General features: G+C 57.8%; 45 protein-coding genes and 1 CRISPR repeat array (1 of these 46 running past the window's edge). Of the genes, 26 read left to right on the top strand and 19 right to left on the bottom strand.

What is annotated here, in order from left to right; all coding sequences use genetic code 11:
- Positions 1-1,543, bottom strand: partial view of a magnesium chelatase gene (locus BGO89_07965; protein OJX59926.1) — the 5' portion only. The gene continues 2 nt to the left of window position 1, outside the view; only the first 1,543 of its 1,545 coding nucleotides appear in the window; the start codon lies at positions 1,541-1,543; its stop codon straddles the left edge of the window (only 1 of its three bases is visible, at position 1).
- An 80-nt stretch (positions 1,544-1,623) separates the two neighbouring features.
- On the opposite strand from BGO89_07965, the gene BGO89_07960 reads away from it, so the two are divergent.
- From BGO89_07960 to BGO89_07925, 8 genes are all read left to right on the top strand, one after another.
- Positions 1,624-2,259, top strand: a complete 636-nt coding sequence (locus BGO89_07960; protein OJX60036.1) for a ribonuclease H — start codon at positions 1,624-1,626, stop codon at positions 2,257-2,259.
- 18 nt (positions 2,260-2,277) lie between these two features.
- Positions 2,278-2,730, top strand: coding sequence for a deoxyuridine 5'-triphosphate nucleotidohydrolase (locus BGO89_07955; GenBank protein OJX59925.1), 453 nt, complete (start codon positions 2,278-2,280; stop codon positions 2,728-2,730).
- A complete protein-coding gene (locus tag BGO89_07950) occupies positions 2,727-3,170 on the top strand; it encodes a ribose 5-phosphate isomerase B (protein OJX59924.1) in 444 nt (147 codons plus the stop codon). The genes BGO89_07955 and BGO89_07950 overlap by 4 nt, the downstream gene beginning before the upstream one ends.
- Positions 3,167-3,898, top strand: coding sequence for a bacillithiol biosynthesis deacetylase BshB1 (locus BGO89_07945; protein OJX59923.1), 732 nt, complete (start codon positions 3,167-3,169; stop codon positions 3,896-3,898). Before BGO89_07950 ends, BGO89_07945 begins: the two co-directional genes overlap by 4 nt.
- On the top strand, positions 3,898-4,809 hold the full coding sequence (locus tag BGO89_07940; GenBank protein ID OJX59922.1) for a 16S rRNA (cytosine(1402)-N(4))-methyltransferase: 912 nt from the start codon (positions 3,898-3,900) through the stop codon (positions 4,807-4,809). Before BGO89_07945 ends, BGO89_07940 begins: the two co-directional genes overlap by 1 nt.
- A 50-nt stretch (positions 4,810-4,859) precedes the next feature.
- Positions 4,860-6,245 (top strand): hypothetical protein, encoded by a 1,386-nt coding sequence (locus BGO89_07935; protein ID OJX59921.1) that lies wholly within the window; start codon positions 4,860-4,862, stop codon positions 6,243-6,245.
- A 24-nt stretch (positions 6,246-6,269) separates the two neighbouring features.
- A complete protein-coding gene (locus BGO89_07930; GenBank protein ID OJX59920.1) occupies positions 6,270-7,400 on the top strand; it encodes a phospho-N-acetylmuramoyl-pentapeptide-transferase in 1,131 nt (376 codons plus the stop codon).
- 86 nt (positions 7,401-7,486) lie between these two features.
- Positions 7,487-8,809, top strand: coding sequence for a hypothetical protein (locus tag BGO89_07925; GenBank protein ID OJX59919.1), 1,323 nt, complete (start codon positions 7,487-7,489; stop codon positions 8,807-8,809).
- A gap of 12 nt (positions 8,810-8,821) precedes the next feature.
- On the opposite strand, the gene BGO89_07920 is transcribed toward BGO89_07925, so the two are convergent.
- Positions 8,822-10,864, bottom strand: a complete 2,043-nt coding sequence (locus BGO89_07920; GenBank protein ID OJX59918.1) for a hypothetical protein — start codon at positions 10,862-10,864, stop codon at positions 8,822-8,824.
- Positions 10,865-11,048: 184 nt separating this feature from the next.
- Between BGO89_07920 and BGO89_07915 the strand changes: the two genes are divergently transcribed.
- Positions 11,049-12,596, top strand: a complete 1,548-nt coding sequence (locus tag BGO89_07915) for a hypothetical protein (GenBank protein ID OJX59917.1) — start codon at positions 11,049-11,051, stop codon at positions 12,594-12,596.
- Positions 12,597-12,607: 11 nt separating this feature from the next.
- Here the strand turns inward: BGO89_07915 and BGO89_07910 are convergent, their stop codons facing one another.
- Positions 12,608-14,416 (bottom strand): hypothetical protein, encoded by a 1,809-nt coding sequence (locus BGO89_07910; protein OJX59916.1) that lies wholly within the window; start codon positions 14,414-14,416, stop codon positions 12,608-12,610.
- Positions 14,417-14,487: 71 nt separating this feature from the next.
- Here BGO89_07910 and BGO89_07905 point away from each other — a divergent pair, with 71 nt between their 5' ends.
- The 5 genes from BGO89_07905 to BGO89_07885 all read left to right on the top strand — a co-directional run bounded on the left by BGO89_07905 (position 14,488) and on the right by BGO89_07885 (position 24,078).
- A complete protein-coding gene (locus tag BGO89_07905; GenBank protein OJX59915.1) occupies positions 14,488-17,661 on the top strand; it encodes a hypothetical protein in 3,174 nt (1,057 codons plus the stop codon).
- Positions 17,662-17,868: 207 nt separating this feature from the next.
- Positions 17,869-20,481 carry a hypothetical protein gene (locus BGO89_07900; protein OJX59914.1) on the top strand — a complete coding sequence of 871 codons (2,613 nt, stop codon included), beginning with the start codon at positions 17,869-17,871 and terminating at the stop codon, positions 20,479-20,481.
- A gap of 104 nt (positions 20,482-20,585) precedes the next feature.
- Complete coding sequence (locus BGO89_07895) at positions 20,586-21,281, top strand: 2-C-methyl-D-erythritol 4-phosphate cytidylyltransferase (protein ID OJX59913.1); 696 nt, start codon at positions 20,586-20,588, stop codon at positions 21,279-21,281.
- Between the two features lie 168 nt (positions 21,282-21,449).
- A complete protein-coding gene (locus BGO89_07890; protein OJX59912.1) occupies positions 21,450-21,689 on the top strand; it encodes a hypothetical protein in 240 nt (79 codons plus the stop codon).
- A 133-nt stretch (positions 21,690-21,822) separates the two neighbouring features.
- Positions 21,823-24,078, top strand: coding sequence for a hypothetical protein (locus BGO89_07885; protein ID OJX59911.1), 2,256 nt, complete (start codon positions 21,823-21,825; stop codon positions 24,076-24,078).
- A gap of 137 nt (positions 24,079-24,215) precedes the next feature.
- Here the strand turns inward: BGO89_07885 and BGO89_07880 are convergent, their stop codons facing one another.
- From BGO89_07880 to BGO89_07870, 3 genes are read right to left on the bottom strand one after another with little or no spacing between them, the layout of a single operon-like run.
- Positions 24,216-25,091, bottom strand: coding sequence for a hypothetical protein (locus tag BGO89_07880; GenBank protein OJX59910.1), 876 nt, complete (start codon positions 25,089-25,091; stop codon positions 24,216-24,218).
- 3 nt (positions 25,092-25,094) lie between these two features.
- Entirely contained in the window at positions 25,095-25,898 is an 804-nt protein-coding gene (locus BGO89_07875) for a hypothetical protein (GenBank protein OJX59909.1), read from the bottom strand.
- A 1-nt stretch (position 25,899) separates the two neighbouring features.
- The gene (locus BGO89_07870) at positions 25,900-26,652 is read right to left on the bottom strand and encodes a biotin--[acetyl-CoA-carboxylase] ligase (protein ID OJX59908.1); all 753 of its coding nucleotides are present in this window, start codon (positions 26,650-26,652) and stop codon (positions 25,900-25,902) included.
- A 101-nt stretch (positions 26,653-26,753) separates the two neighbouring features.
- Between BGO89_07870 and BGO89_07865 the strand changes: the two genes are divergently transcribed.
- From BGO89_07865 to BGO89_07855, 3 genes are all read left to right on the top strand, one after another.
- Positions 26,754-28,118: a tRNA uridine-5-carboxymethylaminomethyl(34) synthesis GTPase MnmE gene (locus BGO89_07865; protein ID OJX60035.1), complete on the top strand. Its 1,365-nt coding sequence runs from the start codon at positions 26,754-26,756 to the stop codon at positions 28,116-28,118.
- Between the two features lie 3 nt (positions 28,119-28,121).
- On the top strand, positions 28,122-28,652 hold the full coding sequence (locus BGO89_07860) for a hypothetical protein (GenBank protein ID OJX59907.1): 531 nt from the start codon (positions 28,122-28,124) through the stop codon (positions 28,650-28,652).
- A gap of 161 nt (positions 28,653-28,813) precedes the next feature.
- Positions 28,814-30,673, top strand: coding sequence for a tRNA uridine-5-carboxymethylaminomethyl(34) synthesis enzyme MnmG (locus BGO89_07855; protein ID OJX59906.1), 1,860 nt, complete (start codon positions 28,814-28,816; stop codon positions 30,671-30,673).
- 56 nt (positions 30,674-30,729) lie between these two features.
- Here the strand turns inward: BGO89_07855 and BGO89_07850 are convergent, their stop codons facing one another.
- Positions 30,730-33,447 (bottom strand): hypothetical protein, encoded by a 2,718-nt coding sequence (locus BGO89_07850; protein ID OJX59905.1) that lies wholly within the window; start codon positions 33,445-33,447, stop codon positions 30,730-30,732.
- 204 nt (positions 33,448-33,651) lie between these two features.
- On the opposite strand from BGO89_07850, the gene BGO89_07845 reads away from it, so the two are divergent.
- The 4 genes from BGO89_07845 to BGO89_07830 all read left to right on the top strand — a co-directional run bounded on the left by BGO89_07845 (position 33,652) and on the right by BGO89_07830 (position 37,493).
- Entirely contained in the window at positions 33,652-34,407 is a 756-nt protein-coding gene (locus BGO89_07845; GenBank protein OJX59904.1) for a hypothetical protein, read from the top strand.
- A 56-nt stretch (positions 34,408-34,463) separates the two neighbouring features.
- Positions 34,464-35,726, top strand: a complete 1,263-nt coding sequence (locus BGO89_07840) for a serine--tRNA ligase (GenBank protein ID OJX59903.1) — start codon at positions 34,464-34,466, stop codon at positions 35,724-35,726.
- A gap of 601 nt (positions 35,727-36,327) precedes the next feature.
- Positions 36,328-37,146 carry a hypothetical protein gene (locus tag BGO89_07835; GenBank protein ID OJX59902.1) on the top strand — a complete coding sequence of 273 codons (819 nt, stop codon included), beginning with the start codon at positions 36,328-36,330 and terminating at the stop codon, positions 37,144-37,146.
- A 17-nt stretch (positions 37,147-37,163) separates the two neighbouring features.
- On the top strand, positions 37,164-37,493 hold the full coding sequence (locus BGO89_07830) for a hypothetical protein (protein ID OJX59901.1): 330 nt from the start codon (positions 37,164-37,166) through the stop codon (positions 37,491-37,493).
- 486 nt (positions 37,494-37,979) lie between these two features.
- Here BGO89_07830 and BGO89_07825 read toward each other — a convergent pair whose 3' ends face one another.
- From BGO89_07825 to BGO89_07795, 7 genes are all read right to left on the bottom strand, one after another.
- A complete protein-coding gene (locus tag BGO89_07825; protein ID OJX59900.1) occupies positions 37,980-38,276 on the bottom strand; it encodes a hypothetical protein in 297 nt (98 codons plus the stop codon).
- Between the two features lie 207 nt (positions 38,277-38,483).
- Complete coding sequence (locus BGO89_07820) at positions 38,484-38,774, bottom strand: hypothetical protein (protein OJX59899.1); 291 nt, start codon at positions 38,772-38,774, stop codon at positions 38,484-38,486.
- A gap of 638 nt (positions 38,775-39,412) precedes the next feature.
- A complete protein-coding gene (locus BGO89_07815) occupies positions 39,413-39,853 on the bottom strand; it encodes a hypothetical protein (protein OJX59898.1) in 441 nt (146 codons plus the stop codon).
- Positions 39,854-39,870: 17 nt separating this feature from the next.
- Positions 39,871-40,914: a hypothetical protein gene (locus BGO89_07810; protein OJX59897.1), complete on the bottom strand. Its 1,044-nt coding sequence runs from the start codon at positions 40,912-40,914 to the stop codon at positions 39,871-39,873.
- 969 nt (positions 40,915-41,883) lie between these two features.
- Positions 41,884-43,173 carry a hypothetical protein gene (locus tag BGO89_07805; GenBank protein OJX59896.1) on the bottom strand — a complete coding sequence of 430 codons (1,290 nt, stop codon included), beginning with the start codon at positions 43,171-43,173 and terminating at the stop codon, positions 41,884-41,886.
- A 63-nt stretch (positions 43,174-43,236) separates the two neighbouring features.
- Entirely contained in the window at positions 43,237-43,434 is a 198-nt protein-coding gene (locus BGO89_07800; GenBank protein OJX59895.1) for a hypothetical protein, read from the bottom strand.
- A gap of 251 nt (positions 43,435-43,685) precedes the next feature.
- Complete coding sequence (locus tag BGO89_07795) at positions 43,686-44,738, bottom strand: hypothetical protein (GenBank protein ID OJX59894.1); 1,053 nt, start codon at positions 44,736-44,738, stop codon at positions 43,686-43,688.
- 635 nt (positions 44,739-45,373) lie between these two features.
- Here BGO89_07795 and BGO89_07790 point away from each other — a divergent pair.
- The 3 genes from BGO89_07790 to BGO89_07780 all read left to right on the top strand — a co-directional run bounded on the left by BGO89_07790 (position 45,374) and on the right by BGO89_07780 (position 47,776).
- The gene (locus BGO89_07790; protein ID OJX59893.1) at positions 45,374-46,018 is read left to right on the top strand and encodes a hypothetical protein; all 645 of its coding nucleotides are present in this window, start codon (positions 45,374-45,376) and stop codon (positions 46,016-46,018) included.
- 262 nt (positions 46,019-46,280) lie between these two features.
- A complete protein-coding gene (locus BGO89_07785) occupies positions 46,281-47,300 on the top strand; it encodes a glucanase (GenBank protein OJX59892.1) in 1,020 nt (339 codons plus the stop codon).
- 2 nt (positions 47,301-47,302) lie between these two features.
- Entirely contained in the window at positions 47,303-47,776 is a 474-nt protein-coding gene (locus BGO89_07780; protein OJX59891.1) for a DNA starvation/stationary phase protection protein, read from the top strand.
- Positions 47,777-47,896: 120 nt separating this feature from the next.
- A CRISPR array of direct repeats spans positions 47,897-52,012; the repeat unit is 29 nt; unit sequence CGGTTCATCCCCGCGTGTGCGGGTGACAT.
- Positions 52,013-52,194: 182 nt separating this feature from the next.
- Here BGO89_07780 and BGO89_07775 read toward each other — a convergent pair.
- Positions 52,195-52,536 carry a hypothetical protein gene (locus BGO89_07775; GenBank protein OJX60034.1) on the bottom strand — a complete coding sequence of 114 codons (342 nt, stop codon included), beginning with the start codon at positions 52,534-52,536 and terminating at the stop codon, positions 52,195-52,197.
- Positions 52,537-52,768: 232 nt separating this feature from the next.
- On the opposite strand from BGO89_07775, the gene BGO89_07770 reads away from it, so the two are divergent.
- On the top strand, positions 52,769-53,047 hold the full coding sequence (locus BGO89_07770; protein ID OJX59890.1) for a hypothetical protein: 279 nt from the start codon (positions 52,769-52,771) through the stop codon (positions 53,045-53,047).
- Positions 53,048-53,112: 65 nt separating this feature from the next.
- Here the strand turns inward: BGO89_07770 and BGO89_07765 are convergent, their stop codons facing one another.
- A complete protein-coding gene (locus BGO89_07765) occupies positions 53,113-53,697 on the bottom strand; it encodes an antirepressor (protein ID OJX60033.1) in 585 nt (194 codons plus the stop codon).
- 438 nt (positions 53,698-54,135) lie between these two features.
- On the opposite strand from BGO89_07765, the gene BGO89_07760 reads away from it, so the two are divergent.
- Complete coding sequence (locus tag BGO89_07760) at positions 54,136-54,663, top strand: hypothetical protein (protein ID OJX59889.1); 528 nt, start codon at positions 54,136-54,138, stop codon at positions 54,661-54,663.
- A 560-nt stretch (positions 54,664-55,223) separates the two neighbouring features.
- Here BGO89_07760 and BGO89_07755 read toward each other — a convergent pair.
- The 3 genes from BGO89_07755 to BGO89_07745 all read right to left on the bottom strand — a co-directional run bounded on the left by BGO89_07755 (position 55,224) and on the right by BGO89_07745 (position 57,064).
- The gene (locus BGO89_07755) at positions 55,224-55,862 is read right to left on the bottom strand and encodes a hypothetical protein (GenBank protein OJX59888.1); all 639 of its coding nucleotides are present in this window, start codon (positions 55,860-55,862) and stop codon (positions 55,224-55,226) included.
- A 67-nt stretch (positions 55,863-55,929) separates the two neighbouring features.
- Positions 55,930-56,298: a hypothetical protein gene (locus BGO89_07750; GenBank protein OJX59887.1), complete on the bottom strand. Its 369-nt coding sequence runs from the start codon at positions 56,296-56,298 to the stop codon at positions 55,930-55,932.
- A 91-nt stretch (positions 56,299-56,389) separates the two neighbouring features.
- Complete coding sequence (locus BGO89_07745) at positions 56,390-57,064, bottom strand: hypothetical protein (protein OJX59886.1); 675 nt, start codon at positions 57,062-57,064, stop codon at positions 56,390-56,392.
- Positions 57,065-57,671 lie beyond the last annotated feature (607 nt).

The following is a 57,671-nucleotide window of genomic DNA, read 5'->3' as shown; positions in this document are numbered from 1 at the left end:
ATCCGTTCCAGTACGGACGGTCCAGACTGCGATACTGGATGGCTTCCCGGACATGTCCGACATCGATGGCATCGGTACCTGCCAGATCGGCGATGGTTCTCGAGACCTTCAGGATGCGGTCATAGGCTCTGGCGGACAGTCCGAGCCTGGTCATCGCCGTTCTGAGCTGGTTCAGGCTTTCCTCATCCAGACGGCAATACCGTTCCACGTCCTTGCCCGACATATCGGCATTCTTGTGCAGGTGTGGACTCCGTTCGAAGCGCGCCGCCTGCCTGCGCCTGGCATGGACGACCCTGCCGCGAATCACGGCACTGGTTTCACCCTGTCCCGTTCCGGCCAGTTCATGAATACGTACGGCAGGTACGTCCACATGGATGTCGATACGGTCCAGCAGGGGTCCCGAGATCCTGGACATGTAACGCTGGATGTCGTGCTGGGAACAGGTGCATTCCTGATGGGCATTGCCGAACTGGCCGCACGGACATGGATTCATGGAACAGACGAGCATGAAGTTGGCCGGATATTCGACGCTCATCTTCGAACGTGCGATGCTGATGTACTTGTCCTCGAGTGGCTGACGAAGGACTTCGAGCACGTTCCGCTGGAACTCGGGCACTTCGTCGAGAAAGAGCACTCCATGATGTGCCAGCGATATCTCCCCTGCCCGAACCACACCTACACCTCCTCCGACCAGTGCGGCATCGCTGATGGTATGGTGCGGCGCGCGGAATGGCCGCTGCGTCACCATGGCCGTACCGGACGGAAGCAGCCCCGCCACGGAATGGATCTTCGTCGTCTCCAGCGCTTCGGCAAGGGACAATGGCGGCAATATCGTGGCGATGCGCTTCGCGAGCATCGTCTTGCCCGCACCGGGTGGACCGACCATGATCATGTTATGGCCACCTGCAGCCGCGACCTCCATCGCCCGCTTCACCGCTTCCTGTCCTTTCACGTCGTGGATATCCGGCATCTGCACCGATGGTGACGTCTCGAACATTCGGTCGACGTCCACGTGGTACGGTTCGATGGCCCGGCTGCCCTCCAGATATTCCAGCGCCTCCACGAGTGTCGAGACCGGTATGACGTCCACACCGTCGACGATGGCGGCTTCACCGGCATTCCGGACGGGGACGATCATCCTGCGGATGCGACGTCCGCGCATCGCCAGGGCGATGGGCAATACGCCATGTATCGTGCGCAGCGATCCATCGAATGCCAGTTCACCGAGCATGACCGTTCCGTCCAGGTCCTTCGGCACGACCTTCATGTAGGCGGCGAGAATGCCGACGGCAACGGGCAGATCGAAGGCACTGCCTTCCTTGCGGACGTCCGCAGGGGCGAGATTGACCATGATCTTGCGTGCCGGTATGTCGTAGCCACTGTTCTTGATGGCGGCCATGACCCGCTCGCGCGATTCACGAACCGCCGAATCCGGAAGACCGACGATCTGGAATCCGGGTAGCCCCGTATCGATGTGCGTTTCCACTTCGATGCGGAAGGCATCGATACCGAAGACCGAAGCGGAGATGGTCCGTGCATACATGGCACCGTTCCAGGGAGAAAGTTGACGGTATGATCGTACACGGCGCTGCCGATAGTGTGACAATTCGCAACTTGAAGGTCATGGCAGCAGCAAAGAACAAATGGTACGTCGTGTGGCATGGCCACAATTCCGGCGTCTACGATTCATGGGAGGCCTGCAAGGCACAGATTCACGGTGTGCCGGGTGCCAAGTACAAGGCCTTTCCCAGCCGTGCGGAAGCCGAAGCGGCACTGGAGGAATCGGCCCATCTGCACGTAGGCGCAGGAACGAGGAAACCCGCGAAACCACGCACCTTCAAGGAAGGCGATGGCCCCCGTCTGCCGAGTCTTTCCGTCGATGCGGCATGCGACATGACGACGGGTGTCATGGAGTATCGCGGTGTGGATACCGCCACCGGCGTGGAACTTTTCAGGATGGGCCCGTTCCAGGACAGCACGAACAACATCGGTGAATTCCTCGCCGTCGTCCACGCACTGGGCCTCCTCAAGCAGAAGGGGTCGTCCGTTCCGATCTACAGCGACAGCCGGACGGCACTCTCGTGGCTGCGGCACAAGCATGCCAAGACCACCGTAGCCCGTACGGCAGGCAATGCCGACGTGTTCGAACTCCTCGACCGTGCGGAGCGCTGGCTGAACACGAATACGTGGCCCAACGTCGTGCTCAAATGGGAGACGGAGCGCTGGGGCGAGAATCCGGCCGACTTCGGACGGAAGTAGTTCGGTAGTTTTGCATCCATGAATCTCCAGATCAACATCACACGGCTGCCCCACGCGGCAGACCTTCCACTGCCCTCCTACGCTACGTCGGGTGCGGCCGGTATGGACGTCCATGCGGCCGTCGACCAGGCCCTCGTCGTCCAGCCGGGCTCCATTGCCCTCGTTCCGACCGGACTCGTCATGGCCATCCCGAAAGGATTCGAATGCCAGGTACGTTCCAGAAGTGGCCTCGCGGCCAGGAACGGCGTCTTCGCACTCAACGCACCGGGTACGATCGACAGCGACTATCGCGGTGAAGTGAAGGTCATTCTCGCCAACATTTCAGGTGATCCGTTCACCATCGAACGTGGATCACGTATCGCCCAACTCGTCGTGGCACGCCACGAGCAGGTGGAGTGGCGCGCCGTGGAGGCCGTCGACGCCACCGAACGCGGCAGCGGCGGATTCGGCAGCACAGGAGTACATCCATGACGCTCAGCATCGGTTCGGATCATGCAGGATTCGCCTACAAGGAAGCCCTCAAGGCCATGCTCATCGCGGACGGTCATGACGTGATCGACGTCGGAACGCATTCCACGGAATCCACCGACTATCCCGACTACGGTGTGGCGGCAGCTCGCCTCGTCCAGAACGGTACGGCGGAGTTCGGAGTCCTCGTCTGCGGTAGCGGCATCGGCATCGCCATGGCCGCCGACAAGGTCAAGGGTATCCGCGCGGCGAATTGCACGAGCGTGGAAATGGCACGCCTGGCACGCATGCACAACAATGCCAACATGGTCGCCGTAGGCGAACGCCTGGTCAGTGAAGAGCTGGCCAAGGAGATCGTCCGCACCTTCCTCTCGACTCCCTTCGAAGGCGGCCGTCACGAGCGCCGCGTGGCCAAGATCCATACACTGGGAGACATCGGATGAGTGTCGACGTCCTCGTTCTGTCGGCCCACCCCGACGATGCTGAACTGGCCTGCTCGGGTACGATCAGGAAGCTCACGAAGGAAGGCCGCACGGTCGCCTTCGTCGACGCAACGCGTGGCGAACTGGGTACGCGCGGCACGCCCGAACTCCGCGAGAAAGAAGCCGCGGCAGCATCCGAGATCCTCGGCGTCCATATCCGCGAATGTCTCGACATGACTGACGGCGCCATCATGCATACGGACGAGAACATCCGTCGCGTGGCAGGTGCCATCCGCGCACATCGTCCGACCCTGATGCTCATTCCCCCGCCATTCGAACGTCATCCCGACCACGAAGCCGTACATCGTCTCGCACGGGCCGCGGCCTTCGTCGCCGGACTGGCCAAGGTGGAGATAGCGAGAGACGGAGTCGTGCTGGAACCACACCGTCCGAAACGTCTGCTCTGCTTCCAGCAGCAGTACGACTTCCCGCGTCTGCCGGATCTGTATGTCGATATCTCGGAAACGTTCGAGGACAAGATGCGCTCCATCCGCGCCTTTTCGTCGCAGTTCCATCTGCCCGAACTGTATGCGTCGGACGAACCGTCCACCTTCATCTCCCGCCCGGAATTCCTGGAAGAGATCGAGGCACGTTCGCGCTACTACGGAAGCCGTATCGGCGTGGCCCATGCGGAAGCGTTCCTGGCCGTCGAACCTCTCGGCGTTTCATCCCTTTCCGTCCTGCTCTGATGGCACGGCTGGAAGAATCGACGTATCACGTCCCCGTCATGGCCACGGAATGTCTGGACATGCTCCGCATCCGGCCGGATGGAACGTACTGTGATGGTACACTGGGCGGCGGTGGCCACACATCGCTGATCCTGGAGCGATTGAACGACGAAGGACGGCTGTATTCGTTCGATGCCGACGACGTCGCCATCCGTCATTGCACGGAGCGCTTCGCCGACGAGCTCGCACGCGGTGACGACAGCCGCCTCATCCTCGTCCATACCAACTTCGAAGAGATGCCGGACGTGATGCGGGACAAGCGTCGGGTCGACGGCATCCTTCTCGATCTTGGGGTGAGCTCCTACCAGTTCGACCATCATGGCCGTGGTTTCTCGTTCCGGCAGCAGGCTCCCCTCGACATGCGCTTCACCGCAGAAGGCGAGACGGCAGCCGACATCCTGAACACACGCGACGAAGCGGAAATAGCGCGGATCCTCTTCGATTACGGCGAGGATCCATCCGCACGCCGCATCGCGGCCGCCATCGTGCAGCGACGCCGCATCGCGGCCATCCGCACGACCATCGACGTTCGCGACATCGTCGTAGGCATCATTCCACCCCAGCATCAGCCCAGGACCATGGCGCGCGTCTTCCAAGCGCTGCGCATCGCCGTCAACCGGGAGCTCGAGCGGCTGGAGCATGTCCTGGTGAGCATGATTCCCCTGCTCGCACCGGGTGGACGCCTCGTCGTGATGAGCTATCACTCGCTCGAGGACCGCATCGTCAAGAACGTCTTCCGTGATCACGGACGTGATGTCCTGACCATCCTCACCAAGCGTCCCATCGAACCGTCGTCCGAAGAAATCGCCCGCAATCCCCGCTCCAGGAGCGCCCGACTGCGCGTCGCGGAAAAAACAGCCGGCGAAAGGTAACGGTCATCGTTATTTTCGCGGCTGCTGCACGAAGTCCTTCCTTCCTCCTCATGACCAACGTCGCCCCCTTTTCATATCGGGACCTTCAGGCCGTTATCGGCTATGCCGCCGCACACCTGCCAGCCGACATTTCCATCGTCGGCGTCAGTACCGATTCCAGAACGCTCACCGACGGCAACGTCTTCATCGCGCTGCGAGGCGAACGCTTCGACGGCCATGACCACGTCGATCGCGTCCTGAGGGAAGGGAACGCTTCCTGCGCCGTCGTTTCCGAAGACTATCTCCACCACGCTGCCGCGGATCTGCGGCCACGCCTCATCGGCGTTCCCGATACGCTGCGTGCGCTGGGTTCGTTCGCATGGTGGCACCGGCGGCGTTTCGGGATCCCCGTCATCGCCATCGCCGGTGCGGCAGGAAAGACATCGACGAAGGAACTCACGGCGGCGGTGGTTTCGCAGGCTTTCCGCGTCCTCAAGACCGAAGCCAACTACAACAATCAGGTCGGCACACCGCTGACGCTGCTGCAGCTCGCCGCCGAGCATCAGGCTGCCGTGATCGAGATCGGCACCAACGAACCCGGCGAGATCGAACTGCTCAGTGCCATGGTGCAGCCCACCCACGGCCTGATCACCAATATCGGCAAGGAACATCTCGAAAAGCTGATCGACCTCGATGGCGTCGAGCGCGAGGAAACGGCCCTGTTCGACTATCTGAACGACCATGACGGGCTGGCCTTCGTGAATGCCGACGACGAACGGCTTCGTACCTACGAACGGAAGGTCGGTCGTACGATCACCTTCGGACTCGACCACGACGCCGACATCAGGATCGGCGTGACCTTCGACGCTTCACTTCTGCCGGTCGTCCATATCATCAAGGATACCTTCACGTTCCGCGCTCGTCTGGCCACGCCGGGTATCGCCGCGGCACGCAATGCAGCCTGTGCCATCGCCATCGGATGGTCCCTGCAGATGTCGGCCGACGAAGTACGTGTGGGGCTGGAGTCGTACGATCCGCCCGCATCGCATGGATATGCACGCATGTCCGTGGAACGCATGGGCGGCCTGACGATCCTGAACGATACGTACAACGCCAATCCCGAGTCGATGCGCGTGGCACTGGACACGCTCGGGCGGTATCCCGGAACGAGACGGCTCGCCGTTCTCGGCGACATGCGCGAGCTCGGTGACGCTTCCGAAGACGAACACATGGCCATCCTCGGCGAAGCCGCCAGCCATGCCGACGCCGTCATCGTCACCGGCGACGAGTTCCGTCGTGCGGTTGAACGCCTCGACGCGCCGCACGTCCTGTGGTGCGCCACCCATAGCGGGTGCGTCGAACAGATCCGGTCCCTCGCAGGAACGGAAGCCATCATCCTTGTCAAAGGTTCACGCGGCATGACCATGGAAAAGGTCATCGCCCTATTGCACGAATGACGATTCGCTCCGGGGGGAACGACCATGCTCTACTATCTCGCCTACTGGTTGAAGGGAATCACCGACATTCCCGGCATCAACCTGTTCCAGTACGTCACCTTCCGCGCAGCCGCGGCGGCCATCCTGGCATTGCTGATCTCGCTCTTCCTCGGACCGAAGATCATCCGTGCACTCAAGCGCCGCCAGATCGGTGAGCAGGCGAAGTCCGAACTCCAGCAGGTCGGACGCCATTCCCTCAAGGCCGGCACGCCGACGATGGGCGGTCTGATCGTCCTCGCCTCCGTGCTGATTCCCACGATACTGTGGGCGAACATCCTCAACATGTTCGTCATCCTCGCCGTCTTCACGATGGCATCGCTCGGTGCCGTAGGATTTCTCGACGACTATCTGAAAGTCATCAAGAAACTGCCGAAGGGGCTGATCGGACGCTACAAGATCGTCGGCCAGGTCCTCACCGGCCTCGTCGTCGGCGGAACGATCTACTTCTTCCCCGAGTGGTTCTCGTCGTCCTTCGAAAGCGTACGCACGCTCACCACCATTCCGTTCGCCAAGCATCTCAACTTCGACTTCGGCATCCTCTATATCCCCGTCGTCATCTTCCTCATCACGGCCACGTCGAATGCCGTCAATCTCACCGACGGTCTCGACGGCCTGTGCATCGGCACCGTAGGCGTCAGCGCCCTGGCACTCGCAGTGATCGCCTACATGAGCGGCAACGCGTTCTTCGCCGACTATCTGACGATCATGCACCTGCGCGGCACGGACGAGCTGACGATCTTCTGCGCAGCCATCGTCGGTGCTGCCATGGGCTTCCTGTGGTACAACGCCTATCCTGCCCAGGTCTTCATGGGCGACACCGGCTCCCTCGCTCTCGGCGGAGCCATCGGTGTGCTCTGCATCCTCATCAAGAAGGAATTCCTCCTTCCCATCGTCGGTGGCGTCTTCTTCGCGGAAACGCTGTCCGTCATCGTCCAGGTCCTGTACTTCAAGTACACCAAGAAGCGGTTCGGTGAGGGGCGACGTATCTTCCTGATGGCACCACTCCATCATCACTTCGAGAAAAGCGGCTGGCACGAAGCCAAGATCGTCACACGCTTCTACATCGTCGCCATCATGCTCGCCATCGTCACGATGGCATCGTTCAAGGTGAGGTGACCGGGCGTCCCCCATGACACACATGGGAGCCGACGCATTCTTCCGATTCATGAAACGGTGAAGTTCCGATCGGCGTATCTTGCCCGATGCCCGATTCCGAAGAACGATACTGGGTCGTCAGCGCCGACATGGGATATGGACATCAGCGCGCTGCCTTCCCCTTTCGACATCTCGCCAACGAAGGCATCGTCGCCGCAGGCGACAACGAGCATGCATCCCCTGCGGAGCGCAAGCTCTGGCGCCGCTACCTCCGTCTGTACGAGCGCTTCTCGCGCGCGAAGGACGTACCACTGATAGGAAAACGGTTGTTCGCATTGCTGGACAGGATGCTTCATATTCCGTCGCTCTATCCGATACGGAATCTGTCCCACGCCACCTTCCAGACGGATATGCTGGACTCGCAGATCCGAAAGGGACTCGGCCGCGGTGTGACCTCCATCCTCGAACGTCAGCGCCTCCCCCTTCTCACGTCGTTCTACGTGCCGGCCATCGCTGCCGACCTGTCCGGATACGAGCCCATCTACTGCATCATCTGCGATGCCGACCTGAACCGCGTCTGGGTGGCCCGCGAGCCATGGGATTCGCGCATCAACTACTTCGCTCCATGCGGCAAGGCCGCCCTCAGACTCCAGTCCTACGGCGTCCCCCAGGAACGGATCTACCTTACGGGCTTCCCGCTCGACGAGGATCTGCTCGGAGGCAGGGATCTGCCGACGCTGAAGCACGACCTGGCCATACGACTGAAGGTACTCGACCCAACACGACGCTTCATGATGTCGCACGGGCGCAGCGTGGAACACTTCCTCGGCGATGCCATCCATCAGGATGTACCTCACGGCCGAGTCCTGACCGTCACCTATGCCGTCGGCGGTGCAGGTGCGCAGAAGGAAATGGGTGCGACGTTGCTGCGAACGTTCGCCCATCGTCTGAAGGATGGAACGATGCGCCTGAATCTCGTCGCCGGTACGCGCCCCGAAGTCCGCGATTACTTCATGGAACGGAAACGTTCACTCGTCGGCGACGTTCCGGGCGTCTCCGTCCTGTTCGACGAACGCCTCGACGATTACTTCGCCACGTTCAACCGTGCGATCAGAACGACGGATATCCTGTGGACCAAGCCGAGTGAACTGTCCTTCTACGCGGGCCTCGGCCTGCCCATCGTGATGACGCCGACGATAGGATCACAGGAGAAGTTCAACCGCAAGTGGCTGCTGGAAACAGGCGCCGGCATGCGTCAGGAGAAGCCGGACTTCGCGAACGAATGGCTGTTCGACATGCTCGCCAACGGACGGTTCGCCGACATGGCATGGCTCGGCTTCCTGCGGGCGCGCAAGCTCGGGACGTATCACATCGGGGACGTGATGCGGAACGGACGTTTCACACGATCGGATCATCCGCTGGAACGCTGACCGCACGGCGTCCTATAACCGGACCTTCAGTGCGACGTTCGCGGCGACGTTACGCGGCAGACCCGGTTCGATGTACGGCACACCTCCGCCGGTACGATCGGGATTGATCCATGCCGACGCCGTATACCTCTTGTCGAGGATGTTGTTGACGCGCACACCCGCCGTCACGAGCAACAGGGACGATATTTCGATATCCGCACCGATGGCCGCATCGGCCATACCATAGCATTCCACCTCCAGCGTATTCGCGTCATCGGCATAGTAGGAACCGATGCTGCGGGCTTCCGCCTCGGCATACAGGCCCGTCAGCCACGGAATGTCGTAGCGCAGGCGAAGACTGCCGAACGTCATGGGAATACCTGCCATCTCGTTCCCGTCGAACGACTGGAATCGTCCGGCCGCACCCGGATCGATGAGGGCACTGTCGACGCGATAGTTCCTGTACTCACTCTTCATCACGGTGATGGAGGCGTAGAGGGAAAGACCGACGTCGGACGTCATGCTCAGGCCGAGTTCGCCACCCATACGGCGTGACTGACCGGCCGTCGTATAGAACCGTCCGTTGCGATACGGTACGATGTCGTTCGTGATGTCGATGAGATACAGCGCGGCATCGTAGTTCAACGACGTGATGAAGCTGCCGTTCGACCGACGGCTTCCCTTGATACCGACTTCGTACGTCACGGAGCGGATGGCATCGAGGCGTGGATTGATGGCCGTCACCGTGTCCTCTCCCGTCACCGCAGGCGGATCGAGCTCGTTGCCGGCCGGTACTTCGATACCGCCACCGATGTTGGCATAAACATGCGCGAGCTGGTCGAGGTTGTAGGACAGGCCGATCTTCGGCGTCAGACGCGAGAATGTCTTCTCGACGTTCAGGACCGGATCGATGAAATCGCGATAGTCGTAGACGATGTCGTCGTAGCGCAGGCCACCGACGACGCTCAGCCGGCCGATCATGAATTCGTCCTGCAGGAAGATGCCGAGGTTCGTTCCACCTTCACCCTTGTTGCTGCGGAGGTCCGTTCCTCGTGATCGTGTGACGGGGTCCAGGTTGTAGAAGAGAATCGCTCCGTCCTGTCGCTGTACATCCATACCGACCAGTACCTTGTTCGACATCACGGTATCGAAGACGGTGGAATAGCGATAGACGAGATTGCCACCGAGGTGATAACGCGTGAAGTCACGGAACGTATTGCGTTCGGAGCGTTGCAGGTACTTGCTCTGCAGGAAGGCCGTGGCACTCAGACCATGCTCGGTGCTGAAGGCATGGTCGAGGACGACGCCGATGCGGCCGAGGCGATTGAACCGGTGTTCGTCACGCTGGACGTAGGTGGGATTGTAGACGGTCCGGTCGTCCTGGGCCTGTTGCGGATCGGCATCGGCCTGGGCTGGCGTGAGTGCGCCGGGAATCCGGTACATGTTGCTCGCACCGGTTACGAAGACCTTCAGCCTCGAACGCGTGTCGATGTCGGAAATCATACCGACCGTCGCCTGCGTCAGCCCCAGGTTCGAATGTGCCCGCCATCCGTCCATCGTCGTGTTGGTAATATTGGCATAGAGCTGTCCGCCCGACAATGGTGTGTTGGCCTGGATCGTTTCCTTCATCAGACCGAAGCTCCCCGCCATGTAGCCGGCCCGGACGTAGGGCGTATTGTCGGTCGGCACCGTCGATATCGATACCACGCCGCCGGAGGCATTGCCCCAGAGAGCGGATGCGTTGGATCGGACCACTTCGATACTCGATGCGTTGGAAAGATCGATGAGGTCGAAGGATGTACGTCCGTCCGGTTCCGTTTCGGGAATGCCATCGGTGTAGAACCGTATGCCACGTGACGTTCCGGCATTGGAACGCTCACCTGCGCCGCGTGCACCGAAGCCGCGTATCTGCACGCGAACGTCCGTACCGCCACTCCTGCTCTGCACGAGGGCGCCGGGAACGAGCGACAGGGCTTCATCGAGCCCTACTCCACGCGTCGATTGCCACAACTGCCACGGTACGACCGTCACGGCCATCGGAACTTCCAGCGCGTCCTCGGATGTGCGTGCCGCCATGACCGTGATCGTCGGTTTGGTATAGACGGCGGTGTCCTTCGCATTTTTTCCACCCCCCTGCGCACGAAGCGGGAGGCCGGTAGAGACGCACAGGGCGACGAGGAGAGACAGAAAAACTTTCGGGCGAGGGAAACTTTCCGACGGTTGTTGTGTCGTTGGCACGACACATCGCAATGGGGAGCACATGGGCATGCTGGGAATGGGCAGGTTGTACGACAATTACACAAGATATGTCATCTCGTTCGCTTTGATCGTGATGTCCGTTTCGAATTCGTCCGGTCAGTGGCCGTTACGCACCGTGGGCATGACGGTGAACGGACATCCATCGCCGGGCTACATTCTTCTGGCACCGAATTCACCGGATTCCATCGCCTTCGTCGACAACACGGGCATCAACGTCTTCGCACGTCCTGCACAAGGCACGAACAACTTCCAGTACCAGCCCGACGGATCCGTCACGCACTATTCCACGAACGGCTATTTCCTTCGCAGGAATGCGAACATGGACGTCATCGATACCCTGCGCGTCACGAAGGGCTTCGAAGTGAACTTCCATGCGGTACGCGTGCTGAAGAACGGCAACTGTGCCATTCTCGGGACCGAGCAGCGGATGACGAATCTTTCGAAGACCGTTCCCGGCGGCCTCGACGAAGTCGCCATCCTCGGCGCCGTCATCCAGGAGCGAACACGGTCAGGTCAGGTGGTCTTCGAATGGAAGTCCCTTGATCACATTCCCGTCACCGATGCGACGGAAGACATCGATCTGAAGCAGCGGACGATCGACTACATCCACGTGAACAGCATCGATGAAGACATCGACGGAAACTTCCTGGTCTCCTGTCGCAACACTGACGAGGTCGTGAAGATCGACCGTACGAAGGGTACGATCATCTGGCGCATGGGTGGATCGAAGTCGAAGGGCAACCAGTTCACGTTCCTCAACGACGACATCGATGGCTTCACGGGCTTCTCGCATCAGCATTCCGTCTCCCGTCTGCCCAACGGAAACATCATCATGTTCGACAACGGCAACCTGCGGGCCTTTCCGTTTTCCCGTGCCGTGGAATACAAGATCGACGAAGCCAGTCATACCGCCGAACGCGTCTGGCAGTATCGCAGAAAACCGGACGTCTTCGCGCGCTCGATGGGGAGCGTCCAGGTACTGCCCAACGAGAACGTCCTCATCGGATGGGGAACCATCCAGGGATCCGTCATCGGCACCGAAGTGCAACGCGACGGTACCGTGGAGATGGAGCTCACGAACATCTCTCCGAAACCATTCCTGACCTATGGTGTCTTCAAGGCCATCGTCGGCATGACGGGTGTGGAGCGCATGGTGTCGGCAGATGGGCCGCAGGATTTCTCGGTGAAGGACAGTACGACCTACGTGTCGATGTTGCTGACGAACGTCCTCACCCCGACGTCCATCATCGTCGAACGGCATTCCTATGCACCGCATGCCATGACGTTCGCATCCGAGGCACCGGCACGGATGACCGACGCCCGGTGGGTGATCCGTATCCGTGATTCGGATGCCGTGCAGGGAACGACGACGTTCGCCATCGATCACGTCCAGCACATCGCTTCCGATACGGGTGTTCGCCTCTACTATCGTCCGAAGGAAGGCGACGGGACATTCTCGTTGTTACCCGCCGTCTACGATGCCACGAAGCATACGCTGCTGCTTCCCTTCGTCAGATCCGGCGAATACTTCGTGGGCAGTGCACTCTAGCGCTGGGCGACTCAATGGACGGGCGCGCGCATGACGGCACCGCGGTCCGTGGTGATGAAGAGGAAGCCATCGGCGACGAAGGAATGACGGATCGGCCCTACATCCACCAGTTCCATTTCGGTCCAGGTGCGGCCGTCATTGGTCGAGCGATAGATCGTCGTGTTGGCCATGCCGTAGACCGTCTTGCCGACGAAGGACATCGTCGAGAACCGGTCCGGTCCGAGCCTGATGAGATGCGTACGGCATTCCTTCCACGGCTTGTTTCCGATGCGCAACCATGTCGTCGTCCGCGTACCGGCATAGGTCGACCTGCCGTTCGTCACCGTCCATTCCACGTCCTCGCCTGCAAGCTCGGCACCTTCGTTGATCCACGTCGCGCCGAGATCGTTCGTCGACCATAGTCCGTTGACCGAACAGGCGTAGATGCTCTTCCCTCTCGTTTCGAGCCTGTTGATGATAGCCTTCTCGTAGGGCTCGGAGCGGCGCGTCCACGTCCTTCCCGAGTCGGCCGACATCCAGACGCCGGCATTCATGATGGAGACGAGAAGCTTGTCATCCATGGCGGCGACGCTGTATTCGGAGCCGTGGGGAAGGTTTCTCGCGAAGAACCTCAACGATCCGTCGCATGAATCGATAGCGAGCAGACCCTTGATACGCGATGCGATGACGAAGCCCCTGCCGAAAGGCACGACCTGGTGTGCAAGAACCTGACCGAGCGTTTCGTTGAGCGCCTTCATGATCGACGTGGCAGTATCCAGTTCGTAGAGTCCATCTTCCCTGCTGCCGACGTAGAGCCGTCCTCCCGATACCGCCAGCATCGTGATTTCCTGTCCCGTGGACGACGGCATGACGGATGGATGGATACGCCTCCATGTGTCCGTCGCGGAATCCCATCGATGCAGTCCACCGGCGCCTTCGCGCAAGCCGACGTACAACCCGCCCTTGTACCACTCGAGGGCGGTTACCCGCTCCTTGTCCAGTGCACCCAGCGATACGTCGTTCACCGAACCGTCGGCGACAGCGACACGGACGATGGAACCACGCTGTTTCGAGAGATAGACGTCCGTCCCCGACACGCAGATCGTCGACCACCCCTTCGAGGGCAGCACGACCGTGCGTCGAATGGTACCGGACGTATCGATGAGGAACAATGCGGAATCGGCCACGACGGCGCACCACGACGACGATGCTCCGAGCAGCGGACTCCGCACCGTGCCCGGAATGGTGTCGAAGCCCAGCATCGACCACTCCGGGGACCAGCATGCGACCTTCAGACTGTCGTCGAGCGTCCACCCCCTGTCGTCGTTCACCCTGAGATCGCGATACCGTTCCCTGCAGACCTTGTGGGGGGTCCAGGTCGCCCCTCTGTCCACCGAAACGTACATTCCGCTATCACCCGAAAGGGCATAGAGAATTCCCTTCGCGGAGTGGAGCCGATGCGGTTGCCCTGCCCCGGACTGAGGCAGCTTTTTCCACGTAAGTCCTTCATCCTCCGTGAGAAAGACGCCTCCCGTACCCCCAGTAGCGATAATGGCGGAACCGCTACGGACGGCGCCGACGATGTATTTCTGTGGCAGGGAGCTCGCCATGTTGACCCAGGTCTGGCACCCGTCGTCCGACCGCAGGATATCCATATTACCGCCTGCGATCCAGGAGGGTCCGCATTTGACCATCGAAAGGACGGCCTGCTGGCCGACGGGCTTCAGCATTTCGACGTCCAAGAAACCTTTCTCCCCATCGCGGGTTATTTGGGCGTCGAGGTGGATCTTGTTCGGACCGAGCAAGACGACAAGCACGAGAAACCAGAAGACGAAGCGCACGCTGGGTTGATCCTTCTATAATGCTCAGGGGATTCATGTTACGGACAACTCTTCATCTGGCAATATTCCTGTTGCTCGCGGGATCGCTCCATGCGCAGCAAGTACTTCGCACCGTGACGATGACGGGTATTCGCTACCCCCAACCGGGTTATTATCTCATCGCTCCCCTGTCCAACGACTCCTCCGGCATGGTCGATCAATCGGGCACCGCCGTGTATCCGTTCGCGGAACGAGGCGTCTTCAACATCCAGCTTCAACCCGACGGATCGATCACCCACTTCTCCGCGGCGAGGGCCTATATCCGCCGTAACGCCAGGCTGGAAGTCACCGATACGTTGTCCGCTCTCGGATACGATACGGACTTCCACGTCGTACGCATGTTGCGTAACGGCAACTATGCCGTACTCGGCATCGGCCGGCGCACGGTGGACATGTCCGCCGTCGTCAGCGGTGGACATGCCGAGGCGGAGATCGCGAGTGCCGTCATCCAGGAGCGCACGCTCGACGGCCAGATCGTCTTCGAATGGTATTCCCTCGACCACATTCCCGTCACCGATGCCACGGAGGATATCGACCTCCGGCAGAAGAATATCGACTACATCCACGTCAACGACATCGCGGAGGATAACGACGGCAACCTGCTGCTGTCATGCCGCCACCTCGATGAGGTCGTGAAGATCGATCGCCTTACCGGTGACGTCATCTGGCGCATGGGCGGATCGAAGTCGAAGGGCAATCAGTTCACCTTCATCAACGACGACATCGACGGTTTCACGGGCTTTTCCCATCAACACAGCGCGCACTGGCTGCCCGGTGGCAATCTCATTCTTTTCGACAACGGCGAACTGCGGGACCAGAAGTTTTCCCGAGCCGTGGAATACCGTGTGGATCAGCAGGCCATGACCGCCGAACGCGTCTGGCAGTACCGTCACGTTCCCGATATCTTCGCCTCGTCGCAGGGCAGCGTCCAGGTCCTTCCGAACAACAACGTCCTCATCGGCTGGGGATCGTCGAAGGATACCATCATCGCGACGGAAGTACGGAGAGACGGCACGATCGACGCCGAGATCGCCACCTCGCCCCTGGATTTCTTCGCCTCCTATGGCGTATGGAAGACCACCATCGGCATGACGGGCGTCGAGAAGACCATCTCGGCCCCCGGAACGATCACCTTCTCCAGCAACGACAGCTCGACGTACGTACGCATGGCGGTATCTGCCGTTTCGGCACCGACGAATGCCATCGTGGAGCGTCATTCCTATCTGCCGCACGACATCAGCTTCAAGCAAATTCCCCCGTGCGAGCGGATTCCAGCCCGGTGGGTCGTGCGTATCAGGGAGCCGCAGAACATCACGGCGAACATGACCTTCGATTTCTCCGGATTGCCGTCCGTCGTCAGCCCGGAACTGGCCAGGATCTACTATCGTCCGACGGAAGGGAAAGGACAGTTCGAGAGTATCGCAGGCACGTACGATGACGCGGCCAAGACGTATCGGATCGCAACCGCGAAGAACGGCGAGTACCTCATCGGATACCGGTCCTGCTTCGTTCCCACGCTTCTCGGACCGGAAGAGGGAGCCCATGATATTCCGTTCGCCGCTGTGCTGACGTGGGGCGAATGCGTCCAGGACGAGGGCTACGAAGTACAGGTGTCGACGAGTCCCACCTTCGCCAGTGTAGCCTTCATGACGAGGACGACGGACTTGACGACAACGACGCCGGCGACTCTGATCTCCTTCAACAAGTATTACTGGCGGGTCCGTGGCCTGCGGAATGCAGGGCCCGGAACGTGGTCGGCCATCGGCACGTTCACGACGAAGCTAGCGACGCCCCTGCCTCTCTATCCCAAGATCGTTGCCGATACGGTAGCGATGGTTTCGGACAGTTCCTTCCGCTGGTCGTCGTCCACCAATGCCAGGGAATACCGCCTGCGTATCGCACGACGCGATGCTCCGACGGTCTTCATCCTGGATACGATCGTCCAGGACGTGCGCATGCGGAAGTATCCGCCGCTCGCCTCCAACACGTTCTTCGTATGGAACGTCATGGCCATCCACGACGATTTCGTGAGCGAGGTTTCCGCCAACGAAACGTTCGTCACGGCACCCGATACTCCGGAGCTCACGGCGCCCGCCAACAACGAGATGGGAGTCACGAGGGACAGCGTCCTGCTGTCATGGTCTCCTGTCGGTGGCGCGCGTCTCTACCGCGTCCGCGCATGGAAGTCGGGAGAGACGAAGCCGGTCGTCGACGAAACGACGTCGAAGGAATCTCTCGTTCTTCGTTCGCTCGCCCTGGCCACGCGCTATGAATGGTCCGTCACGGCCGTCGGCAAGTATGGTCCCGGACTATCGTCCTCCATCTACTCCTTCCGTACCGCCGCCGTCACCGTTCTGTCGGCACCCGCTCTCGTCAGCCCTGCCGACGGCAGTGAGATGGCCGATACGACGGATCTGACCTTCGCATGGACGACCGTGCAGCGTGCAGCCTACTATCAGCTCCAGGTCTGGTCGGAGAACATGAGCAATCCCGAAGTCAACGTCTACGGACATCCCGGGACGAGCTATCGGCTGGCTTCCCTCGAGCCCGGTACGACCTACAGATGGCGTGTAATCGGTCTCAGCGACGAGGCTTCGGGTACGTGGTCGGACGTAGGTTCATTCACGACGCTGCCACGTGCGAAGCAGGGGCTCATCCCGTCGTATCCGGCCAATGGAGCGGCAGGTCTGCCGCTCAGCGGAACGGTCCGCTTCACGTCCGACGAACGATGCGACAACTACAACGTCGAATTCGACAGGACAGGAGAATTCAGATCTCCTGTGCTCTTCCTGGCATCGACCGATACGACTGTCAGCTATACGGGACTCAGTCCGAATACCCTGTATTACTGGCGGGTCACCGGTCTCAGGAACGGCCAGCCCGTCGGCAACGGTCCTGTCTTCTCGTTTACGACCGGAACCGACGAAGTCACGCATACCCCCGAAGAAACTGCGAACCTTTCAGCATGGCATATCCGCGTCGAGCCTGACGGCAGCGTGGTGAGCGGGCGCTACGATGGAACGGCTCCGGATCGAGCATCCATCGTACTTCACGACGTTTCCGGCAGGCTCATGATGGGCACGGAAATGGGGACGGGCGAGGGCTTCTGGATGCTTCGAACGGGGGGAATTGCCCCGGGAATCTACATTCTCACGATTTCCGGAACATATGCCGTAGAAAGCATGGTGGTTTCTATTGTGCGATAAAGTATATTTTACACGAGAAAACATAGAACCTTAACCAACTATTTGGGAGGATAGCTGGTTGTAGGGTTTTCCACACGTAGAAAGAGAGGCTTTTTCAGCCACATTTTCTATTACATCATTATCGGAGGGACAGTGATGAGGGAGATCTACACTGCCACCGCCCGCGGACACAGTTCCGTTTCGGGCTTTTTGGCTCTATTCCTGGGGGTGGTCCTGCTGCTATTCGCAAGCAGTACCGACACGACCGCACAGACGGTCCCCTGTTCGTACGGATACAGCTACGTCTACGTGACGGCGCCCACGGCGGGCAGCACGTATACGCGTGGCGACGTCATGACGATCAGGTGGTATCCCGGTTACGTAGGCTACTGGTATTCGAGCTATCCGCCTACGTTCGCTATCCACTACAGCACCGATGGTGGTGCGACGTGGAAGATCGTCAAGGAAGGCATCAACTATAACGACCGCTCCTACAACTGGGGTATTCCGATCACGTCGCAGTTCAGCAATCAGTGGATGATCCGCGTCGTCGAAATGCCGAACCAGTCGTGGAGCTACTGTGCCTACAACTATGCAGGCACGGTCGGTACCTTCACGGTACTGAAGGGTTGCTTCCCGCCGACGTTCTCGCAACAGCCGCTGAGCCAGACGATCTGCGCCGGCGGTTCCGCATCCTTCAGCGTCGCTACCGACGGTGAGAACCCGACGTACAAATGGCGCAAGGACGGCAACGTGATCGCCACGACGCCGACGCTCAGCCTCTCCAATGTCCAGGTTTCCCAGGACGGCTTCTATGACGTCGTCGTGACCGACGGCTGCGGTGCCGAGCGTGCTTCCGGTCTTGCCAAGCTTACGGTCAACGTTCCGCCGACGATCACTCGTCAGCCCCCGGCAACGGTCTACATCTGCGAAAACGATCGTGGATCGTTCAGCGTAGGTGCGGTAGGCGCCGGCAAGACGTATCAGTGGCGCAAGAACGGAACGCCGATTCCGGGCGCTACGGATTCCACGTTCGTCGTCGACAATGCGGTGACGGCCAACGAAGGCAACTACGACTGCGTCATCACGGGTAGCTGCCCGCCGTCGGTAACGAGCGGTATCGCCGTTCTCAAGGTTCCGACGCGCCCGCGCATCACGGCTCAACCGAGCGAACTCGTGATCTGCATGGGTCAGAATGGTCAGCTCAGCGCAACGGCAACGGGCAACAACCTCAACTATCAATGGCTGAAGGATGGCAAGCCCGTTCCGAACGGCATCAATCCGACGCTGACGTTCACGAACTACGACTATACGATGGATGGTCAATACCAGCTCATCATCACGTCGAACATTCCGAACCCCACGGGTTGCAATCTCCAGGCACAAACCCGCACGATCAACGTCGTCGGCTTCAAGCCGCCGAAGGTCGTCGCCGATCCTGTCGGTGGTGATGCCTGCGTCGGTGGTTCCACGACGCTCGTCGTTCAGGCCGAAGGCACGGATGTCACCTATCAATGGTACAAGGGCGGCACGCCGATCCCGAATTCCAATACGTTCGCCCTGGCTATCAACAACGCCAAGCGCACGGATGCCGGTGACTACAGCGTCCGCGTCTCGTCGACCTGCGGTCTCTCCGCCACCAGCGCAGTGGCCAGCATCGCCGTGATCGAACAGCCCAAGCTGACGAAGAACCCGACGGATCAGAGCCTGCGCGTAGGCGACATGCTCACCCTTACGGTAGAAGCTTCGGACTGGCGTTCGGTACAATGGATGAAGAACGGTACGGCAATCCCCGGTGCCACGTCGCCGACGTATACCGTGGAAAAGGCAGCCGTCAGCGATAACGGTATCTACTCCGCCATCATCCGCAACGGTTGCGGTGGCGTGACGTCCGGTTATGCACGCGTCTCCGTCAAGGATCCTTCGCTGGATCGCCCGGAACTCACGCTCATGCAGAACACGGCCGACTTCGGCGAGATTCCCTTCGGATACTCCTCCGACGCCACGCTCACGGGCGTGATCAAGAACACGGGTCTGGCTCCGATGAACGTCACCGATGTCGCGGTAACGTCGGGCTTCACGATCGTTAGCGGTGGCGCACCGTTCACGCTCGCTCCGAACGAAACGTCGACGGTCGTTCTCAAGGCGACGCCGACCGCCGTCGGCCCGCTCACCGGCACGATGACGGTCACCACGAACGCTCCCGTTCCGACGGGCACGGTCGCCCTCGGTGCACTCTCCGTCGTTCGCTACTCGCATGCAGCCGGACTCAACTTCGAGTCGGTCTTCATCAACAAGGACAAGGAACTGTGCGTTACGCTGACGAACACGTCGGCGGTCGCGATCAAGATCGATGCAGCGACCATCACCGGTGGTAACGCCGGCGACTACACGGTCGTTTCGACGATCCCCATGGATATCGCCGCTTCGGCATCGCAGGATGTCTGCATCAAGTTCGCCCCGTCGGCCACGGGCGCACGTTCCGCCAGCATCGACTTCGCATCGAGCACGGGCGGCAACTCGTCCCTCGTCCTGTCCGGTGACGGTCAGGTCGACGTATCGGTCAACGAGTCGGCAGAAATCGCGGGCATCTCCGTCTATCCGAATCCGACGCACGACGGTATCGTCATCCGCTTCGCCAACTCCAGCGCCGCCGGCACGATCTCCATCGTGAACACGGCCGGTATGCTGGTGGCCACGGTGCCGATGACCGACGGTGCACAGGAAGTACGCTGGAACGGTCGCGACGCGGCCGGATCCCTCGTTCCTTCCGGCATGTATGCCGTCGTGATCCGCAACGGCGCTTCGACGATCAACGTTCCGCTGTCCGTGGTGCGCTAAGCACTGCACGATCGCAGACGACGTCCTCGACGGGCGCATTTCCGCAAGGAGATGCGCCCGTCGCTATTTTGTACCGTCCCTGTCCATTCATTCCGGTACCGAACGTGTCCGACACCTGGTCACTGATCCTTCCCGCTGCAGGCAGCGGCCGCCGTTTCGGGGGCCCACTGCCGAAACAGTATCTGACGCTGGGCCACCATCCCGTCATCACCCATGCGCTGCGTACGGCTCTTACCGTGGAAGGCCTCCTGTCCATCCTCATCGCCGTTCAGCCCGATCAACGCACCGCCCTCACGGACATCCTCGAACGGGCCGGGATCTCCGATCCACGTATCCATATCGTGGATGGTGCCCACGAGCGCCAGTACACCATCGCCAATGCCATGCGGCACCCGACGGTGAACGACGCCCGCATCGTCCTCGTTCACGATGCCGTGCGCCCCCTGGCGTCGGCCGACCTCTTCAGGAACATCGTGCAGGCTGCGGCACTCCACGGTGCGGCCATTCCGTGCCTGCCCGTGAAGGATACGGTGAAGCGTGTCGACACGTATGGACGCGTCGTCGCGACACTGGAACGCAGTGAGCTCCGGAGCGTTCAGACGCCGCAGGGCGCCCTGCGTACGGTGATGCTCGAGGCCTACGACAAGGCCGAACGTGACGGTTTCCTGGGTACGGACGATGCCTCCCTCATCGAAGCGGCGGGGCATACCGTCGTCTGCATCGACGGCGAGGAAGCCAACATCAAGATTACGTCATCGTTCGACATGATTCTGGCCGAGACATTACTATTGGAACGTTGATCGCCCTCTGGCGTCGTATGGACATCCGAAGCAACTTTATCGCTCTTCGTGCGTCAAGCGGTTTCGAATGAAAAAACTGCCTGGCCGACCTGTTGCGGTTACACTACCCGACATGTATCTTTGCGCCCGCCTTGCCAACGATGGTCACGAATTTCCGGAGTAGAGCATATGTTTTGGACCCCTGAACTTGCCTCATATCTTGAGGACGCTCCTTGGCCCGCAACCAAGGAAGAGCTGATTGACTATGCCAACCGGACGGGTGCACCTCTGCAGGTTATCGAGAACCTTCAGGAACTCGATGACTCCGATGAGGTGACGTTCGAAGGCATCGAAGACATCTGGCCGGAGTACGAAAGCGCTTCGGACGATCTGTTCTTCAACGACGACGACGACATGAACGACTATTGACGTGGTCGCTCCACGCCATACGCCCGGCTGACCCTGTGTCCGTCGGGCGTTTATTATTTTATCGCTCGTGAATCCCGTAGCCCCTTTCGTCGTTTACCGATACGCCCTTCGACTCGTCTGGGTTCTCTGTTCCATGATGATCCTCATGGCTACGGACCTGACCGGACAGGAAGCTCGTGGCGTTCGCCTCGAGCGGGCCGGCGATCCCGTACGGTTCGAGCGCCTGCAGGAACTTCACGAGGTGACGTTCGAAGGCTATGTACAGACCTCGCCCAGCCAGCTCATCGGCGTCATCCAGTCCCGCCCCAGCGAACTTTCCGTAACGCGGCGTCTCTCACGATACTATCTGACGAACCTCCGGCGCAATCCGGCGACACCCCGCGTCGTGCTCCGGTTGCTCGACTCCATCCAGCGCGACCTGCAGAACGAACTGCGATACTACGATCCCCGCGTCGCCGAAGGCGACAGCACCGCCCTTCTGGAATACCTCGGACAGAACGGTTTCCATACGGCGACGGTAGGCTACCGATTCCAGCAGGACGCCGCGGCCCGTGTGAACCGCCTGACGTTCGTCGTCAACGAAGGGCCACGTGCCGTGATCGATACGATCATCTATCTCGGCATGGAAGACGTCCCTCCCGATGTGCTCGACCGCATACGCTCCAACATGACGTTGAAGACCGGCGATCCCTTCAGCGAGGCGGCCTTCGATCAGGAAATCAAGAACATCCTCGTCATACTCCGCAACAACGGATACTACCGAGCGCGAAGCGGGCGGCCGGCCATCGGCATCTCGCGCGACAAGCTGCGCGATACGCTCGCAGTGCTGATAGAGCCGGGCACACGATGCAGGATCGCACGCATCGTCTTCGAGGAGAACACCAACGGCCAGCCGTCGATCAACGTCAGTGCCCGACGCCGGCAACTGGAGTTCGAAGAAGGTGAGTGGTACAGCGAGGAAAAGGTCGCGCGTACACGCACCAATCTGATGAATCTCGGTGCGTTCGAGATCGCCACCATCGATACGCTGGCCCGCGATACGGCCGTGCCGGATGGACAGTTGAATACGGACAGTACGCTCACGCTGCGCGTCTTCACGAGGAATCAGAAGGTCTACGACGTCGGCGCGAACCTCCTGATGTTCCAGACGTCCATCGACAACTACCTCAACGGTGGCGGTGGCGCCACGGCATTGTACAGGAACGTCTTCGGTGGTGCGCAGACGGCAAGCATCACGCTGCAGTACGTCTTCCAGGACCTGAGTCGACTCTTCCAGTCACAGCAACTGGAGTCGGAAGCCCTCGCTTCGCTCAACTTCGGATGGCCGAGCTTCGCCCGGATCTTCGACCAGCGTGCGGCCCTCAATCTCAACGTCTTCTATTCGCAACGGAACCTCATCCATCCGTTCCGTCTCGAGTCGGCCGGTCTGAATGCACGGCTCCCCCTCTCGCTCTACGCTCATACGTTCTTCAACGGTATCGATCTCACGCTCGGCCTCGAACGTCAGGTTCCGCGCAATTTCCAGGACGCTCTCCAGACGGCTTTGAAGGAAGCGACGTCGGTGACCGATACCATCGCCGTGTTGCAGACGTTCGTCCAGTTCTCCGCTCTCGACAGGTACCTGTCCGACGAACGTGGCTTCTTCACCGGTACGTTCTTCGGTATCAGCTTCCGGGGCGAACACAGGGACAATCCGGTGAATCCCACGAGCGGTACGTTCACGACGCTGGCAACGGAATTCGGCTACGGCGCAGGGAAGTTCATCCGTCTCCAGTTCTTCAACACCACGGCATCACCGTTACGCGAACGTCTGGTGGCAGCGACGAAGGTACGTCTCGGACACATCATCCTGCTCGACCAGTCCCAGCTCTACGTCCCTCTGGAACGACAGTTCTTCGCAGGGGGGGCGGCAAGCATCCGTTCGTATCCGTCACGGCAACTGCACGATACGGCATCGGGCAAGCTCGGCATCGAAGACATCACGTCGGCCGACCAGTACGTCTTCGCCAACATCCTCGGCAGCGCGTCGCTGCTCGAACTCAGTTTCGAACTGCGTTACACGTTTCCGCGGCCACAGGGCATCGACGATCTCTGGGCGTCGCTCATCGAGCGGAGCGGTATCACGTTCTTCACGGACTTCGGCAATGCCTTCAACCGCCTCGTGCCATCGGCATACGGTTCTGCGCGTCTGGAAGACTTCGTCATAGGTTCGGTCATGGCCGCTGGCTTCGGCTATCGCTTCGATACGCCCGTCGGCCCGTTCCGTATCGATGTCGGGACGAGTATCTACGATCCCGTCCGCAGGAACGAAGCATTCATCTGGAACAGACAGGGCGCTCTCAAGCTGAGCAACTTCCAGCTCAGCATCGGTCTCGGTCATGCCTTCTGATCGTGGAACACCGGAGGATCATCCGTACATCGGTTCGACGGCGATCTCCATGCGACGACTTCATCGGCCGATCTACGCCGATATGCACGACTCCGTATCGCGTGCCATTCCGCACGACATGCGGTCGACGTGAAACACTATAACGTCCCGACGGTGATCGTTCCCGATGCGTCGGCCGACGCACGGTACATGCCTTCCGTGCTGTACGGCATCGATACGTTACCCCTGGTATCGATGGCGATGATGCCACCCGATCCTCCGATATCGACGATACGTGAAAGGACTTCGCCCGTGGCAGCGCCGACATGCTCTCCGAGCAGTTCCATGCGGGCGATGAGGCGGCCTGCGGCATTCGCCCTGATGAAGTACTCCCCTGTTCCCGTACATGAAACGGCACCGATCGTATTGCGTGCATACGTACCTGCACCGATGATCGGCGTATCGCCCACTCGGCCCGCGCGTTTGCGTAGCGTCCCACCCGTCGACGTCGCAGCGGCCATGTTGCCATGCACGTCCATCGCCACCGCACCTACGGTGCCATGACCTGGGTCGCTGACGGCAGCGGTATCGCAGGGAACGAAGTATGTCTCGTCGATGATGTCCAGTCCGTTGTCGCCTGCGAACCGGTCGGCTTCATGACCGACGAGCAGAACATGTCCTGTCCGCTCCATCACGGCTCTGGCGGCGAGGATCGGATTCCGTACGGTACGGACGGCCGCTACGGCACCGGCCTTCAGCGAATTGCCGTCCATGATCGACGCATCGAGTTCGGTATATCCTTCGGACGTCGGTGAGGAACCGCGGCCTGCATGAAACAGGGCCGAATCTTCCATCACCTTGATGGCATGCGTCACGACGTCGAGTGCGGCATCACCTCTGTGCAGACGTTCCTTGAGCTCACGAATCAACGAGTCCAGCATGTCCCGTGCTTCTTCGAGACGTCCTGTTCCTGTATAGCGCGCGAGATTGCCTGCACCACCATGAATGGCGACGGCATGAACGGGATGAGCCATGGATCAGGTGAGGATCTTGCCGATGACGGAATCCTGGACGTCGATCATCGGAGCGCTGGCGAGAATCGAGAGAATGCCGTCCGTCACCATATGCTGGTGATACGTAGCTTCGATCGACTCCGCACCGAGGCGTTCGATGACGTGCGACGCCTCTCCGCCGGTAAGGACGACGGGCACCGGCTTGCCCTTGAATTGCGTCGCGAAGATGTTGCGGATGGCATGGGCGATACCACCGACGACGGATGACGTAACGCCGGCCATGAGGCATTGTTGCGTATTGATGCCGATCGCGTCGGCGGGGGCGACGAACTTCATTTCCGGAATGGCGGCCGTCTGCTTGGCCAGACCGAACAGTTGCGTCGTGAATCCGGCGAAGATCATTCCGCCGAGGAAGACCCGTTCCTTCGAGATGACGTTGATCGTGACGGCCGTGCCGCAGTCGACGGTGATGAGCGGCGGCTTGACGTCATTCATGGCGCCGATCGTGCCGAGAAGTCTGTCGATACCCGCATGTTCCACGGCACCGAATGACAGGAGTTTCTCGTTCCGCATCAGGAGCGAGTGTGCGTTGACGACGAGGTGACCCGGACAACGCTGGATCACCTTGACGATGGCCGTCGTCTGCTTTGGATTGACACTCGACAGACCGATCAGATAACGACGCGTCGTATGATCACGGAAGTGATGCTGGACGTTCTTCTTCCATTCCTTGTCGTACGGGAAGGAAAGAAAGACGTCGTCGTGGTGGATCTTGACGCGACTGTTTCCGACGTCGATACCGCAGATGCCGTACTCGACGCCGTTCATTTCAATCGTCGTATCGTATAGTGTCGCCATCGGTGACGGTCCGTTCTTGCTGTGTAACATCCTGACGTACTATCAAACGACCATCCTGCAGGACACGATGCATCGTCCATGATTCGTGCATACCTGCGATCCTGGCTGGCTTCCCCAGAACATCCAGTTCCCGCACCCATACCTCGTGTATCTCGAACCATGGGCGCGAACGGGCCTGCGTAAACCGATCACGAAGATCGGAGAGAAATACCGGCAAATCAACCGAGACTCCAAGAAGGACTAACGACGAACAAGGCTGGCCGATAGTATCCGGAAACGTTCGCTGACCGACATTTACCCCTATACCGACCGTCGTCGTGACGCAGCGCGTTCCGTGATACTCATGTTCCACGAGGACTCCGGCAATCTTGGCCCACCCCTGTTCGGTGCGAACCTGGATGTCGTTAGGATACTTCAAACGGAAGACTGTTCCCGGGGCCAGAGTCCGCAGGACGTCGAGCGCGGCCAGGGCACCACGCGCCATGTACGATGCCGCATCTTCCGTCGACGGTGAGTCGGCATGCCGGATACCGAAGGAACAGTAGACGTTGGTTCCGAAATCGCCATGCCACGTCCGACCGTTACGTCCCCTGCCTGCCGTCTGGTGCTGGGCACTCACGTAGACGAACGGATAGGAACCGAGAAGCTCCCGAGCGTAGTCGTTCGTGGAACTCACACTCGGCAGATGAAACTCAATCGGTCCGACCATCGACGATACCGTCATCGTGGATAATAAATTTCATTACGATTTCCGTTGCGGACAATACTACGGCCTTCCGGCATCATAGCAAATATCGAACCAGAAGCATTGTATTTTGCATGTCCATGATGCAGGATTCCATCCACGACACCATATGCGCTCTGGCGACGCCACCCGGGATCGCCGGTCTTGCCGTGGTGCGCGTCTCCGGTCCTGCGACCTTCGACGTCTGCGACCGTCTTTTTTCCGGAGCTACGTTGCGGGACGTTCCGGCCCATACCATCCACTACGGGTGGTGGCAGGCCCATGGCCAACGCATCGACAGCGTCACCTGCTCGGTCTTCCGTGCACCTCATTCCTATACGGGTGAAGATGTCGTCGAGATAGGTTGTCATGGCGGGCATCAGGTCACGCGCCAGATCGTCTCGTCGCTCGTGGACGCAGGAGTACGCATGGCCGAGCCGGGCGAGTTCACACGCAGGGCCTTTCTGAACGGAAAGCTCGATCTCACGCAGGTAGAGGCCGTGGCGGATATCATCCACTCCGAATCGAAGGCCGGGGCCCAGACAGCCGCCCGACAACTTGCGGGTGGCTTCACCAGGCGTCTCGCCGGACTGCGTCAGCAGCTTCTCGACGTAGCGGGCCTGATGGAACTCGAGCTCGATTTTTCGGAGGAAGACGTCGAGTTCGTCGACAAACGGAAACTGGCAGGAACCCTGGAAGAGATCCGGCGCTTCACTGCCGAGCTGGCCGATACGGCTGCTTCGGCGGAAATCCTGAGATCGGGATTCTACTGCGCCGTCGTGGGCTATCCCAATGCCGGCAAAAGCTCGCTGTTCAATGCCCTGCTGGATCGCGACCGGGCCATCGTCAGCGATATTCCCGGAACGACCCGCGACTATCTCGAGGAAAGTATCGTCGTCGAAGGCTGTACGATCCACCTCTACGACACTGCCGGACTGCGTGATACGGCCGACAGCATCGAACTGCAGGGTATCGTGCTCACATCCTCCCTCATCGAACGCAGCAACCTCGTCCTGATCGTCAATGACGGATCGGCCGGACTGGACCATTCCGATGACCTTCTTGCCGATATCCGGCAGCGCTTCGGTCATATTCCATGTCTCGTCGTCCAGAACAAGGCCGATCTCTTCGACCGGACTCTTTCCGACAGCCGCCCGACGGACATCCTGTGTTCTGCCCGCACCGGTGCAGGTATTTCCGAACTGAAGGCAGTTCTGGCCGGATACGTCCGGAAGAGCTCGGAACACATCACCGACATTCTCGTCAATGCCCGTCAGGCAGGTCTGCTCCGCCAGATCGTCCAACATCTCTCCAGCGCTCTCGAAAGCCTCACGGCCGGACGCTCCAATGAACTCATCTCCGTCGACGTCCGTGCCGCCATCAGACTCCTTGGCGATATTTCCGGAGAGACCTGGAATCCGGACCTTCTCGACACAGTATTCTCACGTTTTTGCATCGGAAAGTAGAGCATGAATCCCTCGATCGTTGTTCGGCCACTCGAAATCGACGACCTCAATGCCTTCCTGGATATTCAGCGCGAGGCCCTGGAGCGTTCTCCCGAGCTGTTCGGTTCGGACTACGATTGGTTCGATTCCCTCTCCATTCTCTACAAGGAGCAGAGATTCGAGCGCTACATGAACTTTCCCTATGCCTATCTGCTCGGCGCCATTCTTCCGGACGGCACGATTGCCGGAATGGCAGGCTTTTCCTGCGACTATACACTGAGCAAGGTCAAGCACAAAAGCCGTGTCTGGGGGATGTACGTCCGTGAGCAATACCGTCGGCAGGGTCTGGCATCCATGCTCCTGAAGTCGGTTATGGAGAATGCCCGGGACGTTGTAGGCTGTGAACAGATCCAGTTGTCCGTCTCGACCCGCAACGACGCCTCCTATGCCTTATACCTGAGGATGGGCTTTATCGTCTATGGAACGGAGCTCCGAGCCATGAAGATCGGCGACGCCTACGTTGACGAGTACCTCATGGTCAAGTTCCTCCGTTAGGCCTGCTCGTCAGGGATATCCGCAAGAAGGTTCGAGGGATGCACCCTACCGGATGGAGCCAATCGCCTGGTACGCGAATGTTCCACGTGGAACATTCCGGTATACCTGCTTTCGGTATTCTACGAACATCCATTATTGTTCCACGTGGAACATCGGATTCTATGGATCATCGATTCGATATTATCGTCATTGGTGGCGGCCATGCCGGCATCGAGGCCTCCTGTGCTGCAGCCCGAATGGGCTTGCGGGTAGGTCTGGTAAGCATGGACTTTCACACCATAGGCCGCCTTTCCTGCAACCCTTCGATCGGAGGGAGTGCCAAGGGGCACCTCGCAAAGGAAATAGACGCCCTCGGAGGCGTCATGCCCCGGATCGCGGATGCGAGCGGACTCCAGTTCAAGATGCTGAATACGTCGAAGGGCCCCGCTGTCTGGTCTCCCCGATCACAGAACGACAAGGACCTCTATCCCCTCTTCGCGCAGAATCTGGTCCGCTCCACGCCGAATCTCGACATTATCTCCGAGACGGTATCGGAAATCATCGTGAAGAACGATGTGGTGCAAGGCATCAGAACGACGAAGGACGAGGTCATTACGGCCAAAGCCGTCATACTCTGCTCCGGTACCTTCCTGAATGCCGTGATGTATACGGGAATGCAGACCACGAAGGGAGGGCGTGTCGGAGAACGTCCCGCAGAGCGTATTTCCGACCTTCTGGCTTCGTACGGTCTGGAGAAAGGACGTCTGAAGACCGGAACACCCCCCAGAATCCATAAGGATTCCATCGACTATAGCCTCCTGGTTCCCCATAACGGAGACGAACGTCCCCAACCCTTCTCCATCCGTACACGAACGGTAACGAATCGCCTGGCCTGCTTCGCCAGCACGACATCCGTCCACACACACGATATCCTGCGTACGGGCTTCGACAGATCGCCGATGTTCAGCGGGCTGATTCACGGGGCCGGGCCCCGGTACTGCCCTTCCATCGAGGACAAGATCGCCCGCTTCGCCGATAAGGACTCCCATATCATCGTCCTCGAACCCGAAGGACTGACGGCCGACTCCGTCTACGTCAACGGCTTCTCGACGAGCCTCCCTGCTGACGTACAGGACACGGGACTCAGGACGATCCCCGGACTGGAACATGCCTCCATCCTGAAGTACGGCTATGCCGTGGAATATGACTTCTTCTTCCCCTATCAGTTGAAGTTCACGCTGGAAACCAAGGCCATCGACGGACTCTTCTTCGCAGGACAGATCAACGGAACGTCGGGTTATGAGGAAGCTGCAAGCCAGGGCCTGATCGCAGGTATCAATGCGGCCCTGAAGATCAAGGGCGAAGCCCCCTTCACCCCTGGAAGGTCGGAAGCATACATAGGTGTGCTGATCGACGACCTCGTGAACAAGAATACGGAAGAGCCCTACCGGATCTTCACGTCGTTGGCTGAATACAGGCTATTGCTGAGAATCGACAGCGTCTACGATCGTCTGCTCCCCCATGGCCATCGTCTGGGCCTCATCACGGACGACGTCCGTGAACGGTGGCAACGGACCCATGAAATCCAGTCGGGAATAATGGACTGGCTCGGTGCGTCGAAGATCGGCCCGGCCGACGCCAACCCGCTCCTGGAACGCTTCGGCGAAGATCCCGTCATGGAAACGACGACGGTGGGAACCCTCGCGCGACGTCCGACGGTTCCCCTCGCGGATCTCCTCGAAGCCGGTCATCATCCCATGCCCTCGCTGATGGCCGAACATCCTGGTGCCATCCATGGTGCGGAAACGTCCATCCGCTACGATGGCTACATCCAGAAGCAGCTCCGTGAAGTGGAACGCTTCGCAGACAACGAACGGAAGCGCATTCCCGACGACTTCGTCTACGATGCCGTTTCATCGCTTTCGAAGGAAGCACGGGAAAAGCTCTCCCGTATACGCCCGGGATCGCTCGGCCAGGCATCGAGAATTCCCGGCGTGAGCGCCGCCGACGTTTCCGTCCTTTCCCTCTACCTCAGGACATAAAAAAAGCGCTATCGGATTGATAGCGCTTTTTATAAAATCGAGTATTTTTCAACAGGTCATCTGCTGATGACGAGAGGCTTCGTATAGGCATTGCTTCCCGTGCGGATGACGAGCTGATACATGCCCGATGCGAGATCGCTCACGTTGAATTGCGCTCCCGTACCCATCACCTCGTCGGTACGGACATGCGAGCCATCGTTCGTGAAAAAGGAGACCTCGGTGATGTTCTCGATGCCACCGATGAAGAACGAGTTCGTCGACGGATTGGGAATGATCATGATTCCGGCGCCGCGATCCTTCTCCTGGACGCTGCTCGTGATCTGGCGGATCTCGACCGTACCGAGAGATACGTCCATCGTTCCGAAGGTCTCGTCGAGAAGCGTGATGCGGACCCTGTAATCCTTACCTGCAGGAACACTTACCGGAACCTTCCACAACAGACCCTTGTTGACCGATGCCACGGAATCGCGGATCAGGGCCACCACCGTCTCGCCGCTCATCAGCTCGAGCCGGATACGCGTCGACACGTTCGTTTCCCATTTGATGACGTAGGCGCTGTCCTGATACCAGACGACGTTGTTGTCGGGAGCCACCAGCTTCGTATAGGCATCGGTCACGAGGAAGCTGTCCACCGCGGTCCAGTCACCGGGTTGATCCGTATCGGAGACGGAGCGCGCGCGCCAGTAATAGCGTCCTGCGGAAAGCGGAGTCGTACGTGCCTTGTCGTTGTTCGACGTGCTTCTGAAGATGACGTTCGACATGTCCTGACGTGTCGATACTTCGATCGTATGCGTCAGGAAGTTCCCCTTCGGCGAGATGCGGAGCTGGACTTCGGCGTTGGCGAGAACCTTCCCATCGCTCGGCGGCGAGAGCAGTGCCGGTACGGAAGGACGCCCGCTCGTGTTGACGAGGCCGAACGTGAACTCACCGACCTGTGCGGTATCGACGACGATCTCCTGCGATGCAGGGTTGTAGCGGGTCTTCAGGGGTGTGAACAGACCTTTTCCGATCGTATCGCGATGGAAGACCGTGATACGGTCGGCGACACGTTCGAGACCGAGAACGGAAGCCTTGAAGCGGAATTCCGCTTCATGACTCGTGATACCTTCCTGTTCCACGGTAACACGCACGGGGAAGATCGTCGGCGCCGTTCCCTCGAACACCGGATCTTCCGGTGCGTACGGATACCGATAGGCCACCGTGGCATTGTAGAAGAACGATTCGAGAACGTTCCACGTGATGGTCAGACCGATCGTGTCGGTACCGCGCGTGTAGGTGTACGTGTTGCCGCGGAGCACTTCGTCGATGAAGACCTTCGATGCCGGGCGTCCCATCGGATACGGCAGCTTCTCCACCTTGTAGGGATGCATCGTCGTGGGCAACGTGGCTTCGAACACCACCGTACCCGCGGCATCCACTTCCGTGATGGCCGGCGATCCGTTCTGGACCGCATTGCCCCATGCGATGATGCGATGCCCGTTCGGCAGCGTCTGGACGGCACCCTGTGCCTGGGCATAGATATCGGGAACATGACGATACGACCATGCGAGCGTACAGGTCTTCGCCTGCTCGTCGATGGTATACTCCACGGCCCGCGTATGCGGAGGATTCTTCTGGTTTCCGTTGTCGAACATCGAAATGTTGCCGTTCGGAAGCCTGCGGATGTCGTGCTGGTAGGAGAAGTAGTTCGGTGCGTTCGCTTCGTCCTCGCCGACGAATCTGAACTGGTTCAGCTTTCCGCCGAGGATCCACATGATCTCGCCCGTACTCCGGTTCACCTTGATGATCGTGGACATGTGGCGAAGGCTCAGGAGGAAGTTCCCATCCGTATCGATTTCGAGGGCGTTGTTATGGGAATAGCGGATGGTGGCGGCATTGAGCGGTTCGTACGATGCTGTGACCGGGAAGTAGTCCAGGCTGCGCCATTGGAAGAGAACGACGCCATTCGGATCCACTTCCTGAACGATAGGCTGCGTTACCGTCGCCGCAGGGTCTCCTCCCGGAACGACGTCGCTGAGATCCATTACCACGTCTTCCTGGCTCAGGAGAATCCTGTTGCCGTTCGGAAGTACAGTGAAGGCATGCTGTGCGAGCTGATAGCCGTTGGACGGCTTCAGTTCACGGATGATGTCGAGATTCGAGTCAAGTTGGAATGCCTGCGAGAATGCGCGGGCGCCGGAGGCCGCCATCTGGAAGACCGTATACCCAAGACGTCCATCCGGAAGTGGGCGGAAGTCGAAGGCATACTCCGGTATCGACTTCCAGTGCTTGAGGTTCCCGGCATTGTCGAGAACCATGAGATACGGTGCATAGACGGGCTTCGGCGTACGGCAGAACGGCGATATGTAGAGATAGCCGGGTGCCGGCGTCGTATTCACCGTCACCGTCAACGGAACGACGTCCGTCGGGACTTCCTCGCCTTCCTGCACGACCGGCGAAACGTCGGGACGCTCAGGAACTGCAGGTCGTGCCGTCCGGAAGCTGTACGATGTGTCGGGAAGACCGATATCCCTGTTCCCCTTGATGGCCACGACGTAGCGTGTCGAAGACTTCAACGGCTCCAGAGGAACGACGTTGATCGTACGACCATCCCTGCCCAGGACGATCGTGCATTCGACGGCTGCCGTACCATCTCCCTTCAACGTGATATGACGGGACATCCGTTCCGGTGCGGCCGTTACGCGTGCCGATGACCGTACGATGATCCGTGTTTCGGTGGATGCTGCCGTCGATCCGGGCGCAGGCGAGAGATACTCGGCCGTTTGCGCGGACATACCCGCAGATCCTATCAACATCCCCATGCCGATTGCGGCGAAAATTCGTTTCATTTCCACTCCAGATAACCGATTACTAGCTCATGGATGGTAGTTCCTCTGACGAATAACCCGGAAACGTTTCGATCGTTACCCATCGCTGTGCGATGAAAATACACGGCTCCGCTATCTTGGCGGCCACACGTCCATCACCTCCCCACCTTCATGGCCCAGATCAGCGCCGTCATCATCACCCTGAACGAGGAAGAATCCATCCTCGAATGCCTCGAAGCGCTTCGGTGGTGCTCCGAAATCATCGTCGTGGACTCCGGAAGCACCGATCGAACCGTCGACCTGGCCCGCTCATCCGGATGCAGGGTGGAACACCACAATTTCACCGGCTACGGTGCCCAGAAACGGTATGCCTGTTCCCTGGCACGGTATCCCTGGATTCTCTCCCTCGATGCCGACGAAGTGCTGTCCGCCGACCTGGCCAATGAGATATGTACCACCCTGGACGACGAACCACGCCACCTGGTCTATTCTCTTCCCCGCAGATTCGTCTTTCTGGGCAAGGTCTTCGCTCATGGACGGGGCTCGTGCGATTACCCGCTACGCCTTTTCCGGAAGGATTCGGCCGAATTCAGTCTCGATACCGTCCACGAACACCTCATCACCACAGGGTCGACGGGCCGGATGAAACATGAGATGCTTCATTACAGCTATCGTTCCATCGACCACTATCTCGAGAAATTCAACAGGTATACGAGTTTGGCCGCCACTGCCCTCGTGGAACGGGGCAAACGGCGGTCCGTAGCCGCCACGGCACTGATGCTGCCGCTGTACTTCGTGAAACACTACCTGATCGGTGGACACTGCCTGAACGGATGGCAGGGCCTGGTCTGGTCCGTGCTCTCGACGTGGTATCCCTTCGTGAAAGTGGCCAAGGCCACGGACCTGGCCCGGAAGAAGCGGAACTGACGCGCTTTCTGCAGGTGTTATCTTGCGGACTCATCCATTCCAATACGAATCCACTCATGCTCGACCTGAAGTTCATACGCGAACATGCAGACGACGTCCGTCGGAACTGCGTCAACAAGAACGATAACAGCGATATCGACGGCCTTCTCGAACTCGATATCCGCCGCCGGACGATCATCCAGGAAGTGGAAGAACTGAAGTCCCGGCGCAACAAGGTCTCGGAAGAAGTGGCCGTCCTGAAGAAGAGCGGTGGCGACGCCACGCAGCAGATCGAGGAGATGCGGGTCGTCAATGTCCGTATCAAGGACCTCGACGAGGATCTGCGGTCCACGGAAGAGCGCATCGACGGCATCATGCTCCGCATTCCGAACATGGCCGATCCTTCCGTACCCATCGGAAAGACGGCAGACGACAACGTCGAAGTACGCCGCGAAGGTCAGCCGCTGGAACGCGCTTGGCGGAAGGATCACATCGAATTGTCGCGCCAGCTCGGAATCCTCGACTTCGAACGCGGAGCCAAGGTCACCGGCACGGGATTCGGCTTCTACGTCGGAAAGGGTGCGCGTCTGGAACGTGCCCTGATCAACTTCTTCCTCGATACGAATACGGCCGTCCACGGCTACAGGGAAATCATGCCTCCCTTCGTCGCCAATACGGCGTCGTTGAGAGGAACCGGTCAGCTTCCGAAGAGTGAAGAGGACATGTATCACATCTCGAAGGACGAGCTCTACCTCATTCCGACGGCCGAGGTACCGATCACGAACTTCCATCGTGACGACGTCCTGGCCGGGGAAGACCTTCCCGTACGCTTCGCGGGCTACAGTGCCTGTTTCCGCAGGGAAGCCGGCAGCTATGGCAAGGACACGCGCGGATTCCTGCGCGTGCATCAGTTCAACAAGGTCGAACTGGTGAAGTTCGTGACGCCCGACTCGTCCTACGACGAACTCGAAGCCCTCGTCGGCAACGTCGAATACATCCTCCGCGCTCTCGGCTTCACCTACAGGGTGCTTCTTCTCTGCACGGGAGACATGACGTTCGGCGGTGCCAAGACCTACGATCTGGAAGTATGGTCGCCGTACGAGCAGAAGTGGCTCGAAGTATCGAGCTGCACGAACTTCGAATCCTTCCAGGCACGTCGTGCCAACATCCGGTACAAGGCCACGTCGGCATCGAAGCCCGACTACGTCCATACGCTCAACGGCAGCGGTCTGGCGACGTCGCGCATCATGGTGGCATTGCTCGAACAGTATCAGACGGAAGATGGCCGGATCGTCATTCCCGAAGTCCTGCGTCCGTATACCGGATTCTCGGAAATCTGACCGACCCGATTGCCGCTCCTGTCGAAACGTGAAACGGGCCGTTCCTTCGATGAGGAGCGGCCCGTTTTTCGTTGACGTCGTTTACATCAACGATGCAATTTCGAAACAATCGTCCAACTGCACAACCGGCAGCGTCTTCCACACTCGACCACTCTGTGTATTGTTCTTTTGGAGAGGGTAAAGAACAGTAAGAGTAATAAGCCTGTGGATAGTGTGGATGACTCGTCGATTTCGACCTCGGAGCTGACCTAACCGGCATGAACCAAAGGCAATTAGAGCAATCCACACGGAGGGTGTGAACAAGTGGATAATCTCGGGTTTCCCCGTGAGGACTTCCGACAACCTCCCATAACTTTTCCTTGGCCGGATGTTCACCTGTGCATTACCGTCCTGTTTCCAGAACTTTTCCCGATCAATTGACAACCGTCGTGAACAAGATCGTGGAGAGAAGCCCCTTGCATCGTGTCGGCCTCCTATCCCGTTCGTGGAACGCAGGTTGGCTATCCTCAGGATCGTGGAAAGACGGTGGATGACGAGAACGATCCATGTCGTATGAAACGGACATCCGTTATTTTGGCCGCCTACTACCGCAGTAATCCCCATGATCATCTACAATCCCAAGCAGTGGCTACGGCTGATCTTCCAGTTCCACCCGGCCGACACGGCAAGGAAGCTGCTTCCCGCCATGCTGGCCGTCAGCTTCTACACTGCGATCTTCTCCGTCGTCGAACTCGAATACCTGCATTTCCATACGCTCAACACGACGGCGATCCACAGTCTGCTCGGTATCGTGATCTCCCTGCTTCTCGTCTTCCGTACGAACAGCGCCTATGACCGGTGGTGGGAAGGCCGCAAACTCTGGGGGAGCCTCGTCAATACGAGCAGGAACATCGCCATGAAGTGGTCGGTGATGATCGATCCCCAGTATGTCCACCTTCGCGGTGACATGCGGAGACTGCTGACGCAGTTTCCGATCGAACTGAAGGAACACCTGCGTGGCAACAGCGTCGGCGAACACAGGCCGAATACCATCGCCTCGGGCATCATACGTCTGCTGCACGAAGCCTACAGCAGGAAGCTCATCACGGGCGATCAGCTCATCATCCTCAATCCGGAAGTGACGGCGCTGACCGACATCACCGGCGGGTGCGAGCGGATTCGTTCCACACCGATCCCCTACTCCTACAACATCTTCATCAAGAAGTTCATCTTCTTCTATACTGCCACGTTGCCGTATGCCTTCGTCGAGTCGTACGGATACTCGACCATTCTTCTCACCGTGTTCATCTTCTATGCTCTGGCCAGTCTCGAACTCGTGGCCGAGGAAATAGAAGATCCGTTCGGTCTTGATGCGAACGACCTGTCGACCGACGAACTGGCCGAGAAGATCGGTGTATCGGTCAGAGCCCTGATTCAATAACGTCTGTACGCAACATCATGCTCACTATCGGCCTGCTGATCATCTCGAACATCTTCATGACGTTCGCCTGGTACGGACATCTCAAGTACAAGCAGGAAGCCTTGTGGAAGGTCATCATGGCGAGCTGGTTGATCGCCTTGCCGGAATACATCTTCCAGGTTCCGGCCAACAGGTATGGTCATGGAACATTCAGCGCCTTCCAGTTGAAGACCATTCAGGAAGTCATTACGCTCACCGTCTTCGTCATCTTCAGCACGTTCTATCTGCGCGAACCCGTGAAGTGGAATCACATCGCCGGCTTCGTCCTCATCATCGCGGCCGTATGGGTCACGTTCAAGGAGTGGTGAGGAAGGTGTGGAAGATGGAGGTACGCGCGGTCGACGAGTGAACAGTGGGTCACAAGTATGAGATGATATTCGCGCACGCGGGGATGTTCCGCTGCTCGAAGCGGGCGGTGGCACGTGGACGACATGTCACGCGCATACGCGGGGATGTTCCTGCCTGTTCATCGATGGGGAGATAGTGAAACCCATGTCACCGGCGCATGCGGGAATGGGCCGAGTTTTCACACAACTGAGCGAGTCGAGGTCATATGTCACCCGCACACGCGGGGATGTATCGGCCCCGCTGCATCATCCCGGTGGGCCTTGGATCACTTGATACGCGCCTGGGCCTGACGATAGCGCACGTAGAATGTGGCGAGAATCCCGAATGCGACGAGACAGGCGATCGCTATCCCGTGCTGACGATAGAGCGTCGCGAACGCTCCGCATCCGAGGATGAACATGCTACCTATGAAGAACGCGATATACACAGCAGAGCCCTTTTTCATACTAGCCCCCTCGTTTCTTACCCTTGTTTCCACCACCACCCGGCGTATGTGTTTCCGGCGCTGGTCCGTCGATCGACGGCTTGATGACGCCATCCCATAGCGAGGCCCCGATCGCGCCCAGCAGGCCGCCCGAAATTGCGCCTCTCATCGCCCCTTGTGCGAGGCCGGCGGCAGCACCAACGGGTGCGCCAGGCCCGCCCGTGATTACCGCACCGGCCGCCGTACCACCGATTGCGCCGACCACGCCCTCAACGAGTCCGACCGTGAGTGCGCCCCAGAACAGGCCAACCATATCCATTTCGATGATAGACGGTCTGTTCGCAGTATCGATGTAGTTGATGTGGCCACCCCTATCCTCCCACGATATAACCGCCGTTCGTGCAATAGTTGTCCCACAACTGGGCACTGTGGTAGCCGACGGCGATACCAACCAGCAGCAGCGCCTTCTGCGCGCTGTCCAGGTTCGCATCGGCCTTTACGGCAGCAACCTCAGTATCGAATGACGTCAGCAATTGGGTAGTTGACAGGTATGGATGTCGTTGACCATCGTCAGGATGTGCGCCTTGACGTACCTCGTCGTGTTCAGGCTGGCGATGCACTGTTGCACCGTCCGTCCATTCCGCCAGTTGTAGAACTCTGCGAAGATGGTGTCGCACGATGCACCGATCGACGGAATATCGGTAACAGTATAACTATCGGTCGTGTTGTAATCGACAAGGAAGTCGGCTGCCATGAAGCCGACCGTCGTCAGGTCGATACCCTCATAGTCGGCCAGGTACCGGATACCATACAGCATCGCCCGGTTATGGAATACGCCAAACCAGTCGTATTCATTGCTGGGCTGTGGTTGCTCGGTAAAGCTCAGTTGGCCCGATTGTCCAAGCGGTGGTGTCGCTGTAACCGGCGTGCGATCATTGCCACATGAACTGACGATGACGGAAGCAGATTGTACCAGAATAGTCGGGATGGTCCGACAGAATCTTTGTCTCATGCGCATAGTAGTCATACCCGTTGTGTGTGAACTAGCATCGACGATGACTCGTACGCACGAACGTAGGGAGGTGACTATGCCATCTATTGTCACAGCGCTACCATTCATGACATTAGTTTGTTGAGCAGTACTATAGAATAGACGGAGACCGATGACTATCGGATATTTGCTCACGAACACACAGATCACCCCGCATGCGGGGATGAGCCGGATCGTACGCCCAGCGTGTCGATGAAGAATCCATGTCACCCGCACATGCGGGGCCGATAGAAACCGACTGGCACCACACCGTTATCGGTTTGGTAGGAGCATATCGTACATCATCGCTTGATATGGGGCGATCCCGTTGCTCGATGAATGGAGCTCCCAAAAAACCACACGGCCCGCAGCTCCTTTCGATAAGGAACATGCGGGCCGTGGAATCACCGGATCGATACGTCATCCTAGGGCCAGCTTCCCGGACCTCCCTCGATCATGTAGATGGGAAAGTCCGAGTTGAAGAAGTAGAACCACCCGGGTTGCGTCTGCTCGTAGTCCGACATACAGTCGTTGCGATAGGTACAGTTGTACGGCGTGTTCGTCGCTTCCGTCTCGGGATCGCAGGACACCACGACCTGGGAATGGAAGAGCGTCCCGACCAGCCCAGGCGGATAGAACGGCGTGAACGTATAGTATCCGGCCCTTGCCTCGTAGCAATAGCATTGCCGTGGACCGGCCACGACGTCGACCTTTTCGCCGGCGTCCGGATCGCACATGGGATTGCTGCCACCTTGCGAGCCAGGCTTGCGCTTCGCCGTCAACGCCGTACCCAGTGTGGTGATGCAAAGGAACGCGACCAGCAGGCCGACAAGGCTCCTTGTCGGGAATTTCTTGGAGAGGATCATCGTTGAAGTGTCTGGTGTTATGGAACAAGCATGGTGCTGGTGCAGACGACGGAGCCCGAACCGTCGATGCCGCAGATGATGAAGAGCCCGGATCCCGTCGTCAGGACCTTGGTGCTGGGCCAGCTCGTGACGTTCGCACTGGTGACCATGAAGCCGCTCTGTGAAAAGGCCTTGACCTGGACGATGGAACCGGACGATACGGCTGCATCCACGGTACCCGAGGTACCGTTCGTCACCGCCATGCCACAACCACCACTCGACGCAGCGCATGCGTTCTCCGCATTCACCGTCGACATGAAGTTGTTGAAGTACGAATTGTTGATGAAGTAGCGGGAGTTGGTCGGTCCGAAATTGTCGGATCGTGAGAACGTGTCGTTCGTGCCTCCGTCGGTGTAGACATTGATGCGGATGGATGCATACGTCGTATCCGTCACGCTTGCGGGAACGACGTATCTGACCTTCGAGGCGAGTGGATACCACGTATAGACGCATGGCGCCGACGCTCCGCTCTGGCTGATCCTGAACGTGTCGAGCAGAGCCATCCGTTGTCCCGTCGTCTGCTTCACGAGTTCGACGGAATAGGAGACGACATCGAGCGACTGATACCTGGCGATGGATCCGTTCTGCGGTCCACGCCATAGCCAGTAGGCATGACGGTAGAACCCTATCGTATCTCCACCGATGAGCGGCATGTAGGTCGTATGCGAAATGGAACTGAGCTGGGCATTCGTGACTTCCGGAATGTAGTCCTGCAGCGAGTCGCTCCAGTTCCACGTCTTGCCCTTGCACCAGTTGTTGAGCCAGACCCGCTGTCCGTTGCCGACGAAGTCGTCGAAGACGAAGCGGGTGATGGTGGAATCGGACTGCGTCTCGAAATGCCATTGTGTGACGTAGATCCGTGGATCGATGGAGACGCTGGTATCGCTACCGGTCGGCGTCCGTGGATGGACCCTCGTCCCAGGTGGATAGAACTGTCGCAGCGAGTCGCATTGTGCGAATGCGGACAGCGACAGGAAGCACATAGCCAGCACCGGCATGGCTATTCGAAGCGTCGTGCGCATATAACCCTTGATTGTAGTATGTAGTTCGTCATCGACGATACTATCGTCGGCACGAACGTACGGGGCGCACTATGCCATCTACGGGCATAGTCTCCATCATGCATCGTGCAGGATGACCTATACTTCATGAAGGGGTTATCGCGAACGATGAGAGCAGGAATCGAATCCATCAAGGGAGAATATCTGACGCGAGCGTTCCAGGGAGAGGATACGGGATCGATCCATCGGCGGCGAGATATGCGGGTGGTATGGAACGATCCCTGGGTCCCGCCTGACGGTATACGTGGAAGTAATGCATGTCCGTATGATATACGGCGTGGAGAGTGACTCCATCGTACCGCGCAACCATGGTGCTTTCGTCAACCACACTGTTGGACCACTTGCATCGGTCGTTATGTACGACTGCCCTCGAAGCCGAAACGCGTAGTAGTGGAATCGGATCATGTATGCGAACACTTCTGTGTGGCATAGATCTGTACGAATCATGGTCCGAACAGTTCGAAGGATGTGTACACTCCGTACTTGGGCATCACTCCGCCAGCCCAGTCCGGAATGTCACGTTGCGGATCCTGCTCATACTTGAACTTCTGACATGGTCCCCCGCCAGAGTTCGTGCAGCTCGTATCGAACGTACAGTCGTTCACTGCAGGAATGTTGGGCGCCTGTGGCGGACAGTACACCGGCGTACATCGGCAGAATGTCGTGCCGAGCGTGATGCTGCCGGACTGCGTGATGAAGTCACCACATTGACAACGTCCTATTTCCGCTGGGGGATTGGCGCGTGCCTGCGGAATCGCGCACTTCCGCTGACTACGTGGTTGCTTGGGTAACGCTGGAGAGATAGACGGACGATGATGGAGAGAAGAATCACGAAGGATATACGATACTTCACGACCGAGCCCCTTGGGGTAGTACATCTGAATATTCTGGATGCGCGACGACCCACCAATAATGCCGGATGGCCCTTCATCAGTACACCAGGATGTTCCTGGTACACTGCATGCCCGAGTCTGTACGTGCGATGACATAGTAGAGACCGGGATTCACAGGAATGTCGTAGGTGGTAGTGCCGGACACTACGTTCGTCGTGGCGATGAACTGGCCGCCGGACGTGTAGAGATCGAAGTTCGTTATTCCCGACCTGGGGGTGAGCACCGTGCGTACTCGCCTCGGCCCCGACAACGTCGCCACGGTGAAGGTGCAGGACGTCGACGTTGGAGAACACTGATTCGCTTCATCGATGACCGTGCAGTAGTTGCGCGTTCCTTCATAGTTCAGGATGATGTTCGAACCTGCATGTACGATGTTGTCCCATCGCGTCCATCGCTTGTTTACCGCACCGTCTGACGACACGTTCACCTGAAGGTATGCATCCGTCGCCGGGAATCCGGCCGGAGCGATATACACACAGCGAGCTGTCAACGGAAGCATGGCGTAAAGACAAGGCTTCGTACTTGACGTTGTCGAAGAGAAGTGCGCCGAATCAAGCAGTGAAATCCGGGCCCCGGTCGATGCGTTCACGAGTTCGATCCACATGGACACGGCATCGGGATTGATCAGCTTCTCGAATGCGAAAGTGTCTCCGCTGCGATCCTCCCAGTAGATACGTTTGAATACGGAGAACGTATCACCTGCCGCAATACTGATCATTCTCGATCTGGACAACACGCTAAGCATGGTATTGGTGACTTCAGTCGTGTCGGTATCGAGATAGTCGGACCAGTTCCAGACCTTGTCCATGCACCAGTTGTCGGCGAAGACCCACAGCGAGTTCTTGCGGAATTCACTGATCTTGAAGAAGAACCGCGTCGAGTCCGTCTGATGTTCGAAATCGAATGACGGCACGAATTCTCCTGCCTGACGTATTCCGTTACTGGCCACGATACGCAGGGCGGTGTCTGCGAGGAAGAGTTGTTCGAGAGAATCGCACTGGGCGAATACGGGAAAGGGCATCGAACACAGAATCATCATATTGATGACTCCTCGAACCATAGCAGGCATGTTTCCCTCGTTCCTATCTGCATACGGAATACCGCGATCGCGCGGTACGAACCTATGGGGCGCACTATGCCATCTACGGGCATAGTCTCCATCATGCACCGTGCAGGATGACCTATACTTCATGAAGCAGGAATCGAATCCATCAAGGGAGAATATCTGACGCGAGCGTTCCAGGGAGAGGATACGGGATCGATCCATCGGCGGCAATACTGCGAAGGGCAGAGCGACTTCCCGGGTTTCGTATCTGATGATATACATGGATACGATGCATATCCGGACGACATGATGTACGCAGCGAAGATCACCTGATATCACTGCCGGCTACGGCGTACTGCCCGGACCCGCCTCGATCGTGAAGACGGGATAACCACCGGTGATGACGTAGAAGTTCCATCCGGGTACCTGGTAGCTGGCATCGGATGCACATTCACTGCGCCGTGTGCAGATCGACGTCGTACTGTTGTACTGTTCCGGATTGCATTGATACTGAACGGCGAAATAGAAGATGATGTCGTACAATCTCGGTGGCTATATCGTCGTGGCACTGCCGATTCCTCCGGTGGATGTCTCCGAGCAGTAGCATTCGCGCGGCCCTGCGACGGCGATGATGATATCGTCGACCCCGGGATTGCATACGGGATCGCTTCCGTCGGAAGCCGGCGACCGTTTCGACGTCAGGGCCTTCGTCGATATGGTGGACACGCACAGTAGCACTATCAGATGTATGAAGAGTCGGATCACGATCGTCCATTATCCAGTGATGTAGTATATCACGGTACCATTACCATACTCGTGCAGATGATGGTACCGGTATCGTCCAGACCGCATACCATGAACAGACCCGAATTCGTCGTCAACGTCTTCGTACTGGGCCAGCTCGTGATGGCAGCTTCCGCTACCGGTAGCCCTTGCTGGGAGTATGCCTTGACGAGAGCGACGGTATTCGAAGAGATCATCGCATTGATCGTCCCTGCCGTACCGTTCGCGATGGTCACACCGCAGTTTACCGGAGATGCACCGCAGGCATTCTCCGTATTCACCGTCGACATGAAGTTCTCGAAGTAGGCATTGTCGAGAAAGAGGCGCACACGGGCCGTGCTGAATACGTCGGATCGGGAGAACGTATCGTTGGATGCACCGTTCGTATGGACGTTGATCCGGATGCATGCATGGATGGTGTCCGTGATATGCGACGGTATCACGTATCTGACCTTCGAGGCGAGAGGGTACCGGGCATGGAAGCATGGCGTCGACGCTCCGTTCTGGCTGATGCGGAACGTATCGAGAAGGGCGAGACGCTGACCTGTCGTCTGTCGCACGAGCTCGGCGCTGTAGGACACGACGTCGTCGGAAACATATCTGAACCGTGGTTCCGTCGCACTCCGGCTTCCCCAGTAGATGCAGCGGAAGAAGCCGATGGTATCACCGGCGACGATGGGCATGTACGATGTGCGGGACATCTCGCTCATCCCGGCATTGCTGATCTCGACGAAGTACTGCTTCGTGACCTTGTTCCAGTTCCACACCTTGTCGCGGCACCAGTTGTGCATCCAGATACGACGCCCGTTGCCGATGAAGTCATCGACGATGATATGCGTCGTCGTCGAATCGGACTGCGTCTCGAAATGCCATTGTGCGGTGTAGATGCGGGGATCGATCGGATGGGACGTATCGGGACCGTCCGCTGTGGTAGGATAGATCCTCGCATCCGGCGGATAGAACTGGAAGGAGGAATCGCACTGCGCCCATGCGGGAAGGGTGCCGTACAAGGACATCAGGCATACGGCGAGAGCACCGATAGCCCAATGGAACATCGTGAACATATAACCCTCTATCAAATGTATTTCCATGTAGCCGCGATCCGTACGTACTATCCTATCCCGACAACTTCTATAGCGACATATGCAGACAGATAACGAATCGAACATATGGATCGATTCGAAACGATGCAAGCCCGGTATCATGATTCGCATGTGTGTGACTTCCGTTCTTGAAGCGATGCATGGTCGACGTCGTCTACCGTCGACACGGTCATACCATGCACGGTCCGCGATCCCGGCACGTAGCGTATATCGTGTGTGTCGCTTCGGATTCGTGACAAGTCCGCCTGGATACCGCCGGGCACGCCATGGACCATGGCGATCGAACCGTGATCGTACGCAATTGTAGAGAGACGACTATGCCACTTACGGTCATAGTCTTGGCAATGATTCCGGTACGACGAACATCGCTTTGCGAATGGGTCACCGTGACCTTCGGAATTCTATACCCTGTCGAGCAGAGGTCGTCGGTATCGTACACCGCATATCCATCGGGAAGGGTGATTCGTCCAACCGATGATGTTCCGGTGAGTTTCACACTCACCGGAATATTCCCATATATTCATCCTGTATTTCCGGGATGGGGCCCGGAATGAATATCGATTGCCGTTCTTCCACATATTCGGATGAGGTGTCTGATGTCACGACGCTCCTCGTTTCTCCGTCCGCTCCTCGGAGCGCTGCTATTCGTCGCCTGCCTGTCGATGCCGGATCAACGCGCCTTCGGTCAGGCCTACTGTACGAGCTGCGCCCAGCCCGATCAGGTGTGGCGGATAGATATCTGCATGCCGGGCGGACAGACCCGCACGGTGGATGTGACCGTATGCAACGAGACGTACTGCCCTGCACGGCCGCTCGGCGAACCCTGCGTGCCGAATCCCATCAACGCCCGTACGGTCATCAAGAAGATCTGTCCTGTGGGATGGACCGGTACGACGGGCGATATCCAGATCATCCTGAACAAGGTGATACCGAAGATCGGCGTGTGCTGCGGTGGCAATACGTACCTGTCGGCCTGCCCGTCCAACCCGGACTTCGTATGGCTGGTGAACTACCCCACGTGCTGGGAATACACTGCCGCGAACTGCTGGGAACCATGCCTGAACGCACCGTGCTGCACGTATCTACTGCACTATCAGTTCAACATTCCAAATCCGGGCGACTGCAGCTTCAACTGGGGGCCTGTCTGCGGTACGGGTCCAGAAGAATGTCATCCGCCGACCGTACCGCTGACCTGCCTGTCCATCGGATGCAATCTGAATCCCGAGCCATGCTGTCCATGACGATGGCCGTACGATGATCGACCGTACACGCCGGCGGATCCCCATCGCCCGCCGGCGTGTCCTTCATATCCATAACGTCATATTCGTACGCGATATTCTTCTCCCTGCGCGATATTCCTCGTTCAGGCCGGCAGCCATCGGACGAGCTTCGCTTCCTGACTCCGCCGGCAGATCCCCGATGTCGTAGCGGTGATCGTCATCACACCACGTTCATTGTTCATTGCTACTTTTGGAGACTTGTTCATCATATGATGCCTCCTCAATGGAAACGCTCCATCTGCTCGAAGAACTGATCGCCATCGATTCACCGTCCGGGTATACGGACAACGCGGCGGCCTTCATCATGCGCACCCTCGAGGGAATGGGCTACGTCCCCGAACGTACGGCCAAAGGTGCCGTCCGCTGCTCCCTCGGATCATCGGCTTCCCGCCTGGCCATCGCCGCCCATACGGATACGCTGGGCATGATCGTGGCGGCCATCAATCCGAACGGTACGCTGCGCTTCTCCCTCCTCGGTGGCCCATTGCTGCCGAGCTTCGAAGGCTCCTACGTGCGCGTCCACACCACGGACGGAAGGACGTACGATGGAACCGTTCTGCTCAACAACCCGTCAGCCCATTCGAACAACAAGGCCGGTTCCACCGAGCGGTCCGTCGATACGATGCACGTAAGGATCGACGAGCAGGTAGCGAGTAAGGACGACGTCCTGAAGCTGGGAATACGCGTCGGTGACATCGTTGCCGTGGACCCGCGCTATCGGGCGCTGGAGAACGGCTACGTGAAGAGTCATTTTCTCGACAACAAGGCCGGATGCTTCGTCCTCTTCGAGATCGCCCGTCGATGCAAGCAGGAGGGTCTGAACGTTCCCGTCGAACTGTTCTTCTCCACGTACGAGGAAGTCGGCCACGGCGGTGCCGCAGGATGGGCCCCGTCCGTCGAAGAGATCCTCGTCGTCGACATGGGCGTGGTGGGCGATCCACTCGACGGATCGGAGACGCTCTGTTCCATCTGTGCCAAGGATTCGGGAGGACCGTACGACTACACCTTCCGTACGACGTTGACGAAGCTGGCCGAAGAGCGGTCGATTCCCCATGCAGTGGATATCTATCCGTTCTACAGCTCGGATGGAACGGCGGCCTGGCGCGCAGGAATCGACGCACGTGTGGCATTGATCGGTCCCGGCGTCCATGCGTCGCACGGAATGGAGCGCACGCACGTCAATGGCATCGTTGCGACGGTAGACCTCGGTATGGCATATATCCATCATTCGTTCAAGGAGTAGAAATGGCAAAGCGTAGTGCTATCGGCCTCGACGTCAAGAAGACGTCGTCCCTGTCCCAGGAACTGAATACCCTTCTGGCCAACTACCAGATCTTCTACCAGAACGTCCGCGGTTTCCACTGGAACATCCGTGGAGAGAAGTTCTTCGAGCTGCATGTGAAGTTCGAGGAACTGTATACCGACCTGCAACTCAAGATCGACGAGATCGCCGAGCGCATCCTGACGCTGGGCGACAGGCCTCTGCACTCGTTCACGGCCTATCTGAAGCGCTCGGAACTCAAGCCCGTCGAAGACGTGACGGAGGGCCGCGATGCCGTCGGTCATATCCTCGATGCCTTCAGGACGAACCTGGTGCTTCAGCGCCAGATACTGCAGATTTCGGCCGAAGCCCACGACGAGGGAACCAATGCCCTGATGAGCGACTACATCCGCGCCCAGGAAAAACTCGTGTGGATGTACTCCGCCTATATGGGATGACGTCGGGATGATGTGCAGTGGCATGTGATACGACGGTATCGTCGTATCGGCACTCGGTCAGCATCGAAACAGGAACGCCTGTCGGACGGAGTCCGACAGGCGTTTTGTCATTCCATGTGCCTCTTCATCCCCGCGTGTGCGGGTGACATATCTGTTCTGTATCGTCCCACTGAGACTTGCCCGGTTCATCCCCGCGTGTGCGGGTGACATCACGCACCAGGCGCTCCGTTGATGATGATTCTCGGTTCATCCCCGCGTGTGCGGGTGACATTTTCCCATCGGCCCCTTGACCTTGACGTGTTGCCGGTTCATCCCCGCGTGTGCGGGTGACATTTTTTCTCCTCGGTGATTTTGATATCGAGTTCCGGTTCATCCCCGCGTGCGGGTGACATCGGAATCACGAATATCCCGGTGGGCCTATGACCGGTTCATCCCCGCGTGTGCGGGTGACATCTAGATATGGCAACGAAAAAACCACTATGCCACGGTTCATCCCCGCGTGTGCGGGTGACATTGCGCGTCGTACTGCTGCAACGCGGCAGCATGCGGTTCATCCCCGCGTGTGCGGGTGATATACGGTAGCGATCGTAATATCCATTCTCTCCCTCGGTTCATCCCCGCGTGTGCGGGTGACATACCCTCGATGACCGTGCCGCGCACGTACTGCCCGGTTCATCCCCGCGTGTGCGGGTGACATATAGTGTTGTTTTTTGAACCTGACGCCCTGGTCGGTTCATCCCCGCGTGTGCGGGTGACATCCAGCCGATAATCACCAGATCGTATGCGACGTCGGTTCATCCCCGCGTGTGCGGGTGACATATCCATGATACACGCGTCGATGACGGAGGATACGGTTCATCCCCGCGTGTGCGGGTGACATCCGTTTGGTGTCCTCATCATATTGATAGAGACCGGTTCATCCCCGCGTGTGCGGGTGACATCTCCGAGGCCGTGAGCGGCGGCGTTGGGTCCGCGGTTCATCCCCGCGTGTGCGGGTGATATTGGAGTGCAGCTGCATCGCCTTCGTCCATATACGGTTCATCCCCGCGTGTGCGGGTGATATACTGGTTCTGATCCATTGAAGGGTGATTTAAACGGTTCATCCCCGCGTGTGCGGGTGATATTCTTCAGACACTGGAACAGTGGCCGAACACCGCGGTTCATCCCCGCGTGTGCGGGTGATATAGTGATTGATAGGTTGGTTCCGCGTACGGAGTCGGTTCATCCCCGCGTGTGCGGGTGATATGTCGTCGTATCGATATAGGCCACGCCCGGCGCCGGTTCATCCCCGCGTGTGCGGGTGATATGCGTCATGCGCCGCCACCGTCCATGCACGTTGCGGTTCATCCCCGCGTGTGCGGGTGACATGAGGGGGTCGCCGCCCGCAACAACCGTGCACGCGGTTCATCCCCGCGTGTGCGGGTGACATGCCCTGAATAGTACATCGTGCCAATAGAACTCCGGTTCATCCCCGCGTGTGCGGGTGACATCCCGTAGTATTTGATATGGAATAGTCACCGGTCGGTTCATCCCCGCGTGTGCGGGTGACATGTGCGGGAGGTTTTATATAATACCTATCGTCACGGTTCATCCCCGCGTGTGCGGGTGACATAGCCGCGTATTACAGACAACAATTATCCATTGCGGTTCATCCCCGCGTGTGCGGGTGACATGTTTGTTTAGAATCCGGTGCAGGCGCGGGGGCCGGTTCATCCCCGCGTGTGCGGGTGACATCCACGGACGGCGTCGGCGTCGCCGTATAGGACCGGTTCATCCCCGCGTGTGCGGGTGATATTCATGGGACAACCGGCGGCAGCGCCGATGCCCCGGTTCATCCCCGCGTGTGCGGGTGATATGGTATCATGTCGCTCGGCATCCTCTCGTTTCTCGGTTCATCCCCGCGTGTGCGGGTGATATCTCCGCATCAGGCATGAAAACGTTGTAATCGACGGTTCATCCCCGCGTGTGCGGGTGATATATCGGCATCGCGAATATCAGGCCAGCGCAAAACGGTTCATCCCCGCGTGTGCGGGTGATATTGCCGTTCGTTGCACCACGATGCGTTTGCGATCGGTTCATCCCCGCGTGTGCGGGTGATATTCAAGCGTGTCGAGCATGATGGCGAGGAATCGCGGTTCATCCCCGCGTGTGCGGGTGATATGGGCGCAGCGTATAGGGAAATGGGATCGAAGACGGTTCATCCCCGCGTGTGCGGGTGATATGCAGAGAATGCATCGAGGACGAAGCCGTGGGCCGGTTCATCCCCGCGTGTGCGGGTGATATGGGTTTAACTGCATTCATCGCCATGCACCTGTCGGTTCATCCCCGCGTGTGCGGGTGATATTGCTGAATGTCAGCCGCTGCGAAGGGTAGGTCCGGTTCATCCCCGCGTGTGCGGGTGATATGCCACGACGAAACGCGAACGCCCGCTCCTCGACGGTTCATCCCCGCGTGTGCGGGTGATATCAAGTAATGTAGAACTAGTAGAATCTGAAAAACGGTTCATCCCCGCGTGTGCGGGTGATATAGCAGTAGCAAAGAACGCTACACCATTTGCGACGGTTCATCCCCGCGTGTGCGGGTGACATGCAGCAGGTATCGCCACAGATATCGGTAACGTCGGTTCATCCCCGCGTGTGCGGGTGACATGTACGTCGTGCCTCTGGCAACGGTACCGGACGTCGGTTCATCCCCGCGTGTGCGGGTGACATGCAGAGAATGCATCGAGGACGAAGCCGTGGGCCGGTTCATCCCCGCGTGTGCGGGTGACATCGACTGTTGTTGTGTTTCCTGCGATTGCTCGGCGGTTCATCCCCGCGTGTGCGGGTGACATCGAAACAGGTGCAGGCATTGGAGGCTCTGCATCGGTTCATCCCCGCGTGTGCGGGTGACATTTGCCCATGTCAGAGAGCGACTTGCCAGTGGCCGGTTCATCCCCGCGTGTGCGGGTGACATTCCTGACCTACTCCTCCGATGTCGGTTGTTGCCGGTTCATCCCCGCGTGTGCGGGTGACATTCGCCTGTGGACGCGGAGGCAATGGCGGCAAACGGTTCATCCCCGCGTGTGCGGGTGACATACTGGTGTTCTCTGGAACTGCAATGGCGTGAACGGTTCATCCCCGCGTGTGCGGGTGACATATACCTGCTGCCAGAGCATCGTCCGCCGACAGCGGTTCATCCCCGCGTGTGCGGGTGACATAGAATCAAAACACGCGCACAGATTGTCTGCGCCGGTTCATCCCCGCGTGTGCGGGTGACATCGCGCGTCGGGCGTGACTGGATCGCAGTATATCGGTTCATCCCCGCGTGTGCGGGTGACATTAGGTTAACAGCAGGTTGCCAATGGTCCATGCCGGTTCATCCCCGCGTGTGCGGGTGACATGGGTGCCGGTATCCCATGTAGACGCCGAGGTCCGGTTCATCCCCGCGTGTGCGGGTGACATTCAGTCATACTCCCTCTCCCCGCGCGCTCTGGCGGTTCATCCCCGCGTGTGCGGGTGACATTCGTAAGCGGATTTACTTTGTTTCTCCGACTTCGGTTCATCCCCGCGTGTGCGGGTGACATTAGAATTCCCGCGCGGATGCAATCCATTCGGACGGTTCATCCCCGCGTGTGCGGGTGACATTATCAATGCGTTGAATGGGACGGCCTCCAATACGGTTCATCCCCGCGTGTGCGGGTGACATGCCAACAAAACGGTGGAGGCGTGGTGCGGTATCGGTTCATCCCCGCGTGTGCGGGTGACATTCTCCGCCTAATCAACCCACAGCCGATGGATACGGTTCATCCCCGCGTGTGCGGGTGACATCTGCTGGATGTCAGCCGCCGCGAATGGGAGGTCGGTTCATCCCCGCGTGTGCGGGTGACATCGCGTTGACCTCTTTCCAACATGGATATGTGGCGGTTCATCCCCGCGTGTGCGGGTGACATGTCCACTGCAATGATCTTGTCTTTCACCATTGAGGTTCATCCCCGCGTGTGCGGGTGACATATGTTCGCAGTTGTAGCACCTCGTACGCTTGGCGGTTCATCCCCGCGTGTGCGGGTGACATGGATACGACATTCTGATCTCGTCCGTACCCATCGGTTCATCCCCGCGTGTGCGGGTGACATCTATCTCAGGCAGTTGAAGGCGAGAGAAACGGCGGTTCATCCCCGCGTGTGCGGGTGACATGTATTTCCTTTGTCCGCCCCCATGTTTTTGTACGGTTCATCCCCGCGTGTGCGGGTGACATATGTCTATGACATACGCTGCGTCGTAATAGGTCTTGAATTCAAAAGAATCCAAAAACTCATGTTCTTCCTCGGTTAGCGTAGGTTCGGCAAAAAGCCGGATACAGGTTGTGGGTAGGACGTAGCTCATTGGAAGAAAAACGCCCCCTGATGGAGGCGTTCGGTAATGATTCTATAGCCAATACTATTTCTTGATCCGACAGTCCGTAACACGTGGGAATCCAGCCTTCCCATCGCCGACGCCAAGCAGTACGATCTTCTGACCTTTGGTCATGGACGCTGCTTCCGTTTCGTTTTCCAGCTTGCAGGTAACTTGTCCGAACATATCGTCACCTTCAAGATTTACGTAGATCATTCCGAAGGTTTTCTCTACGTCCTTTACCTTACCTGAGACTTCCAGCTTCTTACCCTTGTATTGGGCATCTGCGCTGACCTCATTGGCATCGTAAGCCTCGTACAAGGCTGTGGCCGTAACAGCCAGTACTGGTTCTTCCTTCGGCGTCTCCGTCGTTGCTGCGGAAGGTATGGCCGCTGGTGACTCTGCGCTGGCCGTTTCCTTCTTTCCACCAGCCATACTTCCGATTATTCCGATTACGACGACCGCCCCTACCCAAAACCACCATTTTTTGTAGATGGGTTTCTTCTCTGCCTCTTGGCTCATTACATCCTCCATTGAACAACACGTTAGTAGGGAACGAATATAGCCAATTAGTTGAATTCAACTAATCATGAGTAAAACACCCCTGTAGCTTGCTTTCATGCCACGAAAGCTCTCAGAATTGAAGGTTCCGGAAGGAGGTAAACTCAGTTTCGAACTTGCCCTAGCCCTGATTATAAGGGAGAGGAGAGAAGAACTGGGACTCAGTCAGGAGAGCTTGGAATCCGATGACGTGAACCAGTCCCAGATTTCGAAGTTGGAGCGTGGAAAACAGAAGGTTTACATGCCGATGTTCGTGGCGTTGGCCAAAAAGCTGGAGATGGAGCCGTGGGATTTGCTACGTGAAGTGGCCGCAATGGTGGAGGGTAATAGCCAGTGAAAGTCAAATTAGGGGGGGGGTGACGAATCGTCACCCCCCCCCCCCTATAAGAGATATAACCTGTTTTAGTTCAGCAGCTTAGGCAAGTAGTCAAGGGCCAGTGGATCGCGTTGCTTGAAATATTCATGCGCGTTTTCCGGAATCCATTTTTCATGTATGTACCGGATAAAGATTGGCAAGGCGTCAATGTGGTACATGTTAGCTTCTACGTCGGGTCTGCCATCTGGAAATGAGTGCCAATACGTTCGATGCTGGTTATAAAACTCAGAATTCTGCTTCTTTAAGAAAGATGCGAAGCCTCTTCCAACGCTTATGTCCGGCATCATCTGTTTACCGCCCACCCCTTTATCAGGTATACTATACCCAACCTTTTCAAGTGCGATGTAGAGTCGAGCATACATTTCACTTATTACTGAAAAGTAGTTGTGGTCGAGCTTGTGGTAATTGTCTTTGTACCTAGAGATGAAATTCGGTAAAGCGGTACGGTCAATCTTTCCGTAGAAGCCTTGTTTTCTGATCTGCGGTATGACCTCTTCAAAAACCCAAGCCTCGAACTTTTCAGCGGAAGGCAGCTTTGAACGAGAGATCAGGCGGTATACATTTGGCTCATTGATTAGAGTAAACCCCTGAACTCCACTACTGGTCTCCATCATGTAGTTCTTTTTGATACCTTTCTCTCGGCAGTGATCTGCAACAGCTTTGGCAGGCGTGGTATAACCAAGCAATGTCGCAACATCTCTAGCTACAAACCATATTTCACCATCAATTTCAACGGTTCTCACGTCCGAGAAATGATTCTCGTCTTGATACTTGAAAATTTGCTGCTGCACAACAGGGCCCTGAACATTTGAACGTAGCCATTTCTATATAATGTGGCCCCCAAACTTCTCTAGCAAATCATTGAGATTCAATTCGTAGAGACACTTACCTGTTTTCAGGTATTTCGTATCCTATTCTTGGTTTCTCAAGGGAATAATTCCGTTCCGTAACGGAATTATTCCCTTAAGAAACCACGGATACGGTAACGATACCTCAGGAATCAATCTGGCCGCTGGGAGAGCATCTCAGCGGCCAGACGTCTTATTGGTATGAAGAACCTTCAATCCCTCGTCGAGAGCAACCTGCCTGTGGAGAAGGTTGTAGAGGTCACGTTACCCCTCACTCGCAGGGCGAAGCCGGAGTACAAGGGTAACGCTCACGTACAGCTTCGTGTGGATTTCGCACGAGGCAATGGATGGAGTGGGATAGCGACCGTCAACGGTCGCGAGATCACAGGACCATATGGGACCCAGAGCAAGGTTCCGGGGTTGATTGTCCCTGCTGGGACTGGACGGGGCGAGTGGGAGTGGAACTTGAAAAGCACGAACGAGAGTCTTCAAACACTTGTTGAGGGTGAAGAGACCACCGAAGAAATACTGAGCCGTATTAACGGCGAAATACGTGACCTATACTTAGCGATGTCCAATAATTGGGGAAATGAACAGCACTGGAGAGAACTGTTCAGTGCTTCACAAGCCCTTCAATGGGCAGTAGACACAGGTATGTGTCCACCAAGCAAAGCCATTCTGTCTCTACGGTCGCCGCTGTCCCACTATGTTACAGGTGCCAACGTTTAAGAGATTGTTCTCCTCTCTTGCGTCCGGGTCAGTCCTAAGCTCCATTCCGTCCATGATGTGGACATTAGCGACGACAAAACCTTCTTCCTCATTACCAACGATGGTAACGAGTCGATACTCGGCGTTCTCAATAGCGGTAATGATGTCATCAATCGGAATTGGTGTGCCCCCTTTCACGCCCCAGATACCAATGGCTGTTATTCCACTTCTCGGTGGCCTAACAATGCACTTTACCTGTTGGACAGGCACCGGACAACAAGCCCTGCACCACGTCGCTTCTCTGTATTCTCTGAGTTCAACAAGGGCTTCGGAAGTATGTTGAGCATCCTCCCAAGTCATGAATGGAAGTAGTGGACTGTCCATTGGTACTGCCGTACATTGAAATCGCTTGTGCAATACAAGTATTTCCTCCTCTGAGTAAACCCAGTGCCTAGATAGTTTTGCAATCAGTTGACTTGCCATTTTAACCCTCAAGTGAACATTGGTAGAGCGCTACTGGTACGGTCGCCTCCTCGGTCTCTTGACTTTCTTCGGCTCCGGGCGGGGAAGGAATAATTGCGTTATCTTTTCTCGCCCTCGAAGTACTTCGAACTATCCTTTCTTATCTTCTTGTATGATACATTATCCTCCGACGCTGAGATAATACTTGACACAAGATTAATCGGGGCATTATAACGTGTCTGACCTACAGATTCTTCTACATACTTGCTTTCACCGGGATTGATGCGCTCAAACGTAGTCGTATGAGTAATAGCCTTACCCGGCTGAACCTCGCGTTCGTATGAATATTCAACTACTACGTTGTCAAACGCTACTAGCGATCTATTGAAAACCTGAATCTTGGCATAGCGAAATCGCCCCTTTCCGTCACTCGGCGTGATAGTACAATACAACCACTTACTAGCAGTATCAATCTTTGAAATAACATCCTTCGTATGAATGCTGTCCCGGTATTTCGGATTATGCAGCATCATAGAATCATGAATTGCCTTAGCTCGTTCTTCCTCCAATTCCTTCCTGTGGAACTCTGCACTCTGTTTCTCCAAGTTTCTCGTGAACTCTTCCTGCCATTCCTTAAAATTCTCCTTCTGCCTTTGCTTAAGAATTACAACCGCGACGACTGTTACTAGAATAATTCCTCCGATAACAGAGTAGATGATCTTGTTGATCTTCTTTCGACGCTCGTAATCGATTGCCATGATGCCATTCCTGTTTGTTTGAGTTCGAGACAATCATATGTAGGTTCGGGAGTGACGGCACCCATACCTACGGCCAACTTCCCGGACCACCCTCTATCATGTAGATCGGGAAGTCCATGTTGAAGTAGTAGAACCATCCCGGTACCGTCTGTTCGTAGTCTGTCATGCAGTCGTTACGGAATGTACAGACGTAGGGCGTGTTCGTGGCTTCTGATTCCGGATCACAGGAAACCGCTACTTGGGAATGGAACAGTGTACCGAGGATTCCGGGTGGATAGAACGGGGTAAACGTCGGGTGTCCAGTCATGGCCTCGTAGCAATAGCATTGTCTTGGACCCGCTACGACATCAACTCTTTCACCTGCATCCGGATCGCACAACGGATTCTTGTCGTTCTGGCCGCCGGGCTTTCGTTTGGACGTGAGTGCGGTACTCACCGTGATAGTGCAACTGAATAGGATGAATAGGCTAACAAGACGCCTGCTAGGAGTCATCAACGCAATCATGGTCTACTGTGGGATGGTGGTACTACGGAACGAGCATGGTACTGGTACATACGACGGTACCGGAACTATTGAGGCCACAGACGATGAACAGACCCGCCCCTGTCGTCAGTGCGTGTGTGCTTGGCCAGCTTGTGACAGAGGCACTGTTTACCATGTATCCGTTCTGTGAGAACGCCCTGACCTCGGTGATTGAGTTGGAGGATACGGCAGCATTGACACTGCCGGGCGTACCGTTGGTTACTACCATCCCACAACCACTGCTCGACGCTGTACATGCGTTCTCGGCATTCACTACGGCCATGAAGTTGTTGAAGTACGGATTGCCAATGAAGTAGCGGGAGTTGGTTGGACCGAAATTGTCTGACCTCGAATACGTATCGTTGGTTGCACCGCTTGTGTAGACGTTAATCCGAATACATGCAAACGTCGTATCCGTAATGTTCGAGGGAATGATGTATCTGACCTTCGAGGCGAGAGGATACCATGTATAAACACAGGGTGTAGATGCTCCGCTCTGGCTGATCCTGAAGGTATCGAGGAGAGCCATCCGCTGGCCCGTCGTCTGCTTCACGAGTTCGACGGAATAGGACGCTGCATCATCGGAGGTGTATTTCGCGATAGAACCGCTCTGTGGTCCCCTCCACAACCAGTACGCATGACGGTAGAAGCCTATCGTGTCTCCACCGATAAGTGGCATGTATGCCGTATGGGAGATGGAGCTAAGCTGTGCATTTGTGACCTCTGGAGTATATGCCTGAAGCGAGTCACTCCAGTTCCACGTCTTCCCCCTACACCAATTATTGAGCCATACCCGATGTCCGTTGGATAGAAAGTCGTCGAAGACGAATCGGGTGATGGTCGAGTCGGACTGCGTCTCGAAATGCCACTGCGTGACATAGATACGAGGGTCAAGGGAGACGGTGGTATCTCGTCCCGTCGGCGTCCTTGGATGCACTTTTGTTCCCGGCGGATAGAACTGCCGGAGCGAGTCGCACTGGGCAAGTAATGGTAGGTTCAAACACGACAATGTCAGCACTACTCTGAGTATTTGGCGGAACACGTCGCACCTCTATAGATACTATGTAACTAACCCCGTGTGAATATAACTATTCAATCTATATACCATATACCCGGAATCCGGTATGCCGGATTATTTGAGTACCAAATCACCCCACCTCCATTGCGGTCCATCCCCGCATGTGCGGGTGAAATTCTTGAGGCAACCTGAGAAGCTGAGAGAGTGCCGGATCATCCCCGCGAGTGCGGGTGACATGAAGACATTTGGTGAAGGTAGCAGGACTCGA

Origin of the sequence: Candidatus Kapaibacterium thiocyanatum, assembly GCA_001899175.1 — a bacterium.
Taxonomy (GTDB): Bacteria; Bacteroidota; Ignavibacteria; order Kapaibacteriales; family Kapaibacteriaceae; genus Kapaibacterium; species Kapaibacterium thiocyanatum.
This window is presented reverse-complemented; position numbering and strand designations above follow the sequence as displayed.

What these genes read in the sequence shown, in the direction of transcription:
- BGO89_07755 (OJX59888.1), bottom strand. Translation starts at nt 55,862, where the DNA reads ATGGCAATCGATTACGAGCGTCGAAAGAAGATCAACAAGATCATCTAC.
- BGO89_07930 (OJX59920.1), top strand. Translation starts at nt 6,270, where the DNA reads ATGCTCTACTATCTCGCCTACTGGTTGAAGGGAATCACCGACATTCCC.
- BGO89_07935 (OJX59921.1), top strand. Translation starts at nt 4,860, where the DNA reads ATGACCAACGTCGCCCCCTTTTCATATCGGGACCTTCAGGCCGTTATC.
- BGO89_07870 (OJX59908.1), bottom strand. Translation starts at nt 26,652, where the DNA reads ATGACGGTATCGTCGATGGTCGGACCGATTGAGTTTCATCTGCCGAGT.
- BGO89_07745 (OJX59886.1), bottom strand. Translation starts at nt 57,064, where the DNA reads ATGCCACTTATCGGTGGAGACACGATAGGCTTCTACCGTCATGCGTAC.
- BGO89_07780 (OJX59891.1), top strand. Translation starts at nt 47,303, where the DNA reads ATGGCAAAGCGTAGTGCTATCGGCCTCGACGTCAAGAAGACGTCGTCC.
- BGO89_07860 (OJX59907.1), top strand. Translation starts at nt 28,122, where the DNA reads ATGAATCCCTCGATCGTTGTTCGGCCACTCGAAATCGACGACCTCAAT.
- BGO89_07885 (OJX59911.1), top strand. Translation starts at nt 21,823, where the DNA reads ATGATGATCCTCATGGCTACGGACCTGACCGGACAGGAAGCTCGTGGC.
- BGO89_07920 (OJX59918.1), bottom strand. Translation starts at nt 10,864, where the DNA reads ATGGCGGCACGCACATCCGAGGACGCGCTGGAAGTTCCGATGGCCGTG.
- BGO89_07760 (OJX59889.1), top strand. Translation starts at nt 54,136, where the DNA reads ATGAAGAACCTTCAATCCCTCGTCGAGAGCAACCTGCCTGTGGAGAAG.
- BGO89_07765 (OJX60033.1), bottom strand. Translation starts at nt 53,697, where the DNA reads ATGGAGACCAGTAGTGGAGTTCAGGGGTTTACTCTAATCAATGAGCCA.
- BGO89_07790 (OJX59893.1), top strand. Translation starts at nt 45,374, where the DNA reads ATGTCACGACGCTCCTCGTTTCTCCGTCCGCTCCTCGGAGCGCTGCTA.
- BGO89_07840 (OJX59903.1), top strand. Translation starts at nt 34,464, where the DNA reads ATGCTCGACCTGAAGTTCATACGCGAACATGCAGACGACGTCCGTCGG.
- BGO89_07950 (OJX59924.1), top strand. Translation starts at nt 2,727, where the DNA reads ATGACGCTCAGCATCGGTTCGGATCATGCAGGATTCGCCTACAAGGAA.
- BGO89_07770 (OJX59890.1), top strand. Translation starts at nt 52,769, where the DNA reads ATGCCACGAAAGCTCTCAGAATTGAAGGTTCCGGAAGGAGGTAAACTC.
- BGO89_07955 (OJX59925.1), top strand. Translation starts at nt 2,278, where the DNA reads ATGAATCTCCAGATCAACATCACACGGCTGCCCCACGCGGCAGACCTT.
- BGO89_07805 (OJX59896.1), bottom strand. Translation starts at nt 43,173, where the DNA reads ATGTATATCATCAGATACGAAACCCGGGAAGTCGCTCTGCCCTTCGCA.
- BGO89_07960 (OJX60036.1), top strand. Translation starts at nt 1,624, where the DNA reads ATGGCAGCAGCAAAGAACAAATGGTACGTCGTGTGGCATGGCCACAAT.
- BGO89_07945 (OJX59923.1), top strand. Translation starts at nt 3,167, where the DNA reads ATGAGTGTCGACGTCCTCGTTCTGTCGGCCCACCCCGACGATGCTGAA.
- BGO89_07880 (OJX59910.1), bottom strand. Translation starts at nt 25,091, where the DNA reads ATGGCTCATCCCGTTCATGCCGTCGCCATTCATGGTGGTGCAGGCAAT.
- BGO89_07830 (OJX59901.1), top strand. Translation starts at nt 37,164, where the DNA reads ATGCTCACTATCGGCCTGCTGATCATCTCGAACATCTTCATGACGTTC.
- BGO89_07825 (OJX59900.1), bottom strand. Translation starts at nt 38,276, where the DNA reads ATGGATATGGTTGGCCTGTTCTGGGGCGCACTCACGGTCGGACTCGTT.
- BGO89_07810 (OJX59897.1), bottom strand. Translation starts at nt 40,914, where the DNA reads ATGCGCACGACGCTTCGAATAGCCATGCCGGTGCTGGCTATGTGCTTC.
- BGO89_07785 (OJX59892.1), top strand. Translation starts at nt 46,281, where the DNA reads ATGGAAACGCTCCATCTGCTCGAAGAACTGATCGCCATCGATTCACCG.
- BGO89_07865 (OJX60035.1), top strand. Translation starts at nt 26,754, where the DNA reads ATGATGCAGGATTCCATCCACGACACCATATGCGCTCTGGCGACGCCA.
- BGO89_07845 (OJX59904.1), top strand. Translation starts at nt 33,652, where the DNA reads ATGGCCCAGATCAGCGCCGTCATCATCACCCTGAACGAGGAAGAATCC.
- BGO89_07940 (OJX59922.1), top strand. Translation starts at nt 3,898, where the DNA reads ATGGCACGGCTGGAAGAATCGACGTATCACGTCCCCGTCATGGCCACG.
- BGO89_07875 (OJX59909.1), bottom strand. Translation starts at nt 25,898, where the DNA reads ATGAACGGCGTCGAGTACGGCATCTGCGGTATCGACGTCGGAAACAGT.
- BGO89_07925 (OJX59919.1), top strand. Translation starts at nt 7,487, where the DNA reads ATGCCCGATTCCGAAGAACGATACTGGGTCGTCAGCGCCGACATGGGA.
- BGO89_07835 (OJX59902.1), top strand. Translation starts at nt 36,328, where the DNA reads ATGATCATCTACAATCCCAAGCAGTGGCTACGGCTGATCTTCCAGTTC.
- BGO89_07890 (OJX59912.1), top strand. Translation starts at nt 21,450, where the DNA reads ATGTTTTGGACCCCTGAACTTGCCTCATATCTTGAGGACGCTCCTTGG.
- BGO89_07850 (OJX59905.1), bottom strand. Translation starts at nt 33,447, where the DNA reads ATGTCCGCGCAAACGGCCGAGTATCTCTCGCCTGCGCCCGGATCGACG.
- BGO89_07815 (OJX59898.1), bottom strand. Translation starts at nt 39,853, where the DNA reads ATGATCCTCTCCAAGAAATTCCCGACAAGGAGCCTTGTCGGCCTGCTG.
- BGO89_07820 (OJX59899.1), bottom strand. Translation starts at nt 38,774, where the DNA reads ATGCTGTATGGTATCCGGTACCTGGCCGACTATGAGGGTATCGACCTG.
- BGO89_07915 (OJX59917.1), top strand. Translation starts at nt 11,049, where the DNA reads ATGGGCATGCTGGGAATGGGCAGGTTGTACGACAATTACACAAGATAT.
- BGO89_07855 (OJX59906.1), top strand. Translation starts at nt 28,814, where the DNA reads ATGGATCATCGATTCGATATTATCGTCATTGGTGGCGGCCATGCCGGC.
- BGO89_07795 (OJX59894.1), bottom strand. Translation starts at nt 44,738, where the DNA reads ATGTTCACGATGTTCCATTGGGCTATCGGTGCTCTCGCCGTATGCCTG.